Source organism: Rhodobacter sp. SY28-1, assembly GCF_005222785.1.
Classification (GTDB): domain Bacteria; phylum Pseudomonadota; class Alphaproteobacteria; order Rhodobacterales; family Rhodobacteraceae; genus Tabrizicola.
The window spans coordinates 332014-387362 of record NZ_STGH01000001.1 but is presented as its reverse complement, the minus strand read 5'-3'; the positions used below and the strand labels follow the sequence as shown (position 1 = coordinate 387362).

General features: G+C 65.3%; 57 protein-coding genes and 1 tRNA gene. 24 read left to right on the top strand and 34 right to left on the bottom strand.

The window, feature by feature from the left end:
* Window positions 1-41: 41 nt before the first annotated feature.
* The 4 genes from rfbC to rfbA are packed head-to-tail and all read left to right on the top strand — an operon-like array spanning window position 42 to window position 3368.
* A complete protein-coding gene (gene rfbC, locus E8M84_RS01920; RefSeq protein ID WP_137109483.1) occupies window positions 42-605 on the top strand; it encodes a dTDP-4-dehydrorhamnose 3,5-epimerase in 564 nt (187 codons plus the stop codon).
* Window positions 602-1639 (top strand): dTDP-glucose 4,6-dehydratase, encoded by a 1038-nt coding sequence (gene rfbB, locus E8M84_RS01915; protein WP_137109482.1) that lies wholly within the window; start codon window positions 602-604, stop codon window positions 1637-1639. Before rfbC ends, rfbB begins: the two co-directional genes overlap by 4 nt.
* The gene (gene rfbD / locus E8M84_RS01910; RefSeq protein ID WP_137109481.1) at window positions 1636-2481 is read left to right on the top strand and encodes a dTDP-4-dehydrorhamnose reductase; all 846 of its coding nucleotides are present in this window, start codon (window positions 1636-1638) and stop codon (window positions 2479-2481) included. Before rfbB ends, rfbD begins: the two co-directional genes overlap by 4 nt.
* On the top strand, window positions 2478-3368 hold the full coding sequence (gene rfbA, locus E8M84_RS01905) for a glucose-1-phosphate thymidylyltransferase RfbA (protein ID WP_137109480.1): 891 nt from the start codon (window positions 2478-2480) through the stop codon (window positions 3366-3368). Before rfbD ends, rfbA begins: the two co-directional genes overlap by 4 nt.
* 147 nt (window positions 3369-3515) lie before the next feature.
* On the opposite strand, the gene E8M84_RS01900 is transcribed toward rfbA, so the two are convergent.
* The 8 genes from E8M84_RS01900 to E8M84_RS01865 form a co-directional block, all read right to left on the bottom strand.
* Window positions 3516-4298 (bottom strand): pyrroline-5-carboxylate reductase, encoded by a 783-nt coding sequence (locus tag E8M84_RS01900; RefSeq protein ID WP_205914555.1) that lies wholly within the window; start codon window positions 4296-4298, stop codon window positions 3516-3518.
* A 164-nt stretch (window positions 4299-4462) separates the two neighbouring features.
* A complete protein-coding gene (locus tag E8M84_RS01895; protein ID WP_137109479.1) occupies window positions 4463-4690 on the bottom strand; it encodes a formate dehydrogenase subunit delta in 228 nt (75 codons plus the stop codon).
* On the bottom strand, window positions 4680-5480 hold the full coding sequence (gene fdhD, locus E8M84_RS01890) for a formate dehydrogenase accessory sulfurtransferase FdhD (RefSeq protein ID WP_137109478.1): 801 nt from the start codon (window positions 5478-5480) through the stop codon (window positions 4680-4682). Before fdhD ends, E8M84_RS01895 begins: the two co-directional genes overlap by 11 nt.
* Window positions 5477-8353: a formate dehydrogenase subunit alpha gene (gene fdhF / locus E8M84_RS01885; RefSeq protein ID WP_137109477.1), complete on the bottom strand. Its 2877-nt coding sequence runs from the start codon at window positions 8351-8353 to the stop codon at window positions 5477-5479. Before fdhF ends, fdhD begins: the two co-directional genes overlap by 4 nt.
* A gap of 1 nt (window position 8354) precedes the next feature.
* On the bottom strand, window positions 8355-8567 hold the full coding sequence (locus E8M84_RS01880; protein WP_137109476.1) for a DUF4287 domain-containing protein: 213 nt from the start codon (window positions 8565-8567) through the stop codon (window positions 8355-8357).
* Window positions 8564-10069 (bottom strand): NADH-quinone oxidoreductase subunit NuoF, encoded by a 1506-nt coding sequence (locus E8M84_RS01875; protein WP_137109475.1) that lies wholly within the window; start codon window positions 10067-10069, stop codon window positions 8564-8566. The genes E8M84_RS01880 and E8M84_RS01875 overlap by 4 nt, the downstream gene beginning before the upstream one ends.
* The gene (locus E8M84_RS01870; protein WP_137109474.1) at window positions 10066-10524 is read right to left on the bottom strand and encodes a formate dehydrogenase subunit gamma; all 459 of its coding nucleotides are present in this window, start codon (window positions 10522-10524) and stop codon (window positions 10066-10068) included. The genes E8M84_RS01875 and E8M84_RS01870 overlap by 4 nt, the downstream gene beginning before the upstream one ends.
* 86 nt (window positions 10525-10610) lie before the next feature.
* On the bottom strand, window positions 10611-11492 hold the full coding sequence (locus tag E8M84_RS01865) for a LysR family transcriptional regulator (protein WP_137109473.1): 882 nt from the start codon (window positions 11490-11492) through the stop codon (window positions 10611-10613).
* A 60-nt stretch (window positions 11493-11552) separates the two neighbouring features.
* On the opposite strand from E8M84_RS01865, the gene E8M84_RS01860 reads away from it, so the two are divergent.
* The 4 genes from E8M84_RS01860 to uvrC all read left to right on the top strand — a co-directional run bounded on the left by E8M84_RS01860 (window position 11553) and on the right by uvrC (window position 15458).
* Window positions 11553-12344, top strand: a complete 792-nt coding sequence (locus E8M84_RS01860; protein WP_137109472.1) for a S49 family peptidase — start codon at window positions 11553-11555, stop codon at window positions 12342-12344.
* Window positions 12345-12530: a hypothetical protein gene (locus tag E8M84_RS01855; RefSeq protein WP_137109471.1), complete on the top strand. Its 186-nt coding sequence runs from the start codon at window positions 12345-12347 to the stop codon at window positions 12528-12530.
* Window positions 12527-13300, top strand: a complete 774-nt coding sequence (locus E8M84_RS01850; RefSeq protein ID WP_240790263.1) for an SDR family oxidoreductase — start codon at window positions 12527-12529, stop codon at window positions 13298-13300. The genes E8M84_RS01855 and E8M84_RS01850 overlap by 4 nt, the downstream gene beginning before the upstream one ends.
* A gap of 301 nt (window positions 13301-13601) precedes the next feature.
* Complete coding sequence (gene uvrC / locus E8M84_RS01845) at window positions 13602-15458, top strand: excinuclease ABC subunit UvrC (protein WP_137109469.1); 1857 nt, start codon at window positions 13602-13604, stop codon at window positions 15456-15458.
* A 111-nt stretch (window positions 15459-15569) separates the two neighbouring features.
* On the opposite strand, the gene E8M84_RS01840 is transcribed toward uvrC, so the two are convergent.
* The 9 genes from E8M84_RS01840 to tsaD all read right to left on the bottom strand — a co-directional run bounded on the left by E8M84_RS01840 (window position 15570) and on the right by tsaD (window position 23454).
* Window positions 15570-16262, bottom strand: coding sequence for a hypothetical protein (locus E8M84_RS01840; RefSeq protein WP_137109468.1), 693 nt, complete (start codon window positions 16260-16262; stop codon window positions 15570-15572).
* Window positions 16263-16621: 359 nt separating this feature from the next.
* Entirely contained in the window at window positions 16622-17623 is a 1002-nt protein-coding gene (locus E8M84_RS01835) for a 4-hydroxyproline epimerase (RefSeq protein WP_137109467.1), read from the bottom strand.
* A 1-nt stretch (window position 17624) separates the two neighbouring features.
* Entirely contained in the window at window positions 17625-18857 is a 1233-nt protein-coding gene (locus E8M84_RS01830; RefSeq protein ID WP_137109466.1) for an FAD-binding oxidoreductase, read from the bottom strand.
* Window position 18858: 1 nt separating this feature from the next.
* The gene (locus tag E8M84_RS01825) at window positions 18859-19818 is read right to left on the bottom strand and encodes a dihydrodipicolinate synthase family protein (RefSeq protein WP_137109465.1); all 960 of its coding nucleotides are present in this window, start codon (window positions 19816-19818) and stop codon (window positions 18859-18861) included.
* Window positions 19819-19904: 86 nt separating this feature from the next.
* Window positions 19905-20606, bottom strand: coding sequence for a GntR family transcriptional regulator (locus tag E8M84_RS01820; protein ID WP_240790262.1), 702 nt, complete (start codon window positions 20604-20606; stop codon window positions 19905-19907).
* A 118-nt stretch (window positions 20607-20724) separates the two neighbouring features.
* Complete coding sequence (locus tag E8M84_RS01815) at window positions 20725-21144, bottom strand: EVE domain-containing protein (RefSeq protein ID WP_137109464.1); 420 nt, start codon at window positions 21142-21144, stop codon at window positions 20725-20727.
* Window positions 21141-21413: a YciI family protein gene (locus tag E8M84_RS01810; protein WP_137110798.1), complete on the bottom strand. Its 273-nt coding sequence runs from the start codon at window positions 21411-21413 to the stop codon at window positions 21141-21143. The genes E8M84_RS01815 and E8M84_RS01810 overlap by 4 nt, the downstream gene beginning before the upstream one ends.
* A gap of 2 nt (window positions 21414-21415) precedes the next feature.
* On the bottom strand, window positions 21416-22369 hold the full coding sequence (locus E8M84_RS01805) for an NAD(P)H-dependent glycerol-3-phosphate dehydrogenase (RefSeq protein WP_137109463.1): 954 nt from the start codon (window positions 22367-22369) through the stop codon (window positions 21416-21418).
* Window positions 22366-23454: a tRNA (adenosine(37)-N6)-threonylcarbamoyltransferase complex transferase subunit TsaD gene (tsaD, locus tag E8M84_RS01800; RefSeq protein WP_137109462.1), complete on the bottom strand. Its 1089-nt coding sequence runs from the start codon at window positions 23452-23454 to the stop codon at window positions 22366-22368. Before tsaD ends, E8M84_RS01805 begins: the two co-directional genes overlap by 4 nt.
* 93 nt (window positions 23455-23547) lie before the next feature.
* On the opposite strand from tsaD, the gene E8M84_RS01795 reads away from it, so the two are divergent.
* From E8M84_RS01795 to E8M84_RS01780, 4 genes are all read left to right on the top strand, one after another.
* Window positions 23548-24252, top strand: a complete 705-nt coding sequence (locus E8M84_RS01795; RefSeq protein ID WP_170971821.1) for a uroporphyrinogen-III synthase — start codon at window positions 23548-23550, stop codon at window positions 24250-24252.
* A 55-nt stretch (window positions 24253-24307) separates the two neighbouring features.
* Complete coding sequence (locus E8M84_RS01790) at window positions 24308-25465, top strand: COG4223 family protein (protein ID WP_137109460.1); 1158 nt, start codon at window positions 24308-24310, stop codon at window positions 25463-25465.
* Complete coding sequence (locus E8M84_RS01785; protein ID WP_137110797.1) at window positions 25465-26913, top strand: heme biosynthesis protein HemY; 1449 nt, start codon at window positions 25465-25467, stop codon at window positions 26911-26913. The genes E8M84_RS01790 and E8M84_RS01785 overlap by 1 nt, the downstream gene beginning before the upstream one ends.
* Window positions 26914-26961: 48 nt before the next feature.
* Window positions 26962-27037 (top strand) — tRNA-Thr (locus E8M84_RS01780).
* Window positions 27038-27100: 63 nt separating this feature from the next.
* Here the strand turns inward: E8M84_RS01780 and E8M84_RS01775 are convergent.
* From E8M84_RS01775 to E8M84_RS01760, 4 genes are all read right to left on the bottom strand, one after another.
* Window positions 27101-29605 carry a DEAD/DEAH box helicase gene (locus E8M84_RS01775; protein WP_137109459.1) on the bottom strand — a complete coding sequence of 835 codons (2505 nt, stop codon included), beginning with the start codon at window positions 29603-29605 and terminating at the stop codon, window positions 27101-27103.
* A 144-nt stretch (window positions 29606-29749) separates the two neighbouring features.
* Window positions 29750-30526, bottom strand: coding sequence for a 3'(2'),5'-bisphosphate nucleotidase CysQ (locus tag E8M84_RS01770; RefSeq protein ID WP_137109458.1), 777 nt, complete (start codon window positions 30524-30526; stop codon window positions 29750-29752).
* Window positions 30513-31856: a TldD/PmbA family protein gene (locus tag E8M84_RS01765; protein ID WP_137109457.1), complete on the bottom strand. Its 1344-nt coding sequence runs from the start codon at window positions 31854-31856 to the stop codon at window positions 30513-30515. Before E8M84_RS01765 ends, E8M84_RS01770 begins: the two co-directional genes overlap by 14 nt.
* Before the next feature lie 77 nt (window positions 31857-31933).
* Entirely contained in the window at window positions 31934-33445 is a 1512-nt protein-coding gene (locus E8M84_RS01760; RefSeq protein ID WP_137109456.1) for a DUF2125 domain-containing protein, read from the bottom strand.
* A gap of 106 nt (window positions 33446-33551) precedes the next feature.
* On the opposite strand from E8M84_RS01760, the gene E8M84_RS01755 reads away from it, so the two are divergent.
* From E8M84_RS01755 to E8M84_RS01740, 4 genes are read left to right on the top strand one after another with little or no spacing between them, the layout of a single operon-like run.
* Window positions 33552-34175: an enoyl-CoA hydratase/isomerase family protein gene (locus tag E8M84_RS01755; RefSeq protein WP_137109455.1), complete on the top strand. Its 624-nt coding sequence runs from the start codon at window positions 33552-33554 to the stop codon at window positions 34173-34175.
* The gene (speB, locus tag E8M84_RS01750; protein WP_137109454.1) at window positions 34172-35119 is read left to right on the top strand and encodes an agmatinase; all 948 of its coding nucleotides are present in this window, start codon (window positions 34172-34174) and stop codon (window positions 35117-35119) included. Before E8M84_RS01755 ends, speB begins: the two co-directional genes overlap by 4 nt.
* 3 nt (window positions 35120-35122) lie before the next feature.
* Entirely contained in the window at window positions 35123-36415 is a 1293-nt protein-coding gene (locus E8M84_RS01745; protein WP_137109453.1) for a mechanosensitive ion channel family protein, read from the top strand.
* On the top strand, window positions 36399-37559 hold the full coding sequence (locus E8M84_RS01740) for a TIGR03862 family flavoprotein (RefSeq protein WP_137109452.1): 1161 nt from the start codon (window positions 36399-36401) through the stop codon (window positions 37557-37559). Before E8M84_RS01745 ends, E8M84_RS01740 begins: the two co-directional genes overlap by 17 nt.
* Here the strand turns inward: E8M84_RS01740 and E8M84_RS01735 are convergent.
* The 3 genes from E8M84_RS01735 to E8M84_RS01725 all read right to left on the bottom strand — a co-directional run bounded on the left by E8M84_RS01735 (window position 37556) and on the right by E8M84_RS01725 (window position 39572).
* Window positions 37556-38002, bottom strand: coding sequence for a hypothetical protein (locus E8M84_RS01735; protein ID WP_137109451.1), 447 nt, complete (start codon window positions 38000-38002; stop codon window positions 37556-37558). The genes E8M84_RS01740 and E8M84_RS01735 overlap by 4 nt on opposite strands.
* The gene (gene pheS / locus E8M84_RS01730) at window positions 38003-39085 is read right to left on the bottom strand and encodes a phenylalanine--tRNA ligase subunit alpha (protein WP_137109450.1); all 1083 of its coding nucleotides are present in this window, start codon (window positions 39083-39085) and stop codon (window positions 38003-38005) included. It lies immediately after the preceding gene.
* A 61-nt stretch (window positions 39086-39146) separates the two neighbouring features.
* Window positions 39147-39572 carry a VOC family protein gene (locus E8M84_RS01725; protein WP_137109449.1) on the bottom strand — a complete coding sequence of 142 codons (426 nt, stop codon included), beginning with the start codon at window positions 39570-39572 and terminating at the stop codon, window positions 39147-39149.
* Between the two features lie 62 nt (window positions 39573-39634).
* On the opposite strand from E8M84_RS01725, the gene E8M84_RS01720 reads away from it, so the two are divergent.
* Window positions 39635-40204, top strand: a complete 570-nt coding sequence (locus tag E8M84_RS01720) for a TetR/AcrR family transcriptional regulator (RefSeq protein ID WP_137109448.1) — start codon at window positions 39635-39637, stop codon at window positions 40202-40204.
* Here the strand turns inward: E8M84_RS01720 and E8M84_RS01715 are convergent.
* Entirely contained in the window at window positions 40201-40914 is a 714-nt protein-coding gene (locus E8M84_RS01715) for a class I SAM-dependent methyltransferase (RefSeq protein WP_137109447.1), read from the bottom strand. The two genes, E8M84_RS01720 and E8M84_RS01715, sit on opposite strands and share 4 nt — an antisense overlap.
* Before the next feature lie 65 nt (window positions 40915-40979).
* Window positions 40980-41759: a hypothetical protein gene (locus E8M84_RS01710; protein WP_137109446.1), complete on the bottom strand. Its 780-nt coding sequence runs from the start codon at window positions 41757-41759 to the stop codon at window positions 40980-40982.
* Between the two features lie 321 nt (window positions 41760-42080).
* On the opposite strand from E8M84_RS01710, the gene E8M84_RS01705 reads away from it, so the two are divergent.
* On the top strand, window positions 42081-43226 hold the full coding sequence (locus tag E8M84_RS01705; RefSeq protein ID WP_137109445.1) for an aminotransferase class I/II-fold pyridoxal phosphate-dependent enzyme: 1146 nt from the start codon (window positions 42081-42083) through the stop codon (window positions 43224-43226).
* Here E8M84_RS01705 and ubiG read toward each other — a convergent pair.
* The gene (gene ubiG, locus E8M84_RS01700; protein ID WP_137109444.1) at window positions 43223-43960 is read right to left on the bottom strand and encodes a bifunctional 2-polyprenyl-6-hydroxyphenol methylase/3-demethylubiquinol 3-O-methyltransferase UbiG; all 738 of its coding nucleotides are present in this window, start codon (window positions 43958-43960) and stop codon (window positions 43223-43225) included. The genes E8M84_RS01705 and ubiG overlap by 4 nt on opposite strands.
* Before the next feature lie 55 nt (window positions 43961-44015).
* Here ubiG and pip point away from each other — a divergent pair, with 55 nt between their 5' ends.
* Window positions 44016-44987, top strand: coding sequence for a prolyl aminopeptidase (pip, locus tag E8M84_RS01695; RefSeq protein WP_137109443.1), 972 nt, complete (start codon window positions 44016-44018; stop codon window positions 44985-44987).
* Window positions 44988-45002: 15 nt separating this feature from the next.
* Here the strand turns inward: pip and E8M84_RS01690 are convergent, their stop codons facing one another.
* Complete coding sequence (locus E8M84_RS01690; RefSeq protein ID WP_137109442.1) at window positions 45003-45377, bottom strand: hypothetical protein; 375 nt, start codon at window positions 45375-45377, stop codon at window positions 45003-45005.
* An 81-nt stretch (window positions 45378-45458) separates the two neighbouring features.
* Between E8M84_RS01690 and E8M84_RS01685 the strand changes: the two genes are divergently transcribed.
* Window positions 45459-46184 (top strand): Crp/Fnr family transcriptional regulator, encoded by a 726-nt coding sequence (locus E8M84_RS01685; RefSeq protein WP_240790261.1) that lies wholly within the window; start codon window positions 45459-45461, stop codon window positions 46182-46184.
* 51 nt (window positions 46185-46235) lie between these two features.
* On the opposite strand, the gene dxs is transcribed toward E8M84_RS01685, so the two are convergent.
* The 4 genes from dxs to E8M84_RS01665 are packed head-to-tail and all read right to left on the bottom strand — an operon-like array spanning window position 46236 to window position 50185.
* A complete protein-coding gene (gene dxs, locus E8M84_RS01680; protein ID WP_137110795.1) occupies window positions 46236-48149 on the bottom strand; it encodes a 1-deoxy-D-xylulose-5-phosphate synthase in 1914 nt (637 codons plus the stop codon).
* A gap of 19 nt (window positions 48150-48168) precedes the next feature.
* Window positions 48169-49038, bottom strand: a complete 870-nt coding sequence (locus tag E8M84_RS01675) for a polyprenyl synthetase family protein (RefSeq protein ID WP_240790260.1) — start codon at window positions 49036-49038, stop codon at window positions 48169-48171.
* Window positions 49035-49274: an exodeoxyribonuclease VII small subunit gene (locus E8M84_RS01670; protein ID WP_137109441.1), complete on the bottom strand. Its 240-nt coding sequence runs from the start codon at window positions 49272-49274 to the stop codon at window positions 49035-49037. Before E8M84_RS01670 ends, E8M84_RS01675 begins: the two co-directional genes overlap by 4 nt.
* Window positions 49271-50185, bottom strand: coding sequence for a histone deacetylase family protein (locus tag E8M84_RS01665; protein WP_137109440.1), 915 nt, complete (start codon window positions 50183-50185; stop codon window positions 49271-49273). The genes E8M84_RS01670 and E8M84_RS01665 overlap by 4 nt, the downstream gene beginning before the upstream one ends.
* A gap of 122 nt (window positions 50186-50307) precedes the next feature.
* On the opposite strand from E8M84_RS01665, the gene E8M84_RS21370 reads away from it, so the two are divergent.
* Window positions 50308-51117 carry a hypothetical protein gene (locus tag E8M84_RS21370; RefSeq protein ID WP_170971820.1) on the top strand — a complete coding sequence of 270 codons (810 nt, stop codon included), beginning with the start codon at window positions 50308-50310 and terminating at the stop codon, window positions 51115-51117.
* Between the two features lie 110 nt (window positions 51118-51227).
* On the top strand, window positions 51228-52199 hold the full coding sequence (locus E8M84_RS01655) for an outer membrane protein (RefSeq protein WP_137109438.1): 972 nt from the start codon (window positions 51228-51230) through the stop codon (window positions 52197-52199).
* A gap of 36 nt (window positions 52200-52235) precedes the next feature.
* On the opposite strand, the gene E8M84_RS01650 is transcribed toward E8M84_RS01655, so the two are convergent.
* Window positions 52236-52931 carry a response regulator gene (locus E8M84_RS01650; protein ID WP_137109437.1) on the bottom strand — a complete coding sequence of 232 codons (696 nt, stop codon included), beginning with the start codon at window positions 52929-52931 and terminating at the stop codon, window positions 52236-52238.
* Window positions 52928-53422 carry a MarR family winged helix-turn-helix transcriptional regulator gene (locus E8M84_RS01645; RefSeq protein ID WP_137109436.1) on the bottom strand — a complete coding sequence of 165 codons (495 nt, stop codon included), beginning with the start codon at window positions 53420-53422 and terminating at the stop codon, window positions 52928-52930. The genes E8M84_RS01650 and E8M84_RS01645 overlap by 4 nt, the downstream gene beginning before the upstream one ends.
* A 141-nt stretch (window positions 53423-53563) precedes the next feature.
* Here E8M84_RS01645 and E8M84_RS01640 point away from each other — a divergent pair, with 141 nt between their 5' ends.
* Together E8M84_RS01640 and E8M84_RS01635 are read left to right on the top strand one after the other, a co-directional pair.
* Entirely contained in the window at window positions 53564-54430 is an 867-nt protein-coding gene (locus E8M84_RS01640) for a branched-chain amino acid aminotransferase (RefSeq protein WP_137109435.1), read from the top strand.
* A gap of 198 nt (window positions 54431-54628) precedes the next feature.
* A complete protein-coding gene (locus E8M84_RS01635; protein WP_137109434.1) occupies window positions 54629-55345 on the top strand; it encodes a hypothetical protein in 717 nt (238 codons plus the stop codon).
* The last annotated feature ends 4 nt before the right edge of the window (window positions 55346-55349 follow it).

The window sequence follows — 55349 nt, the reverse complement described above, 5'->3', positions numbered from 1 at the left end:
CGTCGCAAGTCTGCCCCACCCGTTCCTTCCGAGTTTTGCCAATGCAGATTGAGCCCACCGCGATTTCCGACGTCCTGATCCTCACCCCCCGCCGCTTTGGCGACGCGCGCGGCTGGTTCATGGAAACCTGGAACGCCGCCCGCATGGCCGACGCGGGCCTCGACCTGCCTTGGGTGCAGGACAACCACTCCTTCTCGGCCACCAAAGGCACCCTGCGTGGCCTCCACTTCCAGTCCCCACCCCGCGCACAGGACAAGCTGGTCCGCTGCTCGCGCGGTGCGATCCTTGACGTCGCTGTCGACATCCGCACCGGTTCGCCCACCTACGGCCAACACGTTTCCGTCGAACTGACCCCAGACAACGGCCGCCAGCTGTTCGTTCCCAAGGGCTTCCTGCACGGCTTCGTCACCCTCACCGACGACACCGAGGTGCAGTACAAATGCTCTGACCTCTACAGCCCCGAAAACGACGGCGCCGTCCGCTGGGATGACCCGACCCTTGGCATCGACTGGGGCACCACGACGCCGATCCTGTCCGACAAAGACGCCAAGGCCCCCCTCCTGTCAGACATCGGCCACCCCTTCCGCTACGGGGTCCCCGAATGAAGCTCCTCGTCACCGGCGGCTGCGGCTTCATCGGCTCCGCCGTCGTCCGCCTGGCCGTCCAACGTGGCCACGAAGTCGTCAACCTCGACGCAATGACCTATGCCGCGAACGCCGCCAACGTGGCCTCCGTCGCCCAGTCCAACCTCTACAGCTTCGAACAAGCCGACATCCGCGACCGCTCTGCCCTTGACCGCATCTTCGCGCTGCACAACCCCACCGCAGTGATGCACCTCGCCGCCGAAAGCCACGTCGACCGCTCCATCGACGGCCCGGCGGACTTCATCGAAACGAACATCACCGGCACCTTCAACATGCTGGAGGCCGCCCGCGCCCACTGGACCCGCGCCGGAAAACCCGAAGCCTTCCGCTTCCACCACATCTCCACCGACGAGGTCTTCGGCTCCCTCGGCCTCGAAGGCCAGTTCACCGAACACACCCCCTACGACCCCCGCTCGCCCTATTCCGCGTCGAAAGCCGCCTCCGACCACCTCGTCCGCGCCTGGGCCGAGACCTACGGACTACCCGTGGTCCTCACCAACTGCTCGAACAACTACGGCCCCTACCACTTCCCCGAGAAACTGATCCCCGTCGTCATCCTGAACGCCTTGCACGGCAAGCCCATCCCCGTCTACGGCAAGGGCGAAAACATCCGCGACTGGCTTTACGTCGAAGACCACGCCGACGCCCTCCTCCTCGTCCTGGAAAAGGGCGCACTCAACCGCAGCTACAACATCGGCGGCGAGAACGAACGTCGCAACATCGACCTCGTCCGCACCATCTGCGCCCTCCTTGACGAGATGGCCCCCAAGGCCACCCCCTATTCCGACCAGATCACCTTCGTCACCGACCGCCCCGGCCACGACGCCCGCTACGCCATCGACCCCTCCCGCATCCGCGACGAACTCGGCTGGCGGCCCTCGGTCACCGTCGAAGAGGGCCTCAGACGCACCGTCCGCTGGTATCTCGACAACGAAGCCTGGTGGCGCCCGCTCCTGAACCGGCAAGGCGTGGGCGAAAGGCTGGGCAAGGCATGAAGCTTCTCGTTTTCGGCAAGACCGGCCAGGTCGCCCGCGAGCTTCAGCGCCTCGCCCCCGACGCCACCTACCTTGGCCGCGACGAGGCTGACCTGACGAACCCCGCCGCCTGCGCCGCCGCGATCGCAGCCTCTGACGCCCAGGCAATCATCAACGCCGCCGCCTGGACCGCCGTCGACAAGGCAGAAACCGAGGAAGCTGCCGCCACCACGGTCAACGGCGACGCCCCCACCGCCATGGCCCAAGCCGCCGCCGCGAAGGGCGTGCCCTTCCTCCACATCTCCACCGACTACGTCTTCGACGGCGCAGGTGATCAGCCCTTCACTCCCGACCACCCCACCGCCCCGCAAAACGCCTACGGCCGCTCCAAACTTGCCGGCGAAAAAGGCGTCCGCGCCGCTAGCGGAAACCACCTCATCCTCCGCACCTCCTGGGTCGTCTCCGCTCATGGCGCAAACTTCGTGAAAACGATGCTGCGGCTCGGGGCCGAGCGGGAAAGCCTGAACGTCGTCGCCGACCAGATCGGCGGCCCGACCCCCGCCGCCGCCATCGCCGACGCGCTTCTCACCGCCGCCAAAGCCATGACCCAAGGCGCAAGCGGCGGCACCCACCACTTCTCCGGCGCCCCCGACACCAGTTGGGCCGATTTCGCCCGCGCCATCATGGCCGAGGCAAACCTGCCCTGCCGGATCAATGACATCCCCACCGCCGAATACCCCACCCCGGCCAAACGACCGCTGAATTCCCGCCTTGATTGCAGTGCATTTACCGCCGCATTCGGCATCCCCCGCCCCGACTGGCGGCAGGGTCTGAAAGCGATCGTGAAGGAGCTGACCCAATGACCCGCAAAGGCATCCTCCTCGCCGGGGGCACCGGCTCCCGCCTCTGGCCGATCACGCTGGGCACCTCCAAGCAACTGCTGCCGATCTACGACAAGCCGATGATCTACTACCCGATCTCGGTCCTGATGCTGGCGGGCATCCGCGAGATCGCGATCATCACCACCCCCGAAGACCAGCCCCAGTTCCAGCGCCTTCTGGGCGACGGCAGCCAATGGGGCGTCAGCTTCACCTGGATCATCCAGGAAAAGCCGGAAGGTCTGGCGCAGGCCTACCTTCTGACCCGCGACTTCCTGAACGGCGCGCCCTCGGCCATGGTCCTTGGCGACAACATCTTCTTCGGCCACGGCCTGCCCGAGATTCTGCACCGCGCCAACCAACAACCCTCGGGCGGGACAGTCTTCGGCTACCATGTCTCCGACCCCGAACGCTACGGCGTGGCGGCCTTCGACGCCGATGGCCGCGTCACCCAGATCATCGAGAAGCCCAAGGACCCCCCCTCCAGCTTTGCCATCACCGGCCTCTATTTCCTCGACGGCCGCGCCCCTGACATCGCCGCGCAGATCAAGCCCTCCCCGCGTGGCGAGCTTGAAATCGTCGACGTCCTCGAACACTACCTCGCCGAGGGCTCGCTCCAGGTCGAACGCATGGGCCGCGGCTTTGCCTGGCTCGACACCGGCACCCCGGGCAGCCTCCTCGACGCCGGGAACTTCGTCCGCACCTTGCAGGACCGCCAAGGCATGCAGGTCGGCTCCCCGGACGAGATCGCCTTCCAGATGGGCTGGATCGACCGCGCCGGGATGGAACGCCAAGCCCAGGTCTTCGGCAAGTCCAGCTACGGCGCGCACCTGACCAGCGTCCTCAAGGAACAGCCCGCCCCGAAACGCTAGGCCCCCACCCAAACCATTTGCCCTTTTCCAAATACTCCCGCCGGAGGCAGCAACGCCCCGGCCAAAGCCGACGCATCCAGTTCCGCGCACCCGCCCCGTGCCTCCCCTCTCCCTCCGTGGGGAGGGGTCGGGGGTGGGGGCGCCCGCTCAGCCTCGCACGCGCTCCAGAACCTGACCCAGCGCCCCTCGCAAAGCCGCGACCCCGCCTTCCTCGCCGAACACCCGGAACACCTGCTCGTTCAGCCCGCCATGCGTCGAATACTCGTCGCGCAGCGCGCCGAAACTCTTCCCAGACCCTTCCGCCTCCCGCCCCAGATTGGCGAACAGCCCCGCCATGTAGTCCTTGGCCGCAGCCTCCGGTAGGCCCCGCTCCACCAGCCAATCCTGCGCCACCTCCAACAGCCCGAAGTAGCTCCCCATCAGAGCCGACCCCACGGCCAGCAGGTCGAACTCCTCCTGCGTCCGGCATTCCACCGCCTGCCCCAGCCGGTCGAACAGCGCCGCCACCTCCGGGTCAGGCGGAATGATCGGCGTCACACGGCGCCGGTCCGCCACAAAGGGCAGCGGGATCGCCCGGATCACCGGCAGGTCCAGCCCTATCCACCCCCGGATCACCTCGACCGGCGTCGCCGCCACCAGGCTCAGCACCTTCTGCCCCGCCCGGAATCGCAGCCCCCGCACGACCTCCTCCGCCACCTGCGGCCGGATCGCCAGCACCACCATGTCACACTGCTCGACGACCGCCTGATTGCTCTCGGCCACCGTCACTCCAGGAAACCGCCGGGCCAGGTCCGCCGCCATCGCAGCGCCACGAGGCGACAGGACCACCCCGCCGCCCAGCCCCTCGACCATCGCCGCAGTGATGTTTCCCGTCCCGATGAACCCCAGACGCACCGCAATCCCCACCTTCCAGACCCAGCGACGTTGCAAGGGAAGTGCCGCCGCATCAACCCGCGTCCCCTCTCCCCCAGGGGGAGAGGGTCAGGGTGAGGGGGTTGCAGCCAGCCCCAGAAAAGAGGTTAATCAATTCTCAACGGCTGAGACCAAGCCATTGATCTTGCAAAGGTATCAGCGTTTGTCCACCGTGGACAGCCTCACGCCGCCTCGGCCACCGGCCGCCGGATCGCGGGCCCGGCGTCCCGAACCAGAGGCCGCAGCCCCGCCCCGCCCGCATCCAGGATCTCGAACAGCTGCCGCCGCATCCGGGGGTCCCAGAAGTCGTTGATGTGGGCCGCAAGCAGCGCCACCCCCTCGTCATGCGGCTTCGATTCCATGAACTTGGCGATGTCGTTCGCCATCCGCGTGATCTTTTCAACCGACATGCGGCACCTCCGTCAAAATCCGATCCGTGTGGCTGAAGACCTCGAACCGGTCCCCCTTCGCCAAGGCAATCAGAGTAATCCCCGACGCCTCCGCCAGCTCCACCGCCGCGACCGTCGGGGCCGACACGGCAATCACCATCGGCGCCCCCAGCATCGCGACCTTCTGCACCATGTCCGTCGACACCCGGCTGGTCAGCACCACAGCACCCTGCGGCGCGATCCCCTGCCGCATCATCCCGCCCACCAGCTTGTCCAGCGCGTTGTGTCGGCCCACGTCCTCACGCGCGAGCAGCACCCGCCCGTTCCAGAACGCCGCCCCATGCACCGCCCGCGTCGCGTCGTGCAGCCGCTGCTCCCCCTGCAAGGCCGCCACTGCCGCCAGAACCTGCGCCGGGGTCATCCGGAACCGCGACGGCACCACCACCGGCACCTCGCGCAGCGCCTGGTCGATGCTGTCGATCCCGCAGAGCCCGCAGCCCACCGGCCCCGCCATCACCCGCCGCCGCGCCGCCAGCCGAGCGTCCGCTTCGGGCCGCAACCAGACCTGCACGTCAACGCCCCGGTCAACCTCGACCACTTCGACGGACAAAATCTCCTCCGGCCGGGCGATTCCCTCGGTCAGCGCGAACCCGACCCCGAAGTCCTCCAGGTCCGCCGGCGTCGCCATCATCACCGCCTGCGTCGTCCCGTTGAACGACAGCGCCACGGCCACCTCATCGGGCAGCACCCGTTCTCCGGCCGCAACCGAAGACCCGAACACCAGCCGAGGGGTTGGCCGCGCGCCCTTCATTCCGCCGCCAGAATCCGCCGCGACAGGGCAGCCTGCGCCGCGTATTCCTCCTGCCATTCCGACGGCCCGTTCGAGGGGCTGACCTGCACCGCCGTCACCTTGTATTCCGGGCAGTTCGTCGCCCAGTCGCTGAAGTCCGTCGTGATGACGTTCGCCTGCGTGTCCGGGTGGTGGAAGGTCGTGTAGACCACGCCGGGCGAAACCTTGTCGGTGATCGTCGCGCGCAGGGTTGTTTCCCCCGACCGCGAGGCGAGACGGACGAAGTCGCCATCCCGGACGCCCCGGTTTTCGGCGTCGTGCGGGTGGATTTCCAGCACGTCCTCGTCATGCCAGACCACGTTCGCCGTGCGCCGCGTCTGAGCGCCGACGTTGTACTGCGACAGGATGCGACCCGTCGTCAGCAGCAGCGGGAAGCGCGGCCCGGTTTTCTCATCCGTCGCCACGTATTCGGTGCGGATGAACTTGCCCTTGCCCCGGACAAACCCGTCGATGTGCATCAGCGGCGTGCCCTCGGGCGCCTTGTCGTTGCAGGGCCACTGGATCGAGCCCATCGTCTCGATCTTCTCATAGGACACCCCCGCGAAGGACGGGGTCGTCATGGCGATCTCTTCCATGATCTGGCTCGGGTGAGTGTAACCCCAATCCGCGCCCATCGCTTTGGCGAAAAGCTGCGTCACTTCCCAGTCGGCATAGCCCTGCTTCGGCGCCATCACCTTGCGGACCATGTTTATCCGACGCTCGGCATTGGTGAAGGTGCCGTCCTTTTCCAGGAACGAAGACCCGGGGAAGAACACATGCGCGTAGTTCGCGGTTTCGTTCAGGAACAGGTCGTGGACGATCACGCACTCCATCGCCGCCAGACCCGCCGCGACGTGGTGGGTGTCGGGGTCGGATTGCAGGATGTCCTCACCCTGGCAATACAACCCCTTGAACGTCCCCTCGACCGCCGCGTCGAGCATGTTCGGGATGCGCAGGCCGGGTTCCGGGTCCAGCGTGACGCCCCAGGCCTTCTCGTAGATCGCACGGACTTCGGGGTTCTTCACATGGCGATAGCCCGGCAGCTCATGCGGGAAGGACCCCATGTCGCAAGAGCCCTGCACGTTGTTCTGCCCCCGCAGCGGGTTCACCCCCACCCCGCGCCGCCCGATGTTGCCGGTCAGCATGGCGAGGTTGGCGATGCCGATGACGGTGGTGGACCCTTGCGAATGCTCGGTCACGCCCAGCCCATAGTAGATCGCCGCATTGCCGCCCGTCGCATACAGCCGCGCCGCCTGCCGGATTTCCTCAGCCGGAACGCCAGTAACCATCTGCACCGCTTCCGGCGAGTGGTTCGGGAGGCTGATGAACTCGGCATAATCCTGGAACTCGTCCCAGTCACAGCGGGTGCGGATGAACTCTTCGTTGTACAGCTTCTCCGTCACGATCACATGCGCCAGCGCCGAAACCACAGCCACGTTCGTCCCCGGCGTCAGCGCCAGGTGATGCGCGGCCTTGTAGTGCGGGCCTTCCACGGTTTCCGTCCGGCGCGGGTCGACGACGATCAGCTTCGCTCCCTTCCGCAGGCGCTTCTTCATCCGGCTGGCGAACACCGGGTGCCCGGCATGGGGGTTGGCCCCGATCACCATGATGACGTCGGCTTCCTCAACGGAATCAAAGTCTTGCGTCCCTGCCGAGGTGCCGAAGGTCTGCCCCAGCCCATAGCCCGTCGGCGAATGGCACACCCGCGCGCAGGTGTCGGTGTTGTTGTTCATGAACACCGCACGGGTCAGCTTCTGAACAAGGTAAGCCTCTTCGTTCGTGCAGCGGCTGGAGGTGATGACCCCCACCGAATTCCGCCCGTACTTGGCCTGGATGCCCTTCATCTTGGCCGCCGCAAACTCCATCGCCTCCGCCCAGGACACTTCCTGCCAGGGCTGGTCGATGCTGTCGCGGATCATCGGCTTCAGGATGCGATCCTGGTGCGTAGCGTAGCCATAGGCGAAGCGGCCCTTGACGCAGGAATGGCCCCGGTTCGCCTTGCCGTGTTTGTAGGGGGTCATGCGAACCAGCTCATCGCCGCGCATTTCCGCCTTGAACTGGCAACCCACGCCGCAATAGGCGCAGGTGGTGATGACGGCATGTGACGGCGTGCCGATCTCGATGATCGACTTCTCCTGCAGGGTCGCCGTCGGGCAGGCCTGCACGCAGGCGCCACAGCTGACGCAATCCGAGGCCAGCGCGTTGTCGGTCTTCGCCCCGAAGGACACGCGGCTGTCAAAGCCCCGGCCCTCGATGGTCAGCGCGAAAGTCCCCTGCACTTCCTCGCAAGCCCGCACACAGCGCGAGCAGACGATGCACTTCTGCGGGTCGTAGCTGAAATAGGGGTTGGAATCGTCGCGCGGTATATACAGCGGGTTCGCTTCGCCCGAGGTGTTCTTCACCTTGAAGTGTGTATCTACAGCCTCATACCGCACATCGCGTAGGCCCACGGCCCCCGCCATGTCCTGCAGCTCACAATCGCCGTTGGCCGAGCAGGTCAGGCAATCCAGCGGGTGGTCCGAGATATACAGCTCCATCACTCCGCGCCGCAGCTGTTTCAGCTTGGCGTTCTGGGTGTGGACCTTTAGGCCGGGCGCAACCGGAGTGGTGCAAGAGGCAGGCGTCCCATTCCGCCCCTCGATCTCTACCAGGCACAGCCGGCAGGAGCCGAACGCGTCAACGCTGTCGGTGGCGCAAAGCTTCGGCACCTGAATGCCCGCCTCAGCCGCCGCGCGCATGATGCTGGTGCCTTCCGGGACCGTCACGTCAAAGCCGTCGATGGTCAGGGTGACCATCGTCTTGGACTTGGCGGCAGGGGTGCCGAAATCGCGGTCGGGGATGATGAAGTCTTTCATCTCAGGCACCTTTTCTGGCGGCAAGCTGGTGGGCGACGATGGCATTCGCATGGCCATGGCCCATCGCATGGGTGTCTTTCAGGAACGCGACGATCTGCATATGCGGCAGGTCGAGCTTGTCCTTGATCGCGTCGAACCAATGGCTCATCGGCTGACCGTAGGTCTTCTCGATCGAGGGGAAGTAGGACGCAGGGCCCTTCACCTTCTCGGTCATTCGGCGGCCTCCTTCGCGCGGGCGAAATCATCCGGGAAATGCGTGATCGCCGACATCACCGGATAGGGCGTGAACCCCCCCAGCGCGCAGAGCGAGCCAAGTTTCATCGTGTTGCACAGGTCCGTCAGGATCGGCATCGCGCTGGCATCACCACGGGCCAGCCGATCAATCGTCTCCACCCCACGGGTCGATCCGATGCGGCAGGGCGTGCACTTGCCGCAGCTTTCAATCGCGCAGAACTCCATCGCAAAACGGGCCATCTGCAGCATGTCCGTGCTGTCGTCAGCGATGGTCAGACCGGCGTGGCCGATCAACCCGTCCTTCGCGCCAAACTCCTCATACCCGAACGGCGTGTCGAACAGCGACGGAGGGAACCATGCCCCCAGCGGGCCTCCGACCTGCACGGCCTTGACCGGGCGACCTGAGGCGGTACCGCCGCCAATCTCATTCACGATCTCGCCCAGCGTCAGCCCGAACGCCACCTCGTAAAGCCCGCCGCGCTTCACGTTTCCGGCGATCTGCAGCGGGATAGTCCCGCGCGACCGCCCCAGCCCGAAGTCCTTATAGAACGCCGCCCTCTTGGCCATGATGACAGGCACCGAGGCCAGCGAGATCACGTTGTTCACCACCGTGGGCCGCCCCATGAACCCTTGCAGCGCAGGCAGCGGCGGTTTGGCCCGCACAACCCCGCGCTTGCCCTCCAGCGAGTTCAAGAGCGACGTCTCCTCACCGCAGACATAAGCCCCCGCGCCGACGCGGATTTCCATGTCGAATTGCGGACCCAGCACGCCAGCCTCGCGGGCCACGACAACAGCAGCTTCCATCACCCGGATCGCCACCGGATATTCGCTGCGTATATACACATAGCCCCTGGTCGCCCCGCAAGCCAACCCGGCAATCGCCATGCCTTCGATCAGGGTGAAGGGGTCGCCTTCCATCAGCATCCGGTCTGCGAAGGTGGCGCTGTCGCCCTCATCCGCGTTGCAGACGATGTATTTCTGCTCCCCGGCAGCTTCCGAGACGGTCTTCCACTTGATCCCCGTCGGGAACCCCGCACCGCCCCGGCCCCGCAGGCCTGACTCCGTCACCTCGGCCACGATCTCGGCCTTGGTCATGCCCTTTGCGCGCTCCAGCCCCTTGAGGCCGCCATGTGCCCGGTAGTCGTCCAGCGACAGGGGATCGATCACCCCCACCCGAGCAAACGTCAGCCGCGTCTGCCCCTTCATCCAGGGCAGCTCCTCGACCAGCCCAAGCGCCTTCGGATGCGCGGCCAGATCTCCGAACAGCCCCGGCACATCCTCCAGCGTCATCGGGCCAAAGCCAATCCGGCCCGCATCCGTCACCACCTCGACCAGCGGCTCCAGCCAGACCATCCCGCGCGACCCGTTCCGCACGACCTCAACGGCAACCCCTCGCGCCGCACCGTCAGCCACAATCGCCGAAGCCAGCTTGTCAGCCCCCAGCGCAACCGCCGCCGAATCCAGCGGAACGAAAACCTTCATTTCGCCACCTCCGCCAGCACGCCCTCATCGCAGCGGCCCACCAGCCGCCCGTCGACCATCGCCGCCGGTCCGCAGGCGCAGAGGCCCAGGCAGAAGACCGGCTCCAGCGTCACGCGGCCATCCGCCGTCGTCTCGTGCCAATCAATCCCCAGCGCCGTCTTGATCCGATCCGCGACAGCATCCGCGCCCATGGTCTGGCACGCTTCGGCCCGGCACAGCTTCAGCACATGCCGCCCCGCCGGCTTTTCGCGGAAGTCGTGGTAGAAGCTGACCACCCCGTGCACTTCCGCCTTGGACAGCATCAGCGCCTTGGCGATCTGCGGGACTGCGCTGTCCGGCACATACCCGAACGCCTCCTGAATCGCGTGGAGGATCGGCAGAAGCGGCCCCTCCAATCCTTTATGGGCCTCAAGGATCTCGGCGATCCGGTCAGATTGGACGTGGGAATCGAGCATGCGGGCGACCTCTGGCTAGCATACAGAGGTATACGCCGATTGATATGGTTTTCAATGTTGATATACCGTCAATCAATAGGCAAAGCCTATCGAAACAGCCGCACCGCCTCGTCGACCAGGGCCTGCAGGACCGGCGTCTGCGGGTCGCGCCGCGCGGCAATCAGGCCCACGGTATGCTCCGCCTCAGGCTCGACAATCGGGATCGACACCAACCGCCCATCGGCCACGAACATGTCGGCCAGCTTCTTCGGTACCACAGAAGCCCAGCGCCCGGTCAGCACATGGCTTACCAGCGCCATGGTGGAATTCGACTCGATCATCGGAACCGCCGCTACCCCGGCCTCGCCCAGATGCTGGTTCACGATCCGCCGGTTCTGCATGTCCGAGGTCAGAAGGCAAAGCGGTACACCGGACAGTTCTGCCCAGCTGACATGCCGACGGTGCGCCAGATCGGACCCCGGGGCGATCAGGAGCCGATAGAACTCTGTGTACAAGGGCACCTGGCTGACCCGCCCCAGGGGTTCGTTGTCCAGATAGGTGATCCCCGCCTCAAGGTCCAAGGCTTCGATCCCCGTCAGGATCTCGACACTGGTGCGCGACAGGATCGACACCCGCACGTTGGGGTGCTTCTGCGTGAACGGTCCGGTCAGGTCCGCGACCATCGGCAGCGCCGTCGGGATCACCCCGATCCGCAGATTTCCCGACAGACCGGATCGCACCACTCGCATCTCGTCCTTCAGCGCCCGCACATCGCCCACGATGCCCAAGGCCCGGTCCAGCACCCGCTGGCCTTCCGGCGTCAGGCCCTGAAACCGGCTCCCGCGGAACACCAGCTGTACGCCCAGCTGATCCTCCAGCTGCCGGATCGCGGAGGACAGCGAGGGCTGCGTCACCCCGCACACCTCCGCCGCGCGGCCAAAGTGCCGTTCCTTCGCCAGCGCGATGAACATTTCCAGCTTGTCGATCATTCCCGAACCCTGCCCCGCCCCGCCCTTGCCCGCAAGCCCCGCACGGCTTACCTCTGGGCCATGAGACGCTTCCTCCCCTTCCTGCCGAAACCGCCCCTCGTCGCTGTGATCCGCCTTGGCGGCACCATCGGCACCGGCACCCGGTCCCTGAATGATGAGGCGCTGGCCCCGCTGATCGAGAAAGCCTTCAAGCTGAAGCCCGCCGCGGTGGCGCTTCAGGTCAACTCCCCTGGCGGCTCGGCGGTGCAGTCAAGCCTGATTGCCGCCCGCATCCGTCGGCTGGCCGACGAGAAGAAGATCCCCGTCCATGCCTTTGTCGAGGATGTTGCGGCCTCAGGCGGCTACTGGCTCGCCTGCGCCGCCGACGACATCTGGGTGGACCAAAGCAGCATCGTTGGGTCGATCGGGGTGATCTTTGCCAGCTTCGGCTTCCCCGAACTGATGGCCCGCCAGGGCGTCGAACGGCGTGTCGTCACCGCAGGCCGGTCGAAAAGCTTCGCCGACCCCTTCCTGCCGCAAAAGCCCGAGGACGTGGACCGCCTGAAGGCCCTGCAAACCCCGATACATCAGGCCTTCATTGACCATGTGAAACGCTCACGCGGGAGACGGCTGGACGAGGCGGCGGATCTTTTCAACGCAGACATCTGGGTGGGGCAACAGTCCGTTGACCTTGGCCTGACCGACGGCGTCGCGCATCTGGTGCCAAAGCTTAAGTCGCTTTACGGCGACAAGGTGAAACTTGTGCCCCTTGGGCGCAAGCGCAGCCTGTTCCAGCGGCTTGGACTGTCACTGGTGGATGAGACCCTGGGCGCAGTCGAAGATCGCGCGCTCTGGGCAAGGTACGGCCTCTAGATGCTGTTCAAGACCATCATCGTCTTTCTCGGCGCCATGGTGCTGATCGCGCTGGTCGGACGGGCGCTGTTCCCCTCGGCACTGCCAAAAGTTCTGCGGAAACGCGAAGGCCCCCCTCGCTGCGGCAAATGCGGGCGCTACCTGATCGGTCAGAAGACATGCGACTGCGGGGGCAAGGCGAAATGACGGCATTGGTGACGGGCGCGGGCAAGCGGCTGGGCCGGGCGATGGCGCTGTATCTGGCGGGACGGGGGCACGACGTCGCGGTGCACTACGCCTCGTCCGCCGATGAAGCCGAGGCCGTCGCAACCGAAATCCGCGCGATGGGCCGCCGGGCACAAGCGTTCCAGGCCGATCTTCTGGACGAGGCACAGGTCCAGGCCCTGATCCCCGCCGCCACCGCCGCCCTTGGCCCGCTGACGGTTCTGGTCAACAACGCCTCGATCTTCGAATACGACCGGATCGACACCGCAACCCGCGCCAGCTGGGACCGCCATATCGAATCGAACCTCCGCGCGCCCTACGTCCTGACGCAAGCCTTCGCCCGCCAGTGCCCCAAGGCCAGAACCGATGCAGCAGGCGAACCCCTCGCCCAAGGCCTGATCGTCAACATGATCGACCAGCGCATCCTGAAACTGACGCCCGAGTTCAGCACCTACACAATCGCGAAGATGGGCCTCTGGGCCCTGACCCAGACCGCCGCCCAGGGCCTTGCGCCGGACATCCGCGTCAACGCGATCGGCCCCGGCCCGACGCTCAAGGGTGCCCGGCAAACCGAAGACCACTTTGCGAGGCAGCGCTCTGCAACCGTCCTGAAGCGTGGGGCAAACCCTCAGGACATCACTGCGGCGCTGGGTTTCTTCCTCGACAGTCCAGGTGTTACCGGCCAGTTCATCGCCGTTGACGGGGGCCAGCATCTTGGCTGGAAGACACCCGACGTTCTGGGCTTGGAATAAGCCTTCCGACGCAACCCCGCGTCAACTTGTCCACTTCCCCTGGCTCTGTCACACCGCGGTCATAATTCGTTTGAAATTTCAGGGATTTGCACAGATGGAAAAATATTTATCTTGCAAAATCAATGCATTAATAAACTGCTTAAAAAATAGGCATCCTCACGAACCGGGCCAAAAACAAGGGAAATTCCGCTCTCCTGAAATCTTCTCCTCTGACTTATCCCCAGATTCCGTGGACAGCTTTGCTCTTGCTTAGCCCCCCGTTCGGTGGCAGCCCGAACCGAGAATCGACATAGTGTAAACCATGGACGAAAAACCCCGCAGCGGACATGAGGTGATCCAGGATTACCTCCGCACTCTCGACGGCTCGCCCGGCGTCTACCGGATGCTGAACGCGGCATCCGAGGTGCTGTACGTCGGCAAGGCGCGCAACCTGAAGGCCCGCGTCACCAACTACGCCCGCCCCTCGGGCCACTCCGGCCGCATCGCCCGGATGATCCATGAAACCGCCTCGATGATGTTCCTGACCACGCGGACAGAACTTGAGGCGCTGCTCCTCGAACAGAACCTGATCAAGCAGCTGAAGCCGCGCTACAACGTGCTGCTGCGTGACGACAAGAGCTTCCCGAATATCCTGATCTCGGCCGAACACCCCTTCCCGCAGATCAAGAAGCATCGGGGGAAGAAATCCGAAAAGGGCGCCTACTTCGGCCCCTTCGCCAGCGCAGGCGCCGTGAACCGGACCCTGAACCAGCTGCAGAAGGTCTTCCTCCTCCGCAACTGCTCGGACTCGATGTTCGAAAGCCGCACCCGCCCCTGCCTGCAATACCAGATCAAGCGCTGCTCTGCCCCGTGTGTCGGCAAGATCACCCCCGAGGGCTACGCCACCCTCGTCGACGACGCCAAACGCTTCCTGGAAGGCAAGTCTACCTCCGTCCAGGCCGACCTCGCGAAAGCCATGACCGAGGCCTCCGAAGCGATGGAATTCGAACGCGCCGCCGCCCTGCGCGACCGGATCAAGTCCCTCACCCAGGTCCAGCAGACCCAGGGCATCAACCCGCAAGGCGTCTCCGAGGCCGACGTCGTCGCGCTCCACCTCGAACACGGCCAGGCCTGCGTCCAGGTCTTCTTCATCCGCGCCAACCAGTCCTGGGGCAACCGCGACTTCTACCCCAAGACCGGCGCCGGCGCCGAAGCGCCCGAGATCATGGAGGCCTTCCTCACCCAGTTCTACGACGACAAGGACCCGCCCCGCCTGATCCTCCTCTCCCACCCCGTCGACAACCCCGACCTGGTGACCGAAGCCCTGACCGCCCGCGCCAACCGCAAGGTCGAACTCGCCGTCCCCCAGCGCGGCGAAAAGGCCGAACTCGTCGAAAACGCCACGCGCAACGCCCGCGAAAGCCTCGCCCGCCGGATGGCCGAGTCGACCACGCAGAACAAACTCCTCCATGGCCTGGCCGAAGCCTTCGACCTGGACGCCCCCCCGCAGCGGATCGAGGTTTACGACAACTCCCACATCCAGGGCACCAATGCCGTGGGCGGGATGATCGTCGCGGGGGCCGAGGGCTTCCTGAAATCGCAGTACCGCAAGTTCAACATCAAGTCCGAGGCCGGGGCCAACTCCGACGACTTCGGCATGATGAAGGAAGTCCTGACCCGCCGCTTCGAGCGCCTGCTCAAGGAAGACCCGGAACGGAAGACCGACATGTGGCCCGACCTTCTGCTGATCGACGGCGGGGCAGGGCAGGTGTCAGCCGTGGCCGAGATCATGAACGAACTCGGCGTCGAGGACATCCCGATGGTCGGCGTCGCCAAAGGCATCGACCGCGACGCCGGGAAGGAAGAATTCCACCGCCCCGGCGAACGCCCCTTCGCCCTGCAACGGAACGACCCCGTCCTCTACTTCATCCAGCGCCTCCGGGATGAGGCCCACCGCTGGGCCATCGGCGCCCACCGCGCCAAACGGGCGAAGGCGGTCAGCTTGACCCCCCTCGACGACATCCCCGGCATTGGAGCCACCCGCAAACGCGCCCTCCTCCAGCATTTCGGCAGCGCGAAGGCTGTGGCACGGGCGGGGGTAGAGGACCTGCAGGCCGTGGACGGCATTTCCCAAGCCATGGCCAAAACCATCGCGGACTACTTCTCCGCAAAGGGGTGACCCGTAGGTCGGGGTTCACCCCGACTCTTTCCACCCTGTCATCCCCGCGAAGGCGGGGAACCACAGGCCGGACACATGGATCCCCGCCTTCGCGGGGATGACAGGATCGCACTATGGTCGTCGGATGAAGTCACCGTGGCTCACCGTCATTCCAAATGGGGCCGCCGATGAGCGCCCATCGCCTGGAATCAGGTGTGGTTCTGGATATGGTCCCAACCACCCCAACACCCCCTCAACCCTCCCCTCTGTCACCGCTTCCTCCGTGATCTCCAGCTTCACCGCCTTCAACCGAACCCCCTCACCAAACACCGCCGCAAGGTTCTTTGGGTCTACTTGTCGCACCGTCTCGGGTTTCGTGATGTCGTCGAAGGTCACCAGGATCGGGTAGCGGGTAGCGAAATCGAGGCTACTCCTGGAGTTCGGGTCGAGTGTAAGTGGGTCAGTCTGGTCTTGGATCACTGGGATTGCCTCCTCCAACCCGATGTGTCCGTCCGCTTGTTGGTCGCTCACATAGCTGTAGAGCAGACGTTCCTGATCCGGCAGAAGCGCAAAGAGCCAACGGCCGGGGAGAACCTCGACCATCGCCGCCTCTCCTCTCAACCTCAGTGTCGAACTATCAAGATCGCGCAGGATGATCTTGTTTCTTGGAGAAAATGAGACTTTGGTCACCGACGACCCGCTCACCTCGCCCTGAGGCGTCTCGATCACTAGGGTCAGCCGCTGGTTCCAGCTTGTGCCAAAGCATCCACGAAGCGCCAGAAATGCCAGTGCAACCAAGGCGACCCTGACAAGAATCTTCTTCATCGGAAATCACCCAACCTCAACGGCACCGCCTCACCCTAGCACACCAACGCCCGGCGGCCCTCCGAATCCCCATACCATTCATCTGTCCCCAAATATCCATGCCGGAGGCATCCGCCGCCCACCCCAGGCACTCCCCTAACCACCCCCAAACACCAGAAGCCCCAAGCGCCTCCCCTCCCCCAACGTGGGGAGGGGCCGGGGGTGGGGGGCACCCCGCCAGCCCCAATTCGCGACGGATGGTTAACGACCCCCCGTGCATAAGCGCGTATGCATGGACTATAGACGCGATGTAGACGCAAAGTAGCCGCCGAATCTACAGCCAACCCCTTGATCTAACACCGCGAACGCCGGGCCAGCGCCTACTTCACCACGAACCCATGCGCAAACGGATCGCGGTCGTCGATGAAGATCGTGTTGATCCCGGTCTGCCGCGCCCACCCGGCGATGGAGGGCACAATCGCTTCCCTCCCAGCAACCGTGACAGCAGCCTCGACCCGTCCCTTGAAGATCGATCCGATGATGCTCTCATGGTGGAACTCGTCCCCCACGGCCAGCTTCCCCTTCGCCGCCAGCTGCGCCATCCGGGCCGAGGTCCCCGTCCCGCAAGGGCTGCGATCAATCGCTTTTTCCCCATAAAACACAGCGTTACGGGCATGCGCCCCCGGCACCGTCGGCTTGCCCGTCCATAGGATATGGCTCAGCCCCTGGATCGCCGGATGCTCGGGATGTACGAACTCATACTTCGCATTCAGCGCCGCCCGCAGCTTCGGCGACCACCCCACCAGCTCCCCCGCCGTATGGTCCGCCATGTCGCGGAAGGCCTTCTGCGGCTCCACAATCGCGTAGAAATTTCCGCCATAGGCCACGTCCACCACGACCTCGCCCAAACCCTCAACTTCCGCCGTAAGTCCTTCTGCATAAAGGAAACCCGGCACATTGGTCAGCCGCACTTCCTCGACAAACCGCCCGTCCTGTATATACGAAACCTCGACGCGTCCAGCTGGAGCATCCACCGCCAACCTCCCCGGTTCGCGCGGAGCAATCAGCCCATTCTCCAGCCCCATCGTCACCGTCCCGATCAGCCCATGCCCGCACATCGGCAGGCAGCCGGAAGTCTCGATGAACAGCACTCCAACGTCGCAATCGGCCCGGGTCGGCGGGTAGAGGATCGACCCCGACATCATGTCATGCCCGCGCGGTTCGAACATCAAGCCAGTCCGTATCCAGTCGTAATCCTTCAGAAAATGGGCCCGGCGCTCCAGCATCGTCGCGCCCTCCAACCGGGGACCTCCGCCCGACACCAGCCGCACCGGGTTGCCGCAGGTGTGCCCATCGAAGCAAGAGAACGTATATACGGCCATGTCAGAACCTTTGGGGAGAGAAGGGAGTCAGGTTCAGCGGGGGTCTGGCGTCGGTCAACAAATCCGCCACGAGCCGCGCTGTCCCCGCACTTTGGGTCAGGCCAAGATGACCGTGACCGAAGGCATATACAACATGCGGTGAGGCCTTGGACCGCCCGATGGCCGGCAGACTGTCGGGCAACGAAGGCCGAAACCCCATCCACTGCTTGCCACCCTCCGTTTTCAGCGTCGGGAAGAAAGTCTTCGCTTTCCGCAACATCGCTTCGGACCGCTTGTAGTTCGGCGGCAGGGATAGGCCTCCCAGTTCCACTGCACCGCCGACGCGAACTCCGGTCGTCAGGCGCGAAACGACGAAGCCATGCCCCCCGAAAGTGACCTGACAACGCAGGTCCAGCGCGTCTGCCGGAAGCGTTGTGTTGTAGCCGCGCTCGGTTTCCAGCGGGATCCGCTCCCCCAGCGTCGCTGCAATCCGGTGGGAGAAGGCTCCGGCCGCAAGGACCACCTTGTCAGCGGACAACGGCGCGGATTTCGTCTGTATGGACACGCCACTGTCTTGCGGCTTCAGCCCGGTGACTTCGGCCCGCAGGATCGTCCCGCCCTCGGCCTGGAACCGCTCGGCCAGCGCCAGCACATAGTCCTTCGGGTCGGCGATGGACCACCAGCCGGGGGTGAAGGTGCCGCGGGTGAAACGGGGGGAAAGGCCGGGCTGCAACTCGGCCATCTCCTCGGCGGTCATGTGGCGGAACTCGATCCCGTGCTCGGTTCGCGCCTCCCACCCCGGCAGTGCGGCGCGGAACTCGGCCTCGGTCTCGTAGACCTGCAGGTTGCCGTATTTCATCAGCATCCCCAACGTGCCGGTCGCGGCCAGAAATGGCTCTAACTCGGCCCTGGACAGCTCCATCATCGAGGTCTGGGCCGCGGTCGAGGCCGCAACCGCACGCGGCGAACAGGCCCGCCAGAACCGGTACAGCCAGGGGGTGATCTGCAGCGCATAGGCTGGCGGAATGGTCAGCGGGCCAAGGGGGTCCAGCAACCACTTCGGCGCCTTCCGCAGGATGCCGGGAGAGGCCAGCGGCAGGATATCGGTGAAGGCGAAAGCACCGGCGTTTCCGGTCGATGCCCCCGCTGCGGGGCCTTCCCGGTCAATCACGGTGACTGACAGCCCCCGCGCCTGCGCCATCAGGGCAGCAGAGAGGCCGATGACCCCGGCCCCGATGACGGTGACTTCGGTCATGTCAGGCGGCGTACTTCCGGGCCTCGGGTTGCTTGGACCAATCGGCATACCAGGCGTCGAACATGCGCAGCTGCGCCTCGATAAAACCCTTCTGGCTGGCCGACAGCTCATCGCCCTCGTTGAAGTGGTGTGTATACGCCGCCTCGCCGCGCAAGACCATCATGTGCTTGAAGAACAAGACCAAATCCGGGCCCGCGTCGACTTCCGACAGGACCTGCATCGCCTGGTCCAGTTCATAGGCCAGCCGCCGCGCCTCGGCATCGCCCTTCTGTGCCGCCTTGCACAGCGAGACCAGATGCAGCACCTCGCGCGGCAGGACGTTCCCAATCCCGGTGATCGCGCCGTCGGCGTTGCAGTTGACATAGCCGTGGTAGACCGCTGTATCTACACCGATCATCAGCTTGAGGTCTGGCGAGGCCCCGGTGATCGCGTTGGCCGCATAGGACAGGTCGTCATAGCCGCCGAATTCCTTGAACCCGACCAGATTCGGATGCTCCGCCCGGATCTGGAAGAAGAGGTCGGCCTTGGTCGAATAGCCGTAGTAGGGGCTGTTGTAGATCACTGCTGGCAGGCTCGGCGCTGCCGACAGCACCGCCTTGAAATGCAGCCGCTGGGTCGCGACCACCGTGCCGCGCGATAGCAGGCGGGGGATGACCATCAGACCATGTGCCCCCACTTTCTCGGCATGCGCGGCGATGGCGGCAGAGGTCGCTGTATTTACAGCGCCCGTCCCGACAACGACCTTGATCCCGGCCTTCACCAGCCGCTCCACCCCCTCCATCCGCTGTTCGGTGGTCAGAAGCGGCCAATCCCCCATCGACCCGCAATAGACGACTGCAGACATGCCAAGGCCGATCAGTTCCTTCGCCTTGGCAACCAGCGTGTCGAAGTCTGGCGAGCGGTCCGCCTTGCACGGTGTCATCAGCGCCGGGATCGTGCCCGAGAAGATATCCGATTTCATGGTCCGGTCCTTTCAAGGCCAAGCGAGTCTGTGTGGGATGCAGTCAGAATACAGCTTGTATTTAGTTTGTCGACAAAAATCTCGGATCAGAGCGTGACCCGTCGCCGCAGATCGCGCGACATCATGTTCTGGATCTGCTTGACGATCTTGTCGGCATGATCCTTAGCAAGCTGGTCACACCGTTCCACATCCCGCGCCGCAATCGCGGCGATGATTTCCTCGTGCTCTTGTATATACGGATGCGGCAGGCGCGGCTCGAAGGTTGGGTAGTAGTACAGCCGCAGGATCCGGCGGCCCTCGTCCAGCAGGCGCGAGAACAGCTGGATGTAGTAGGGGTTGCGCCCCGCCTCGGCGATCGCGACGTGGAAATCCCGGTTCAGCAGGATCATCCCCGCCGTGTTGCCCGCCACCACTGCCCGGGCAAAGGCTTCCTGCTGCTTCCGAATGGTTGCCAGATCGGCGTCATCGTGGAACTGCGCCGCCAGACGGGTCGTCATGCGGTACATCAGGGTCAGGGCGTCAAAGAAGTGATGCAGGTTCGGAAAGTCGATCTGGCTGACCACCGTGGACCGATTCGGCAGCAGCGTCACCAGACCTTCCGCCGCCAGCCGGACCAGGGCCTCGCGGATCGGGGTGCGCGACATCGCCAGACGGTCCGCCAGACCGGCCTCGTCAATCGGCGTGCCAGGCATCAGCACCAGATCCAGGATCTCGTCCCGCAGCGTGTCGTAGACAAACTTGGCACCCGTGCCACGCTTGCGTTCCTGAAGATCGTCCATGCTGGTCATGCAGCCCCCTTGCCGACACAACAAATACAAGACCCCCCGGGTGTGACAACCTGTTTGTCAAACCCCGGCCTGCAATCGCCGGTCATCAGGTCCAAGGTCCCGCGGGCCATTGCCGCGATCAGGGATCGACCCCGCCCAGCCGGCAGATGATTTCCCACTCGCTGTCTGACACCGGCTGCACTGAAAGCCGGGTGTTGTTGACCAGAACCATCTGCTCCAGCCCGGGAGTGACCTTGCATTCCTCAAGGGTTATTGCCCGCTTCAGCGGCTTGACGGCTTTGATCCAGACGCAGTCCCAGCGCGGGTCGTCCGTGGTGCTGTCAGGGCTGCTTTCCCGGCAGACTTCAACGATTCCAACAATTTCCTTGCCGATGTTCGAATGGTAGAAGAAGCCGCGGTCGCCGACTTTCATAGCGCGCATGTTGTTGCGGGCCTGATAGTTGCGCACGCCGTGCCATTCCTCGCCCGCATCGCCCTTGGCGACCTGGTGGTCCCAGCCCCAGACATCGGGCTCGGACTTGAACAGCCAGTAGCTCATCCGATCACCCGCTTCCATTCCTGCACCATCACCGACTGGAACAGCCCCGCCTTCGCGTAGGGGTCCCCCGCCGCCCAGGCATCCGCCTCGGCCTTCGACGCCACGCCCAGGATCACCAGGCTGCCACACATCTGCCCCGCCGCATCGATGAAGGGGCCCGCCTGCTCGACCACACCGGTCTCCTGTATATACGCCAGATGTGCGGCCCGATTGTCGGTGCGGGTCTGCAGGGCGTTGGGCTTGTCGATACAGATCAGGGCATAGCGCATGGTCATTCCTGTTTCAGAGGCCGGCTCATCAGCTGGCCGATGGCATCATTCAGTGCGATCCGACCACTGGCAAGGGCGTCCACCATCCCCGTAATCGGCATGTCGATCCCCAAGCCCGCCGCCAGCTTCACCGCGGCGCGCGCGGTGGCAACCCCCTCGACCGTCACCTTGGGATCAAAGACCTCGCCTTTACCCAGCGCGCAGCCAAAGCGGAAGTTGCGGGATTGTGAGGAGGTGCAGGTCAGCACCAGATCGCCCAGCCCCGACAGCCCCGCCAAGGTCTCGGCGCGCGCGCCCAGGGCTTCGGCCAGACGCACCATCTCGGCATAGCCCCTGGTCATCAGCGCCGCCCGGGCGCTGTCGCCGAGTCCGGCGCCGATCACTGTGCCCGCTGCGATAGCGATGACGTTCTTCAACGCCCCGCCAAGTTCCGCGCCGATCACGTCGTCGGTCCTGTAGATCCGCAAGGTCGGCGTCGACAGCATCTCCTGCAGCGCCGCACCATCCTTCGTCGCGAGGGTCAGAGCCGTTGGAAGCCCCCGCGCAATATCCGCGGCAAAACTGGGGCCGGTCAGGATCGCCGCCTGAACCCCAGGCCGTCGTGCCTCGATCACAGCCACCGGCCCGCGCAGAGTCGTCAAGTCCACACCCTTGCAGCAAGCAACCAGCGGCTGCCGCCCGTCGATCTGCGGCCAGCCATCGAGCGCCCCACCAAGGGCCTGCATCGGCATGGCCAGCAGAAGCGCGTCGCCACCGCAAATTTCCCCGATTTCCGCATGAATAGAGACGTTTTTCGGCAACGCGACCCCCGGCAAGGCTGCATCGTTCCGCGCCGTCTGGCGCATCACGTCAACCTGGCCTGCATCCCGCGCCCAAAGCCGAACCTCGCGGCCCGCCTTGGCTAATGCCACGGCCAGCGCCGTCCCGAAGGCTCCGGCCCCGGCGATCCCGATCATGCCTTGGCCCCCTTCTTGCCGGAACCCAGCAATGCAGGTGCCGTCTGATCCAGCGGCCAACGAGGCCGCGCGACAAAGTCAGGATCACTGGTCAATACAGCCCGCATCCGCTCGATCCCCGCCCAGGCGATCATCGCAGCATTGTCCGTACAAAGGCGAAGCGGAGGGGCGATGAACGGCAGCCCGGCTTGCGCTGAAACAGTCTCTAACATGGCCCGAATGGCCTTGTTTGCCGCGACGCCGCCCGCCACCGCAAGCACCGTGGGCCGCTCATCGGCCATATCAATCGCGCGCGATGTTTTCTTTGCCAGCACCTCGGCCACCGCCGACTGGAACCCGGCGCACAGGTCGCGGCGATCCTGAACCGTGATTCCGCCCTGCTTGGCCACCAGTTCATCCCGCGCCCGCAGCAATGCCGTCTTCAGGCCGGAAAAGGACATGTCGCAGCCCTCGCGGTCCAGAAGCGGCCGTGGAAACCGGAACCGCAGCGGATCGCCCAACGCAGCCTCAGCCTCGACAGAAGGTCCCCCGGGCTGGGGCAAGCCCAAAAGTTTTGCTGTCTTGTCAAAGGCCTCGCCCGGCGCGTCGTCGATCGTCCCGCCCAGCCGCTGGAAACTGTCTGCGCCCTTGACCAGCAGGAACTGGCAATGTCCGCCGGAAACCAGCAGCATCAGGTAGGGAAACGCCACCCCGTCCGTCAGCCGCGGCGTCAGCGCATGGCCCGCCAGATGGTTCACCGCCACCAGCGTCAGGCCCCGCGCCGCCGCCAGACCCCGTGCCAGCATCACGCCCGACAGGACACCGCCGATCAACCCCGGCCCGGCCGTCACCGCAATGGCGTCGATCTCGTTCAGTCCTACCCCCGACGCGCCCAGCGCCGCCTCGACCACCCCGTCCAGCCGTTCGGCATGGGCACGGGCCGCGATCTCGGGCACCACGCCGCCAAAGGCCTCATGCAGGCTGGTCTGACCCAGCACGTCCGAGCTCAGGATCTCCGGCCTGCCACCCTCCGGCGCACGCACCACGGCCGCCGCGGTGTCATCGCAGCTGGTCTCGATCCCCAGGATGGTCAGTGTCCGGTCCATGGCCCGCCGTTGCGTGGTGGCTGATCCGCAGGTAACACCATGGACATGGCGAGACAATCCGAACCGCTCCCTGCCCGGGATCCAGCCGTTCCCGTGCTGCTGACCCGGCCCCGGGCGCAGGGCGAAGCCTTCGCCCGCCAGTTGAGCCTGCGTTTCGGCACAAGAGTCCGTCCGGTAATCGCACCCCTGATGGCGCCCGAATACCTTTCGCCCCCGATCCCGCCAGGACCCTTTGCCGCAGTCGTCTTCACATCGGCGCACGGTGTCGAAGGGGCGCTGCGCCTGGGGTTGCAGTTGCCCCCACTTGCCTGGTGCGTCGGGCGGTCCACCGCCGCAGCCGCCACGGCTGCAGGGCTCACCGCTCGGTCTGCCGATGGGATTGCCGACGACCTCGTCGCCGCCATCGAACAGGACCCGCCAAATGGCAGATTAATATATATACGGGGCGTAGATACATCAGGAGACATTGCCAGCGCATTGAATTCAAAAGATATTCCGACAGTATCTTTACAAGTGTATCTACAGAAGCCCGTACCATTTTCAGGCGAGTCGCTTCTCCTGCTCCGCAAGCCCGCCCCCCTGATCGTCCCGCTTTTCTCGCCGCGCAGCGCCCGGCTTTTCCGGCAGGCGTTGCCCCCGGATGCCCAGGCAGACCTGCAGATCGTCGCGATGAGCGAAGCTGTCGCCACCGCCGCTGCCGACATTCCGCGTACAGCCATGGTGATCGCGCGGAACCCCGACGCCCCCGGAATGCTTGAAGGTGTCGAAAGCTTGCTTGCCGCACCCCCTCTGCCTTGAACCGGCGCACGGCCAGTGCTTAGGTTGGGGGCACGGGATGACAAAGGGCCACCGCATGACCAGACGCAAGGAACCCCAGTCAGATACCGCCGCAGACCCGGCCCCGCCGGAGCTGACAGAGCCGGTCTCCACCGCACCGCCCTTTGTCGAGGAGGTTCCGCTGGACAGCGTCAAGGCAGACGCACCCCCGCCAGAGCCGCCATCAGCACCAGCACCCCCGGCCCCGGTTCCACCCCCGGCCCCCCGCCGCGGAGGCGTGTTTGCGCCGCTGCTCGGTGGGGCCCTTGCGGCCATCGGCGGCTTCACGCTGTCGCATTTCGACATCCTTGGTCTGGCCGCGCCCAGCACCCCGGTTGATCTGGCGCCCCTGACCGCCAAGGTTGACGACCTTGCCACCCGTCAGGCGCAAACCGTCGACAAGCTCACCAGCGACCTCACTTCGGCCACCGCCCGCATCGACGCGCTTGAGGCGCGTCCCCTTGCCGAGCCGCCCGACATGTCGCGGCTCGACGATCTGGACCAGCGGCTGGACGCGATCGAGGCCATGCCGTCCGACGGCACCGCCAACACGGCCGCGCTGGCCGCCAAACTCGCCGAGCTTGACCGTCGCCTGACCGCGCTGCCCGCAACCGATCCCTCGGAAGACCTGCAAGAGCAACTGGACGCGGCACTGGCCCGCCTGGACGCCGCCGAAGCCACGGCAACCTCCCGGGCAGCCGAGGCCGAAGCGGCCACCGCCGCAGCCAGCCGGGCGCAGGCGCTGGACGCGCTAAAGTACGCCGTGACCGAAGGCCGCCCCTTCGCCCCGGAGCTCCAGACCCTTGCCGACCCCGTGCTTTCGGCCGCGCTTGAGCCCCTTGCCGCCAGCGGCGTGCCGACGCTCGAAACCCTGCAATCCACCTTTCCCGACGCCGCGCGCGAAGCGCTCCGTCTGGCGCGCGAGATCAGTGGTGATGATGGCTGGACCGACCGTCTGGTCGACTTCCTTGCCTCGCAGACCGGCGCCCGCCCGGTCACCCCGATTGAAGGCACCACGCCCGACGCCATCCTCTCCCGCGCCGAATTCGCCCTGTCCGAGGGCCGCGTCGCCGATGCCGTCGCCGAACTCGATCCGCTGGATCCCGCCGCAAAGGCCCCGCTTGACCCCTGGATCGCGCAGGCCAAAACCCATCTTGCAGCCGCCGCAGCCCTTGCCGCTGCACGGGGGGAATGATGCTCTGGTCGCTGACAAAGGTCGTTCTCTTCGTCGTCCTCATCGCCGCACTGGCCTTTGGCGCCGGGATGCTGTCCGAAACTGGCGAAGCGATGCGCCTCATCGTTGCCGGCTGGGAATTCACCATCGGCCCGGTTCAGGCTGTTGTCCTTGGCGTGCTGACTTTCATCGCCGTCTGGCTGGCCCTCAAGGTCCTCGGCCTGCTGGGCGCGACCTTTCGCTTCCTGAACGGCGATGAAACAGCGATTTCCCGTTACTTCGACCGCAACCGCGAACGGAAAGGCTACAAGGCCCTGTCCGAAGGCCTGATGGCCCTGGCCTCGGGCGAGCCCCGCCTCGCGCTGACCCGCGCGCAGAATGCCGAGCGTTTGCTCGGAAAACCGGAACTGACCACGCTTCTCGTCGCCCAGGCCGCCGAGGCCGCTGGCGACCGCAAGCGCGCGACCGAGGCCTACAAGACGCTGCTGAAGGACGACACAACCCGGTTCGTCGGCGTGCGCGGCCTGTTGCACCAGAAGATTGCCGAAGGGGATCGTGAGGTAGCGCTGAAACTGGCGGAAAAGGCCTTCGAACTGCGCCCGAAACATGCGGAAACCCAGGACATCCTGCTGAAACTGCAGTCCGATGCCGGTGACTGGTCCGGCGCGCGGGCGACCCTGGGTGCAAAACTCAAGACCGGGGCGCTGCCCAAGGACGTGTATCGCCGTCGCGATGCCGTGCTTGCTCTGCAACAGGCGCGCACCGTGATGGACGACGACGTCAGCATCGAGGCGCGCGAGGCCGCGATCGAAGCGAACAAACTGTCCCCCGACCTGATCCCCGCCGCCGCCATGGCCGCGCGCGGCTATCTCGCCAAGGGTGACCGCAAACACGCGACCCGCGTGCTCAAGAAGGCCTGGGAGGTCCTGCCCCACCCCGATCTCGCCGCCGCCTTCGCCGAGATTGAACCGGATGAGACCCCGCAGGACCGCCTGAAGCGCTTCCGCACCCTGACCAACGCCCGGCCGGACAACGACGAGACCCGAATGCTGCTGGCGGAGCTGCTGGTCGCAGCCGAGGACTTTCCCGCCGCCCGCCGCGCCTTGGACGACGTGGCAACCCGCGACCCAACCCAACGTTCATTGGCAATTCTGGCGGCGATCGCCCGAGGTGAAGGCGCTGACGATCTGATCGTCCGCGATCTGGTCGCACGCGCGATTTCGGCACCCCGTGGTCCGCAATGGGTCTGTGACAAGTGCCACGCGATCCATGACGGCTGGCAGCCGGTCTGCGACAACTGCGGCAGCTTCGACACCCTTTCCTGGAAAACGCCCCCCGCCCATGCCGCCACCTCGCCCGTCCTGGCTGAGCTTCTGCCGCTGATGGAAGCCCGCCCCGAGCCGGAACCTGAGCCCGTGCCGGAGGTCGAACAGCTTCCCCTTGACGAGATCGCGCGCCGCGCAAATTAGGGCTACACACTGCGGATGGGCGATGCTAATAGCCCGCGCAGGAAGGATGCCGGTGTAGCTCAGCTGGTAGAGCACGTCATTCGTAATGATGGGGTCGGGGGTTCGAGTCCCTTCACCGGCACCATTCTTCCAAAGCAAAGGCCGCCGGTCCCGTTGGACACGGCGGCCTTGTTGTTTCCCGGCCGATCTAGCGCTTCGGTCCCTTCGGCGGCACGAAGCGCTTGGACGTATCCCGCGCATCCGCCTTCGGCTTCGCCGGACGATCCGACCCACCGGCCCGGTCGAACGGCTTCTTCGTCCCGAATGACTTGGCTCCACCCGCTTTGCCTGCGCCCTCGCGCTTCACATAAGGCCTCGCGTCGTCGCCCTTGGGCGCGTAGGTCTTCTTCGGACGATCCCCATCCTCACGCGGGCGGAACTCCTCGCCCTTTGGCGCATAGGGCTTCCGGGCTGGACGTTCTCCGTCCTCGCGCGGCTTGAACCCTTCGGACCGCGGCTTGTAGCCTTCGGATTTCCCGGCATAGGGCTTCCGGGCCGGGCGGTCCCCGTCGGCGCGCGGGGCGTACTCGCCGCGCGGCTTGTAGCCCTCGGTCTTCGCGGCAAAGGGCTTGCGCGCCGGACGGTCGCCATCGGCCGGGGAAGCCCCTTCGCCACGCGGACGGTAGTTTTCCGGCTTGCCCTTGTAGCCGCCACCCTCGCCGGCATGGCTCTTGTAGCCCGCCGCGCGACCGGGGCGATCCGCCGACCCGCCGTGGCTCTTGTATCCGGCCGACTTGGGTGCTGCCTTCTGGTCCGGAGACCAGCGCGGCTTGCGCGGAGCCTCGTCCGTCGTCTCGGCACGCGGCGCACGCTCTTCGTACGGTTTCCGCACTGGACGCTCTGGCCGCGCCTCGGACGGGGTCACGCGAGGCCGCTCGTCATACTTGGTCTTCGGCTTCGGCGCAGCCTCGGCGACGGCTTCGCCCTCCTCCTCGACCACACGCGGCGGCTTCGGCGTATAGGCGGGCTTCTCGGCCCGCGCCGGGCGCTCGGCCCGCTCTGGACGCTCAGTCCGTTCCGGGCGAACGGCGCGCTCGAACTTCGGCTTGTCGAAGCGCGGCTTGTCAAAGTCCGGCTCGCCCTCGATCCGCTCCATCAGCAGGCCCTTGTCCAGGTCGATCTGGGTCCGGAACTTGTCTGCCACCCCTTCGGCGATCTGGACGAAGGTCTCCTCCTCGCGCACCCGGATCGCACCGATGGAATCCTTCCCGATCGACCCCGCATCGCAGATCTTCGGCAACAACCAGCGCGCCTCGGCCCGGCCGGCCCGCCCCACGTTGATCCGGAACCAGACCGAAGGCCCGAACTCTCCCCGCTCGCGCGGGGCCGAGGGTGCAGGCATCGGGTTGTCCGTCGACAGCACTTCCGGCGCCGACCGCCCCTCGCGCCACAGCCGCACGAAGGCCGCCGCCAGCGCCTCGGGCCCGAACTGCTCCAGCAACTCCCCGGCAATCCCGGCCTCTTCCCCCAAGGGGGCCGTCAGCGCCGGATGCTCCAGGATGCGCAGGTCGTCCTTCGCCTGAACATCATCCGCACCGGGCGCGCCACCCCATTCCGCCACCAGCTTCGCGCCCGACAACAGCCGCTGCGCTTTCTTGAACTCGGCTGGGGTCACGATCAGCGCCGAAACGCCCTTCTTCCCAGCCCGGCCCGTCCGCCCGGAGCGGTGCAGCAGCGTCTCCGAATTCGACGGCAGATCGGCGTGGATCACCAGCTCCAGCCCCGGCAGGTCAATGCCCCGCGCGGCGACGTCGGTCGCGATACAGACCCGCGCCCGCCCATCCCGCAGCGCCTGAAGCGCATGGGTCCGCTCTTGCTGCGACAGCTCCCCCGACAGCGCAACAACCTGGAACCCCCGGTTCCCCATCCGCGCCAGAAGGTGGTTCACGTTCACCCGCGTCTTGCAGAACACGATGGCCGTCCGCGCATCGTAATAGCGCAGCACGTTGAAAATCGCGTGCTCGCGGTCGCGCACCGCCACCGAATAGGCCTTGTACTCGATGTCGACGTGCTGTTTCGCCTCGCCCTGGGCAACGATCCGCAGCGCGTCCTTCTGGAACTCACCTGCCAGCTTCTCGATTTCCTTCGGCACGGTCGCCGAGAACATCAGCGTCCGCCGCTCGGGCGGAGCCGCTGCCAGGATGAACTCCAGATCCTCGGCAAAGCCCAGGTCCAGCATCTCATCCGCCTCGTCCAGCACCACGGCCCGCAGGCCCGACAGGTCAAGCGACCCCCGCTCGATATGGTCGCGCAGACGCCCCGGAGTGCCCACGACAATATGCGCGCCACGTTCCAGCGCCCGGCGTTCCGTCCGGTAGTCCATCCCGCCGACGCAGGTCGCCAGCTTGGCCTGGGCGCCCGCGTACAGCCACTCCAGCTCCCGCGCGACTTGCAGCGCCAGTTCCCGTGTCGGCGCAATGGCCAGGGCGATTGGCTTGTCGGCGTACAGCAGCACATCCTGCCCGCCCAACACCTCGGGCGCAATCGCAAGGCCAAAGGCCACCGTCTTGCCTGACCCGGTCTGCGCCGAGACCAGCAAGTCGCGCCCGGAGACGCCTTCAGCCAGCACGGCGTCCTGAACCGAGGTCAGCGCTTCATAGCCCTTGAGGGCCAAAGCCTGCGCCAGCGGCGAGGCCACGTTTTCGATCGTCATGGATGTCTTTCCAAAGGGGGGCGCAGCTATTCGCCCATCAAAGCCAAACGGCCCCTGTCCCTTTGGTGCGGGCCTCCTCGCCCACAGTCCGAGGAATCTCGACCGTCCGGGGCACCTATCCCAGATCGGAGGGGCTGTATAGACCTAACCCCGCAGTCGCGCCAAAGCCTCGGCATGTGGCCCGGGCGGCAGGGCCAACACGCCCTGCGCCTGCGCGCCAGCAGTATTGAACGTCAGGGCCGCTCCGGTCTGGTCCGTCACCACCGCCCCCGCCCGTTCCGCAATCAGCGACCCCGCCGCGATGTCCCATTCCCAGGCGTCGCGCAGGGTTAGCATCCCGTCGAACCGCCCCTCAGCCGCCAGGCACATCCGGTAGGCCAATGACGCGCGGAAGCTGCGGATGATCTCCGGCACACCGCCCGGCCACTTCTCCGGCGCCATATTCGCCTTGGTGGTCAGGATGTTGGCCCCCTCCAACCGGTCACGCGCGCTGACCGCAATCGGCTCGCCATCCTTCATCGCGGGCGACGTCAGCGAGGCCGTGTATATACGGTCAATCGCGGGCAGATAGACCACCCCTGCCGTCACTTTCCCCGTCTGCGCCACGGCCAGGGAATGCGCCCAGGTCTCTTCGCCTGCGACGAAGGCCCGCGTCCCGTCGATCGGATCAACGATGAACACTGTATCTACAGACAGCCGCTCACTGGAATCCGGTGTCTCCTCGGACAGCCAGCCATACTCCGGCCGAGCGCCAAGAAGCTTTGCCTTCAGCATCTCGTTGACGGCAAGGTCGGCCTCGGACACCGGGCCATGCTCGCCGCCCTTGTCCCAGACCTTCGGGTCCTTCCGCCAATAGCGCAGCGCGATCCGTCCCGCTTCGCGCGCGGCTTCGGTCAAAAGGGCCAGATCACGCGCCGGCAAGGGTCATCCCGTCCACCAGGATCGACGGCACCCGCGTCGACAAATGCGCCCGTGCGTCGTTCGCCGGGATGATCCGCAAGAGCATGTCCCGCAGGTTCCCTGCGATGGTGCATTCATGCACCGGATAGGCCAGTTCCCCATTCTCCACCCAGAACCCCGACGCCCCGCGCGAATAGTCCCCCGTCGTCGGGTTGATCGTCGACCCGATCATCGAGGTCACCAACAGCCCCGTCCCCATCTGCTTCAACAGGTCCTCACGGCTCACAACCCCTTGCGTCAGATCGATATTCGTCGTCGACGGCGACGGCGGAGCCGACGTCCCCCGCATCGCATTGGCCGTCGAAGCCATCCCCAGCTTACGCCCCGTGGCCAGGTCAAGCACCCAGCCGGTCAGCACCCCATCCGCCACGATCTCGCGCCGCCGGGTCGCCAGCCCCTCGCCATCAAAGGGCCGCGACGACCCGATCCGCACCCGAAGCGGATCCTCGATCAACGACAGGCCCGCCGGCAGCACCTGCTTGCCCAACAAATCCCGCGCCCAGCTTGACCCGCGCGCAATCGACGTCCCGTTGATCGCCGACAACAGATGCCCGATCAGCGACGCCGCCACCCGCTCGTCATAGACCACCGGATAGGTCCCGGTCTTCGGCTTCACCGAACCGACCCGCGCCAGGGTCCGCTCTGCCGCCAGCCGCCCGATTTCCTCGGCCGAGGGCATATCAGAGGCGTATATACGCCCCTCACCAGCATAGTCCCGCTGCATCTCCGTGCCGGATCCGGTGAACGCCACCGCCGACAACGAGGTCGATGTCCGCCCGTACCCGCCCGAAAACCCGTTCGTGGCCGCCATGTGCAGCGCCCGCTGGCTGTAGCTCGCCGCCGCCTCGACCTGGGTGATGCCCGCCGACCCCAGCGCCGCCGCCTCCACCGCCCGGGCCGAAGCCTCAAGCACCGCCGCGCCAAGCTCGCTCGCCGGATCAGCCAGATCCAGCGCCGCCACGTCCCAGCCCGACGCCAGCTGGCCCGGATCAGCCAACCCCGCCGTTGCATCCTCGGGTGCCTCGCGGGCCATCGCCACGGCCCGCTCGGCCAGCGCGGTGATCGTCGCGTCAGAGGTATCGGACGCCGACACACAGGCCTGCCGCTTGCCCACCAGCACCCGCAGACCGATTTCCACCCCCTCGGACCGCTCTGCCGTTTCCAGCGCGCCCTTGCGGATTTCGATCGACACCGCCGTGCCAGCGACGGCCAGCGCATCGGCGCTGTCTGCCCCAGCCTTGCGCGCGGCGTCTAGCAGGGAATGGCTCAGGTCGGCGAGTCTTGGGGTCATCACACTGTCCCATATGGTCTGCGGATCAGGTAGCCCCACCCGCGACCCTTCGCAAGGTCGCGGGGCAATTCGATGCGTTACTGCAGCTGCTGGCCGTTGGCGAACAGTCCGCCGTCCTTGAACTCGATCTCCGAGGTCAACTCATCCGGCCCCGCCCCGGGCCGTGCGAACATCGCCATCGCCATCCGGAAGCCCATCGCGTCGTCTTCCGACACGATGCCCAGCGCGATCAGGTTGTCGACCAGCTGGTTCGCTCCCTTGATCCCGATGGTGATCTTGCCATCGGGCCGCGGCATGCCGTCAAAGGTCGCAAGGTCGGTATTGTCGAACTTCAACCCGCCGGTCGCCGATACCTCGGCCCCGGCCGCCTTGGCCAGAACCTGCGTCAGGTCCAGACTGTGCAACTCGCCCGGAGGCTCCACCCCGTCCATCTGCACCAACGGGTCCATGATGTCCTTGCTCCAGAACCCGGTGCCCTTCAGGTCGACAATCACGGTCGCAGGCTCGCGCGACAGTGCGGCACCCGGGTCGACGATGGCCCAGATATCCTCGGACACCGTGAAATCGACCAGCTTGGTCAGGAAGGAAAAGTCCTGCGGGCTGTCCGATTTCGACACCGGCATCAACACGTTGAACCCGCTTTCCGCAAAGGCCAGCTCGACCTGCGGAAACGGAATTTCCGCCCCCGAGACGGTGAACTTGGCACCGTTCAGCGACGTGCCATAGCTCATCCGGTCCTTGTTCATCGCCACATTGAACCCGCCGCCGGTGGCAACCGCCGACATTTTGGTCGGCCCGCTGGCCTCGGTGATGTCCAGATCGGCCAGCATCGCGCCAAAGCTCATCGTCGAGTCGAGAGTGAAGCCCGAATTCAGCGCCACCGCCATATTCGCCATCATGTCGGCGCCGAGGAAATTCCCCTTCGTCGTGCCGGTCAGATCGGCCAGCGACACCGTGCCTTTGCCCTGCCCACCGCCATCCGAGGTGTCGGTGCCCGAGACGTTCAGCACCACCCCCTTCGCTGCATAGGTCATGTCGAGGTCAGTCTTGTCGCCATCGCGCGCGACCAGATACTTCGCCGTCGCCTCGGTCATCACCATATCGGCCTGGGTGTCCAGCACCTTGCCGTCCTCATCGGTGATCTCGTCCAGCTTGATCGTCACGCTCGGCGCAGTGAAGTCATAGCTCGTTTCGGTCGCGCTGCCGCCCGCCACGATCTTCATCCCCGGCTGGCTGACGGTCAGCTTCATCGAGCCCGGACCGTCGCCCTCGTCCGGGAAGGCCAGTGCCAGCGGATAGCTGTCCGGCATCGCCACCGTGACGGTCCCGTCGCCATTGTCCGTGAACGTCAGCTTGTCGAAACTGATCGAGGAGCTGCCCCCCATCGCGTCCTTCTGCGTGACCGCCACGTCCGTCACCTCGACTGCACCGCCGCTGTCCGTCGTGTTCCCGACCGTCAGCTCCTGCCCGGCCGAGGTCAGCATCGCCTGCCAGCTTGCCCAGACGTCTTGCGGGGTGACATCGGCGCTGGCCGAGGTGGCAAGGAAAACAAGGCCAATGGCTGAGGTACAAGTAAGGGCGCGGGTCATGGCGCATGCCTTTCGGGTTGAATTCACTGCCGCAACCTTTCTATCTCGTCCCGGGGGCGTCAAGGGATTCCCCGGTTCCAGGTCGGGAAACCCAGAGGGTGCGGGGATGATCAAGGTTCAGAACGAAGCCGATTGCTGCACCATTACGCTCGCCCGCCCGGAAAGGGCCAATGCCCTGACCGAGGAGATGCTGGAAAGCCTCGCCCTCGCCGCCTCTGACGCCGCCGCATTCGCCAAGGTCCTGATCCTAACGGGTGAGGGTAAAGTCTTCTCGGCTGGCGCCGACCTTGACGGCATGAAGAACGGCCTCGGCCTCTCTCCTGCCTGGGAAGCTGCCTCAGCCGCGATCGCGGCCTTCCCCGGCCTTTCTATCGCCGCGCTGAACGGCACTCTTGCAGGTGGAGCCATGGGCGCAGCCCTAGCCTGCGACATCCGCATCGCCGTGCCCTCGGCCAATTTCTTCTACCCCGTCATGCGCCTCGGCTACCGCCCGCAGCCCTCGGACCCCGGTCGCCTGGCCGCTCTGGTCGGCCCCTCGCGCGCGAAGATGATCCTGCTGGCGGGTCAAAAGATCGTCGCTGAAACCGCCCTTTCCTGGAGCCTCATCGACCGCATCTGCCCGCCCGATGTCCTTATCGACACCGCCATGTCGCTGGCCGACCATGCGCTCTCGGCCGATCCGGGGCATGTTGCCGCCCTGAAACGTATGACAAACGGGGATACGCCATGACGAACGCCTACGATAAAGGCCGCCTGAACCTGCCTTTCGTCGGCATCTCGACCTTCGGCAAGAACCCTTATGAACCGGACTGGTCGAAGATCGACGCCGACTTTGCCATCCTCGGCGCACCCTTCGATTTCGGCACCCAGTTCCGCGCCGGGGCCCGCTTTGGGCCAAGGGGCATCCGTGAGGCCTCGACCCTCTTTTCCTTCGGCCACGCCGGGGCCTATGACCATGAGGACGACGTGACCTACCTGGAAGGCGTCCGCATCCTGGACATCGGCGATGCCGACATCGTCCACACCGACACCGAAACCTCCCATGCCAACATCGAAACCGGCGTCCGCGCCATCCTTGCTGCCGGGGCGATCCCCGTCGTCCTTGGCGGCGACCACTCCATCAACATCCCCTGCATCCGCGCCTTCGCAGGTCGCCCCCTGCACATCGTCCAGATCGACGCCCACCTCGATTTCGTCGACGTTCGGCACGGAGTCCGCCACGGCCACGGCAACCCGATGCGCCGCGCCGCGGAACAGGACCACGTCAAGGGCATCACCGCCTTGGGCATCCGCAACGTGAGTTCCACCGCCAAGGACGGCTACGACGCTGCCCGCGCGATGGGTGACGACATCCTCTCCGTCCGCCAGATCCGCAAACTGGGGATCGAGGCGACCCTCGCCCGCATCCCGCGCGGGGTGGATTACTACCTGACCATCGACATCGACGGCTTCGACCCCTCCATCGCCCCCGGCACCGGCACCCCCTCGCACGGCGGGTTCTTGTATTACGAGGTGTTGGAACTGATCGACGGCCTGACCAAACAGGGCAACATCATCGGCATCGACCTGGTCGAGGTCGCCCCCGACTACGACCACTCCGGCACCACGACGATCCTCGCCGCGCAGATCCTCCTGAATACCATCGGGCGCATCGCGCACAACTCTAGACGCTAAGACATGGAAAACCTTCAAGTCTGGCTGGATCAGGCGACCGTCACCGCCCTCGGCTGGCTCTCCTCGCCTGCTGCCCTGATGCAGTTCGGTCTCCTCATCGCCGCGTATATACTCGCCACCCTTCTCGCCCGCCGCCTTGAACCGACCGTCGAAAAGGCCCTCACCCCCAAGGCCGAGGCGACGCACCCCATCGCCCGCCTCCGCCGCTTTGCCCTGCAGTTCCTGCCGCTCCTCCTCCCCCTCCTCGCCTACGCCCTGACCGCCGTGGGTGAGGGCCTGACCCGCGCCACCTTCGGGACCGGAGAAGTCATCGCCTTCGGCAAACGCGTCTTCCTCCTCCTCGCGGCGCTCGAACTGGTCCGCAAAGTCCTGCCCCCGGGCTTCCTGAAATTGATGGGTCGCTACGTCCTCCTCCCCGCCATGGCGCTGAACGCGCTGGGCCTGCTGGATGAAGTGACGACCTACCTGGACGCTGCCAAAGTCAACCTCGGCAACATCCAGTTCACCGCCTTGGCCCTGATCCGCGGCCTGATCGCCGGGGCGCTCCTCTTCTGGCTCGGCGGCTGGTCCAACCGTCAGTCAACCGGCTACATCAAGGCGCAGCCCGACCTCCGCCCCGCGACCCGGGAACTCGCCATCAAGGCCAGCGAAGTCGCCATCTTCGGTGCCGCCTTCCTCCTCCTCATGTCGATCATGGGCATCGACCTCACCGCCGTCGCCGTCCTTGGCGGTGCCTTGGGCGTCGGCATCGGCCTCGGCCTGCAACAGATTGCCGCCAACTTCGTCTCCGGTATCATCCTGCTTCTCGAAGGCCAGACCACTGTCGGCGACTACGTCGAACTCGACGGAGGCGAGAAGGGTACCATCGTCAAGATGACCGCCCGCGCATGTATTCTGGAGACCTTCGACGGCAAATGGATCGTCGTCCCGAACGAACATTTCATCACCTCCCGCGTGGTGAACTATTCCGACCAGGGGAGCGCCAACCGCTATGAGGCCCTGTTTTCAGTCTCTTACGAGACTGACATAAATCTCGTGCCCGATATAATCGAGCGCGCCGTAGCGAAACTCCCCTTCGTCCTGCAATCCCCCGACGGCCCGGATTGCGAACTTCGCGGCTTCGGTGAGTCCTCGATAGACTTCGCCGTCGAGTACTGGGTTTCCGGCATCGACGACGGGAAAAACAAATACGGCTCCCCCGTCCTTTTCGCCGTCTGGAACGCATTGAAAGAGGCCGGGATCGACATGCCCTACCCCCACCGCGTCGTCGAACTGCGCAATGCCCCCGCAGCCTGAGGCCCTCGTCATCGGCGCAGGCCCCGCAGGTCTGATGGCCGCCGAGGAACTGGCGAAGGCAGGCATCCAAACCCTGGTGCTTGAGGCAAAGCCCACCGTCGCCCGCAAGTTCCTGATGGCCGGGAAATCCGGCCTGAACGTCACCAAGGATGAAGACTGGGAACTCTTCGTCTCCCGCTACGACGCCCCGCAACTCCTTCACATCCTGAAGGAATTTGGCCCGCAAGAGGTGCAGGACTGGTGCCGCGCCCTCGGCCAGGACGTATATACAGGCTCCTCCGGCCGCGTCTTCCCCGTGGCGATGAAAGCCTCCCCCCTCCTCCGCGCCTGGCTGAACCGCCTGACCGCCCAAGGCGTCGAGCTTCGCACCCGCTGGCGCTGGACCGGCTTTGACGGTGACGCCCTAACCTTCGAAACCCCCACCGGCCCTCAGACGCTGACTCCCAGGCTCACCATCCTCGCCCTCGGCGGAGCCAGCTGGTCGCGCCTCGGCTCCGATGGCGCCTGGGTTCCGTGGCTACGCGCAAAGGGCGTTCAGATCACCAATTGGAAACCCGCCAACATGGGCTTCCGTGTCGACTGGTCGCCTCATATGACCCCATACTTCGGTCAACCCGTGAAAGGCGTCGCCCTGATCGCAGGCCCACACCGCGAACGTGGCGAATTCATCATTTCGACCAAAGGGTTGGAGGGTGGTGGTATCTACAGTATATACAAGTATCTGCGCGATGCATATACACTCACCCTCGACCTCCTCCCCGATCTGACGCAAGAGGAAATCGCCCGGCGCCTCGCCAGGATGAAGCCCGGCGACAGCACAACGAACCGCCTGCGCAAGCTCGGCCTCGACCGCACACAGATCGCCCTGGTGATGGAATTCTCCCGGACCGAGCCCTTCGCCCAGCTCAAGCACCTGTATATACCGCTGAAGGGCCCCCGCCCGCTGGACGAAGCCATCAGCGTCGCCGGAGGCATCGCCTGGGACGCCCTCACCCCCGACCTGGAGCTGAAAGCCCTTCCCAACACTTTCGCATGTGGGGAAATGCTCGACTGGGAGGCCCCGACCGGCGGCTATCTCCTCACCGCCTGCTGGGCCACCGGCCGCCGGGCCGGACAGGCCGCCGCGCGCCGGATTCGTCTCTAACCTTGCGGAAAATGCAGCGCGTCAAACCACGGCAGCACCTGCTCACGCAAGATTTTCACCGCCTGATCCAGACACTCCGGCTGTTCCAGCACGTCGATGAAGGCCAAGGTCCCCGGGTCCTTCACCGGCTGCTCAAAGAACTCCGCCAAAGTCACGTCCTCGCCGCCCGGCCAGTCCGCGTGGTCCGGAACCTCGCCTGACGGGGTTACAAACCGCAGCACGATCCGCACATCCCAGCCATAACGATCCCGCTGCAGATGCACCGCAGACTTCCCCGCCGCCGTCACCCGGCTCCAGGTTGTCTTGGTCAGCACAAACCCCGCAGGCCCAAGCACCCCGTCCAGCGCCGCGACGATCCGCCCCCAGGCCTCCTCCCGCCGCGCCGGAAAGGCCGGGTCATTGGCGGCAAGATGCTGGCGCGCGGAAAGGTCCGGGTCGTCCATTCAGGCCGACAGCCCCCCCGCCAGATCCGGCACGTCCAGCGCGCTGAACCCGTAGTGGCGCAGCCAGCGCAGGTCAGCCTCAAAAAACGCCCGCAGGTCGGGGATGCCGTATTTCAGCATCGCGATCCGGTCGATGCCCATGCCGAAGGCAAAGCCCTGCCATTGGGTCGGGTCCACCCCCGCGGCCTGCAGAACCTTCGGATGCACCATGCCGGAGCCCAGGATCTCCATCCACTTGTCGCCTTCGCCGATCTTCAGCTGGCCACCAACGTTGGAGTACCGAATATCGACCTCCGCCGAAGGCTCCGTGAACGGGAAGTGCGACGCGCGGAACCGCAGCTCCACTTTGTCCACCTCGAAGAAGGCACGGCAGAACTCCTCCAGACACCACTTCAGGTTCGCCATCGAGATGTTGCGATCAATCGCCAGCCCTTCGACCTGGTGGAACATCGGCGTATGCGTCTGGTCCATGTCCATCCGGTAGACCCGACCGGGAGCAATCACCCGGATCGGCGCCCCCTGCGCCATCATCGCCCGGATCTGGACCGGTGACGTATGGGTCCGCAGCACATGCGGCGGGCGGTTGTCGCCCTCGGCGCGCGCCATGAAGAACGTATCGTGCTCCTGCCGCGCGGGGTGTTCCGGCGGGATGTTCAGGGCGTCAAAGTTGTACCAGTCGGATTCCACCTGCGGCCCTTCGGCCACCGAAAAGCCCATGTCGGCAAAGATCGCCGTCAGCTCTTCCATGACCCGGGACACCGGATGCACCGTGCCACGGGGACGAGGCCGTCCCGGCAGCGTCACGTCCAGCCATTCCGTCTTCAGCCGCTCATCCAGCGCGGTATCAGCCAGCGCCACCTTCCGCGCGCGCAAGGCCGCGTCGATCTCGTCCTTCAGCGCGTTCAGGCTCGCCCCCGCGGCCTTCCGCGCCTCGGGGTCCATCTTGCCAAGACCGGCCATCAGCGCCGAGATCTCGCCCTTCTTGCCCAGCGCGCCCACGCGGACCTCTTCCAGCCCGGCCTCATCCGCCGCACCGGCCACCGCCGCCAGATACTTGGCCTTCAGCGTGTCGATCCCGTCCATCGCGCCTCTCCTGCAAACGCCCCTCTGCTAAAGGCGAAGGCCCCGTGATGCAAGATCAGGCTCAGGTCGGCAAGGCCTCGGCGGCGTAAAGCGCTGCATGTTCCCCACTGGGCGGGATCGGCCGGATCATATCGATCAGCACGCCATCGGGTCCCTCGACGATGAAATGCCGCTGTCCGAATGCTTCATCCCGCAAGCCCAGCGCAATCACCGCCCCGTCGGCCTGCAGCCGAGCGTAATGACCATCCACGTCCTCGACCTCGAAGTTCAGCAGCAGCGCACCCGTCCGTCCCCGCCCAACTTCCGGGATCGTCTCGTGGTCCTTCGCCACCAGCCCCAAGTTCACCTTCGGGTCTTCGCTCGATTGCAGATGGATATACCAATCCGCCTGATACAGCGGCCGAAAGCGAAAATGCGCGATGTAGAACGCAGCCGCCCGCGCAACATCCTCTGACAGAAGCACCGGATAGTAGCTCGTCACCTTCATGGATTTCCCTTTCCTGCAAAGTTCGATACACTGTGTACGTAAATAACATACAGGCTGTATGTATGCAAGAAGCCCCGAGACGCTCGCAGAAGGACCGCAGCGACACGATGCGCGCCGCGCTGATCGCCGCGGGCAGGAAACTCTTCATCGACAAGGGCTTCGCTGCCACCGGCACGCCCGAAATCGTCGCCGCCGCCGGGGTTACGCGCGGTGCGCTCTACCACCACTTCGCGGACAAGCAGGAGCTTTTCGCCGCTGTCATCCGGACCGAAGCCGAGGCCATCGCGCAGGCAATCGAATCAAGCGGCTCCCCGGGCCTTTCGCCTGCCGAGGCCTTGATCCAGGGAGGCGAGGCCTTTCTGCTTGCCATGCGCCAGCCGGGCCGGGCTCGGCTGATGTTGGTCGAAGCGCCCGCCGCTCTGTCCCCGGACATCCTTGCCGATATCGACTCCGCCACCGGAGGCAGGACTCTGGAAGACGGACTGCGCGCAGCCGGGGTGCAAGAACCCGCGGCCCTGGCCAAGCTGCTTTCCGCCGCCTACGACCGCGCCGCACTAGCCATCGACCGGGGTGATCCGCCCGAAACTTGGCAGGACGCCCTGCGCAGGCTGGTCACTGGCGTCCTGCCCTAGAAGATCGACCGCCGCCCCCGCACCTCCAGCATCCGGCGTGACCGGCCCACCTGTCCGTTCTGCGCAGTCAGCGCGACCGGAGGCGCCTTCAGCCGCTTCTCGATCACCACCAGCGAGTCATGGAACCGTATTCCGCCGATCTCCCGCGCCAGCGGGTGCAGCGGAAAGCGCTCGTCATCCTCGGTGTACCAGGAATGCATCCGGTCGATCAGGTCCTTGGCGAACTCGATGAAGCTTGCGGGCGCGCGGAATCCGCCGCCAAAGCCGGGCCAGTAGCTCGTGTGCACGTCCTCGACGATATACAGCCCCCGGTCGGCCAGCCGGGGCCAGAGATGGCGGAAACTGGTGATCTGCTGGTGCATCTTGTGCCCGCCATCGTCGACGATCAGGTCAAACGGCCCATGCGCCTGTCCGATGCGCTGCAGGAACGCCGGGTCAGCTTGATCGCCGATCTCGACCACCGTCCCCGGCAAGGCAAGCGCGCAGCAGGCCGGGTCGATGTCGCAGAACACCAGTCGAGACTTCGGCCCGAGAAACCCCTGCCACATCGGCAACGAGCCGCCCTTGTAGATGCCGATCTCCAGGAATCTGATGTCGCGCCCCTGCCAACCGGCCAGAAGCTCGTCGTACAGTTCCAGGTAGTGTTCCATCTTGAACAGCATCCGGTCGCCGGTACGGGCCGGAAAGTCCCGGAAATATCGCGTCGCCACCAGGCTTCTCCTTGCTTGCCTGGGTCCAGTGTCGCGGCTTCCCCGGCCGGGGTCCAGCCTTTGGACTACATGATCGGCGCGTCGCTGGTCTCGAACACCAGCGCCGGAACGGCACCTGTCGGGTCGTCCCCCTTGCGGGTCGCGATCAGCCGCTGCGTCCAGATCGTCTTCTGGTCGGACTGCGCCACCAGCCGCAGCTTCAGATGCGCCCGGTCCTCGCTCCATGCGCCCTCGATCTGCAGATCCAGCCCCTCGGGCACCGGCTCGCCCGCGCCGTCGCGCAGCAGGTACTCGGCCGCCAGCCGCGCGATGGCCCCGGCAAGTTCCTGTGCGATGCCTGCCTCGGTGCCCTCGGGCAGCGACCCAAGCCGCAAGGTGAAGGGCTGGCTGCCGGACCGGGGCCGGGGGGAACCCTCGCCCTGACCATATTTCTGCGCCAGCCGTTCCCGCTCCTCGGCCAGCCAGGCGCAGAAGGCCGCGTCGATGATGTCGATGCCCTCCAGAAACTCCCGGCCATGCGCCAGGGCCACCCGCGCGCCCTCCGGATCCTGGTCCAGATCGGTGACAAAGCCGGTCAGGCTGACGCAGTCGCGGTCGCTTTTCAGATGCACCGCCAAGGGCCCCAGCGTCTTGCGCAATTCGGTCAGCGCCTGACGCAAACTGCCCGAGGCCTGTTCCTGTCCCCGATCGGACCAGAGCCGGGTCTCCAGCCAGCGGCGCGGGCGGCAATGGCCCGGCGTCTGGCACAGAAGGGCAAGGATCGCCCGCGCCTTGGCCCCGCGCGGCGTGAAATCCTGCCCCATGATGTCTTGAACCTGGAACTGTCCCATCAGCCGGATGAACATCGCTGTCGCCTCGCAAATCGCTGCGCTTGTCGTTGTCCGGCACCTTCGGACGGCCAGCGTGAAATCTGCGTCAATCGACGCGGGCAAACGGGGCGCTGCGAAAGAAAATCGTGAAAACGCGTGAAAAGCGTGCCGCCAAACGGGGTGGGAGGGGCTTGATTCGCCAACCAGGGGCCTCCGCCAGCCCAGGGATTCCGGGGTGATTCACCAATTCACGGGGAATTAACGCTCGATTCTCCCCCTTGTTGCGACGGTCCGACAACCGCTGCGGCCAATCCCTGGCCCGACCCGGACGCCCGGAACCCTGCGAAAGGCCACACCATGTCCAGACCCGCGTCTTCCGTCGTTGCCCTGACCACCACGCGTCCCGGTGACGGTCTGGCCCAGCTTCTGAACGGGGGCCTTTTGCCTTGCGGCCCTGCGCCCGCCCCGGGCCCGCTTCGTCCCGGCCTCGATTTTGCCAGCCGGAATGCCCTTGGACTGACCCTTCGCTCCGCCAGCAACGGGATGGATCCTTCGGCTTCGGCGCATGTCGCCCTGGAACACCGGATCGCCGCCGAATTGCGGCTTCCCCATGCGCTGAGCTTCACCTCCGGCGCCGAAGCCATCCGGCACACCCTCGCCACTCTCCTGAGGCCCGAGGATCACGTTCTCGTCGATGCGGCCGCCGGTTCCGCCATGTTCGAGACTGTTTTGGCCGTCCGCGCCACCCTGCACCGCTACCCCTCCGGCTCGCTGGATGCAGTCGAACGTCGCCTGAACCGCCTGTCCCGTCACCCCCGTCGTGGCCGTCTGGTGATCGCCCTTCCTGCCGTCTCCGCGCTTGGCTCCCGCATCTCGGACCTTGCCGGCCTGTCCAGCCTCGCCCGCCAGCACGCTGCGCTGCTGGTCGTGGACGTGTCGCAGGATTTCGGCGCCATGGGCCAGAAAGGGGGTGGAGTGCTGGAGCTTCAAGCCTGCCTCGACCGCGTCGATGTGGTCCTGGGCAGCCTCTCCCGCTGCTTCGGCATCCAGGGCGGCTTTGCCGCCTTCCGCGATCCGGCCCTTTGCCAGGCCGCCGCGCGCGCGCCCCGCCTTGCACCCGCGCAAGCCACCGCCGCCCTCGCTGCCGCCGACATCGTCTTCAGCCCGGATGGCACCAGCCTGCGCCGCAACCTGATGGGCCTCTCGCTCCGCCTGCGCAATCACCTGATGGCCGACGGCGCCCGGGTCACAGGCTCGGCCTCGCCCTTCGTCCCGGTCCTGCTTCCCGCCCTGACCGCGCTGCCCCGCACCGCCCTTCTGGAAAGCGCCGGACCCCGGGTCACGCTTCTGATGCCGCCAACCGTGCCGATGCAGGCCCCGCGCTGGCGGATCGAGCTGAACGCCCGCCACAGCATGGCCGAGATCGACGATCTTGCCGAACTGATGCGCGACGTCGCCCGTGCCTTCGACCGGCAACCCACCCGGGCCAGGGTGCCCGCTTAAGCCTTGATCGAGGCCGTCACATAGTTGCAGCTCAGGTCCCGGTCCGACAGGCTCCACCGCCAGGTCACCGGGTTGAACACCATCCCCTTGCGATCCACCGGCCGCAGACCGGCCTTCCCGATCAGCGCATACAACTCGTCCGGAGTGATGAATTTCGCCCAGTCATGCGTGCCCTTCGGCAGCCAGCGCATCACCCATTCCGCCCCCACGATCGCCATCATGAACGACTTCGGGTTCCGGTTCAGGGTGGAACAGATCATCAGCCCCCCGGGCTTTAACAGCTCCTGACAGGCGGTCAGATAGGCCTGCGGGTCCGCCACATGCTCCACCACTTCCATGTTCAGGACCACGTCGAACCGCTCGCCCGCTTCAGCCAGAGCCTCGGCCGTCGTGTGGCGATAGTCGATCGTCAGCCCCGACTGTTCGGCATGCACCTTCGCGACCGGAATGTTCCGCGCCGCCGCATCCGCGCCCACGACCTCGGCCCCCAGCCGCGCCATGGGTTCGCTCAGCAATCCCCCGCCGCAGCCGATGTCCAGGATCCGCAGCCCCTTGAACGGCAGAGCCCCCGCCAGATCCCGCCCGAACTCGGCGGCAATCTGGGCGCAGATGTAATCCAGCCGGCAGGGGTTCAGCATGTGCAACGGCTTGAACTTGCCGTTCGGGTTCCACCACTCGGCCGCCATCGCCTCGAACTTGGCCACTTCGCTGGGATCAACCGTATCCACCGCCATTGTTCTCTCCTTTGCCCTTCGACTCCGGGCGCATCCACGGCTATATAGGGTGAATATGGATCAGAGATCAGGTCAAAAGCGCGCAGTCGAATACCTTTACCCGCCGATCGATCCCTTCGATCAGCGCGTGATCGACATGGGCGACGGGCACCGGGTCTATGTCGAACAATGCGGCAATCCAAATGGCCTTCCCGTCATCGTCTTTCACGGCGGCCCCGGCGGCGGCTGCTCGCCCGCCATGCGCCGTTACTTCGACCCCCGCGCCTTCCGCACGATCCTGTTCGACCAGCGCGGCTGTGGCCGGTCGCGTCCCCATGCCAGCGTCACCGCCAACACCACCTGGCACCTCGTTCAGGACGTCGAGGTGATCCGCACCTCGCTTGGCATCGACCGCTTCATCGGCTTTGGCGGCAGCTGGGGCGCAACCCTAGCGCTGATCTACGCGATCACCCATCCCGACCGGGTCGCCCACCTTGTCCTCCGCGGCGTGTTCCTGGCCACCAAGGCCGAGCTGGACTGGTTCTACGGCGGCGGGGCAGGGGCCTTCTTCCCCGACCTCTGGTCGCGCTTTGTCGACGTGATCCCGGCAGATGAACGTCATGACCTCATCGCCGCCTACCACCGCCGCCTCTTCTCCGGCAATCTGGTCGAGGAAACCCGCTACGGCAGGATCTGGGCCAACTGGGAAAACGCCCTCGCCTCGATCCAGAACGAAGGGGCGCTGGGAGAAAGCCCCTCGGACTACGCCCGCGCCTTCGCGCGCCTGGAAAACCACTACTTCCAGAACGCGGGCTTCCTGGAATGCGACGGCTGGATCCTGCGTGAACGCCAACGGATCGAACACCTGCCCGCCACCATCATCCAGGGCCGCTACGACATGATCTGCCCACCGCACTCGGCCTGGTCGCTGGCCAAGGGCTGGACGAATTGTGAGTTGAAGATGGTGCCGATGGCCGGACATGCCCTGTCCGAACCCGGAATATCCGAGGCTCTGGTGCGGGTGATGGACAGCCTGCGCCAGCCTTGACCCGCTAACCAGAAGTTATCTCTGGCCTGGATCCGTCCCAAAACCCAGCAGGCGCTCCAGTGCCGTGCGAAGCTCTCTGGTGACAGACCCGCTGACAAAGGGTAACTCCAGAAACCGGAAATCTGGCGGGATGTCCTTGGACTCATAGCCCATCAGGACAACGGTCGCCCCCATGGACTGCAAGACCTCGATCAGATCCGTCTGCGACAGAGCCGCCGGTGAGATGTTCAGAAAGGCGATGTCCACGCGGTTTTTCCGCAGAATGGCGGTCGCCATTTCCACGGTACCTGCGACATGCATCCGGGTTTCCGGCATCTCATCTTCCACCATGGCCAACAGATCCTCCGCCACGATGGCGATGGGTTCCAGGACCAGGCAGGCAAGTTTCATCATTTTTTCCACACGTCATATGGAACGAACTGCCCGCGGACCGCATTAACATGCGTTAAGTTTGTAAAGGTCATTCCCGCCATGATCGACTGCGCCGCCTGCCCCTTGCATAAACGCCCGATGTTCCTGCCCTTCACCCCCGAAGAGATCGTCTTCATGCGCGGGTTCAAGGTCAGCGAAGATACCTTCCAGCCCGGCGACACCCTGCTGCATCAGGGCGAGCGGTCAGACCGGCTGTTCACCGTTCTGGACGGCTTCGCTACCCGGTCCATTCAGTTGGAGGACGGGCGCAGGCAGGTGGTCAACTTCGTCTTTCCGGGGGATTTCCTTGGCCTTCAGGCCGGGATCATGGGCGAAATGCGCCACAGCGTGCAGGCTACCACGCCGATGCGGGTCTGCGTCTTTCAGCGCAGCCGCTTATGGGACCTGTTCCGCGACAAGCCCGACCGGGCCTATGACCTGACCTGGATCGCCGCAGTAGAGGAACATTTCCTGGGTGAAACCATCGCAACTCTTGGCCAGAGGGATGCCACCGAACGCGTCGCCTGGGCGCTGGCTCGGATCTGGCAGCGGCTGTCTGCCCTTGGGCTGGGAACGACGGAAGGTGTCCAGCTCCCCTTCCGCCAGCACGAACTTGCCGATGCGCTGGGCCTGTCCGCCGTTCACACCAGCCGCACCGTCTCAACCCTGCGAGAGATGGGGCTTGTGGCCTGGAAGCGCGGAAAGCTGAACATGCTTGACCCCCAGCGGCTGTTCACGCTCGCCGGTCTGCCGATGGAACGCGAGGAACAGCGCCCGCTGATCTGACCGGGACCTGATCGGGCAACGATTTGAACCCCATCCACCGGGGCGGTAAGCCTAGGCGCGCTTCCCCACCACCGCCACGCCCAGCGCTTCCAGTACCTTGGCCTCGATATGCGCCGCGTCCAGCCCCGCGACCCGGTACATCGCTTCGGGTGAGGCCTGGTCGATGAAGATGTCGGGCAGAACCAGGCTGCGGTATTTCAGCCCCCGGTCGAACACCCCTTCCTCGGCCAGCAACTGAGCCACATGGCTCCCAAAGCCCCCAACCGCGCCTTCCTCGACCGTCACCAGCGCCTCGTGCCCCCGCGCCAGCTGCAGGATCAGCTCCCGGTCCAGCGGCTTGGCAAACCGCGCGTCGGCTACCGTCAACGAAACCCCGCGCCCCGCCAAAGCCTCTGCCGCCTTCAGGCTCTCCGATAGCCGCGTCCCGAAGGACAGGATCGCTACCCGCGACCCCTCTCGCACCAGCCGCCCGCGACCAATCTCCAGCGGCACACCGCGAGAGGGCATCTCCACCCCCACGCCCTCGCCGCGCGGATAGCGGAACGCAATCGGCCCAGCATCATGCGCCGCCGCCGTCGCCACCATATGCACCAGCTCCGCCTCATCCGCCGCAGCCATCACCACCATCCCCGGCAGGTTGGCCATGAACCCCACATCGAACGCCCCCGCATGGGTCGCCCCATCCGCCCCCACCAGCCCCGCCCGGTCGATGGCAAACCGCACCGGCAGCCGCTGAATCGCCACATCGTGCACGACTTGATCGTACCCGCGCTGCAGGAATGTCGAGTAAATCGCGCAGAACGGCTTCATCCCGCCCGCCGCCAGCCCAGCGCTGAAGGTCACCGCATGTTGCTCGGCAATCCCCACATCGAAGCACCGCTTCGGAAACCGCCCGGCAAACAGGTCCAGCCCGGTCCCCTCCGGCATCGCCGCCGTGACGGCCACAATCTTCTCGTCCCGCTCCGCCTCGGCAACCAGCGACTGCGCGAACACCTTGGTATAGGACGGAGCATTCGACGCCGCCTTCACCTGCACCCCGGTCAGCACGTCGAACTTGCCCGTCGCGTGCCCCTTGTCCCGCGCCGCCTCGGCCGGGGCGTACCCCTTCCCCTTCTTCGTCAGCACATGGATCAGCACCGGCCCCGTCGCCCGCGCTTTCACCGTCCGCAACACCGGCAGCAACTGGTCCAGGTCATGCCCGTCGATAGGCCCGACATACTCGAAGCCCAGCGATTCAAACAAAGTCCCGCCCACCGCCATGCCCTTCAGCATGTCCTTCGCCCGCTTCGCCCCCTCTTGCAGCGGCCCGGGTAGCAGCCCGACGAACCCTTTCGCCATCTGCTTCAGGTCCTGCATCGGCTCGGCCGCATACAGCCCACTCAAGTACGAAGACAGCGCCCCCACAGGCGGAGCAATCGACATCTCGTTGTCGTTCAGGATCACGAACAGTCGCTTCTTAAGGTGGCCGGCGTTGTTCATCGCCTCGAAAGCCATGCCCGCCGACATCGCACCGTCGCCAATGACCGCAATTGCATCGCCGGGGTCGCCCCCCAGGTCCGCCGCCATTGCAAAACCCAGCGCCGCGGAGATCGAGGTCGACGAATGCGCCGCCCCGAACGGATCATACGGGCTTTCCGACCGCTTGGTGAACCCGCTCAGGCCGCCCTCCGTCCGCAAGGTGCGGATACGATCCCGCCGCCCGGTCAGGATCTTGTGCGGATAGCACTGGTGGCCCACGTCCCAGATCAGCTTGTCGCGCGGAGTATCAAACACCGCATGGATCGCCACCGTCAGCTCGACGACCCCCAGCCCCGCCCCCAGGTGCCCGCCCGTCTGCGACACCGCCGAAATCGTCTCGGCCCGCAGCTCTCCGGCAAGCTGGTGCAGCTCGCGATCCGAAAGCCCCTTCAGGTCCGAGGGCACGTTCACCCGGTCAAGCAGCGGAGTTGCGGGTCGGTCGTTCATCATGCCTGCCTTTGCGGGGTCAATTGTCCCGCGCGATAACGAAGCGCGCCGCGGCGATCAAGTTGGCCGCTGCATTTCCATACCCGGCCAGCGCCGCCTCGGCCTCCGCCACCAACTCCGCCGCCCGGGCCCGCGCGCCCTCCAGCCCCAGCAGGGAAACGAAGGTCGCCTTCCCCGCTTCGGCATCCTTGTGCAGCCGCTTGCCCGTCTTCGCCTCGTCGCCCGTCACATCAAGAATGTCGTCCGCGATCTGAAAGGCCAGCCCCAGGCTCGCGGCATAGCGCCGCAACGGCCCCCGGTCCGCCCCCGCAATCACTGCCCCCGCCTCGGCCGCGAACCCGATCAGCGCCCCAGTCTTTCCCGCCTGCAGCGCCGTGATCTCGTCCAGCGTCAACGACCGCCCCGCCGTCTCTGCCGCGATGTCCAGCGCCTGACCCAGAACCATCCCGTCAATCCCCGAGGCCTTTGCCAGCCCCGAAACCAACTCCATCCGCACCTCAGCCGACCCAAGCGCCGTATCACACAGCAACTCGAAGGCCAGCGTCTGCAACGCATCCCCCGCCAGCACTGCCGTCGCCTCGTCCCACTTCTTGTGCACCGTCGGCTGCCCCCGCCGCAGGTCATCGTCGTCCATGCAGGGCAGATCATCGTGCACGAGGGAATAGGCATGCAGCGCCTCGATCGCCGCTGCCGCGCTCACCGCCCGGTCCTCGGCAACCCCCAGCATCCGCGCGCCTTCCAGCACCAGGAACCCGCGCAACCGCTTGCCCCCGCGCACCGCGTAACGCATCGCGTCCGTCACCGGCTGGTCCGCGCGCCCCTCCAGCGCAAGCAAAAGCCGGGCCTCACACAGCCCCGCATCCGCAGCCAACCGTTCCTGAAACGTCACATCCCCTCCGCCGGAGTCGTGCCCACCGCCCGGCCTTCCTGTGCCCGGATCAGCTCCACCTTCTCCTCGGCGTCCTTGAGCTTGTCGGCGCAATGCTTCTTTAGCAATGCCCCGCGCTCATACAGCGCAATCGACTGCTCCAGCGGCACCTCGCCCCGTTCCAAAGCCCCAACCACCTGCTCAAGGGCGGCCATCGCCTCCTCAAAACTCATCGCATCAACCGGCTTGTCGCTCATCGGCCCCGCTCCTCCAGCACACCCACATGCGCGGCCACGGACGCCGCCAGCGCCTCCAGATCATAGCCACCCTCCAGCGACGATACCACCCGCCCCCTGGCGAAATCGCACAGGCGATCCGTCAGCCAACGATAATCCTCTGCCTGCCATTCGAGCCCCGCCAATGGATCGTCAGCATGGGCATCGAACCCGGCAGATATGAGCAGAAACTCAGGTTCCCACGCCAGCAACGCCGGGAACACGACGCCCTCATAGACCTCCCGCATCGCGCGCCCACCTGAACCAGACCGCAAAGGCACATTCACGATCTGCCCATGCGCCCCCCGTTCCTCTGGCCGACCCGAGCCCGGATACAGCGGCATCTGGTGGCTGGAGACGAACAGACAACGCCCCTCGTCCCACAGCAAATCCTGCGTCCCATTCCCGTGATGCACGTCGAAATCCACCACGGCGACACGCTTCAACCCATGATGATCCAGCGCCCGCTTTGCCCCGATGGCGACCGTCCCGAACAGGCAGAACCCCATCGCCGTCTCGCGTTCCGCGTGATGCCCTGGAGGCCGCCCCGCCACGAATGCGGTCCTGGCCTCACCCGACACCACCGCATCCACCGCCGCGCAAATCCCCCCGACCGCCCGCATCGCTGCCTGATACGACCCCGGGGACAGGAACGTATCCCCATCCAGCTGCGCCCAACCCGCATCGGGTACCGCCGCCTTCACCCGCGCCAGATACCCCGCCGGATGACAGCGCAACACCTCCGCCTCATCCCCCAGCGGACACTCCCGCCGCTCGACCGGCATCCCGGCAAGCCCCCGCTCCACGGCGCCCAATCGATCCACCCGCTCCGGATGCCCCGGCGGGGTCACATGACGCGCGCAGTCGGCGTGCGCAAATACAAGACAGGTCATCTGAGTTCTCCTCGCAACCATCCTGGTCGTTTGTGGCGAGCATTCAAGATCAAGACTCTTCAATTGCTTGATGCAGATCAACGACAACGTCTGCACATATTCATAGTATACTAGTTGTCAGCATGGCTGACCGGGAGTTTCCCGAATCACTCATTGGGAGAGAGAAGATGTCGGATCGCAAGAATGCTGGTATCGGGCGGTTTGCCCTAGGTGTTGCGGCAGTAGCCCTTCTGGGGTCGGTTGCGCTGATTGCGCCCGATGGGATCGGCGGCTTCTCCTCGGCGGTCTTCGCACAAGACGAAGAGGGCGGTGGCAAGGGCAGCCAGGGCGATGGCGGTCAGGGCAACAAGGGCGATGGCCAAAAAGGACAGGACAACGCCGGTCAGGGGGAGGGCCATGGAGGCCCGGGTGAGGATTCCGACGGCAAGGGTCCGCAGGCCGGTGGTCCGACTGACACCGGTGGCGGAAAGCCGGTCTGGGCACAGGAAGGCATTCCTGAAGTCGAGTTGGGCCGCCTGAGCGTCGCCCGTTCTCCGGATCAGGTGCTGGACCGTGCCTTGGCAGAGGCCATCGCGTCCCTCACACCAGAAATGATCGAGTACTACAACATGTCTTTGGATGAGGTGATTGCAGAGTTGTCTCTCAACTTTGACAACGTGGCTTTCATCGACTCGCCGCTTCAGAACCTTGCCCTGTTGGGTGACTTGCTGGAGGGCGGTACGGCTCTGAGCGACGCAGGCGTCACCACCAGCGATACGCTGCTGGCCGCGATGCTTCTTGGTGCTGCCTCTGACAAGACGATCTCGATCTCGGTCGACACGGTCATCGCCGTGACCACGATCCTTGGGACTCCTGTCACCGGGACGGCCGCGGCTGAACTCGCCAATCTCGCTGAGGCAATTCGGGTTGCCATTCTGGCCGGTCACGGTTGAGCGCCCGGAAACGCAAAGACTAGAGCCCTGTCTCCGGCTGCATTGAGTGGCCGGAGATTCCCTTGGGGAACGGCCCTGCGGGACAGCAATTCTGAAAAGGCAGAGTCGAAATGACGTTAAGCAAGAGTGACGGTCTGAAGATGCGGAGTCTTCTCGCATCGGGATTTCTCGGGATCGCGGTCGTGGCGCTGGTCCCGGCATCGACCTTCCAGGGCGTAGCTTGGGCCCAGGAAGACGGGGGGCATGATGATGGCGGTGGTCATGACGACGGCGGCGGTCGTGACGGCGGCGGCAAGGGGGGTGGAGAAGGGGGCGGCAAGCGTGGCAAACCGAACCCGCCGGAAGAACCACGGGTGCTGATTACGGAGGGTGACAAGACTGCCGAACGTACCAGTCGCAGACGCGCGGACACGGCAAAATACATCCGCCTCGAACTTGGGACGGCACGAACCAGCGCAGGAGATGCGAACTGGCTTCCGCCGGGTTACCCGTCAGACCCACAGGTTTTCTTCGACTTGGGTCTGGACGCGTCGGCAATGGCCGCTTTCGGCGTCGGACACGACTATGGAAACGGTTGGCGGGCCGAGATATCGCTCAACCTGTTTGGCACGTCGGATTTCGAAGGGCCATGGAGCTTTACGGTTCCCGACACCGCAGGGCCCCATGCTGATGTGTCCGGTTCGATCCGATCCGTAGCTCTTATGGCAAGTGGCTACCGTGACTTCGATTCGGTCGGGGCAGTGACCCCCTTCCTGACCGCAGGCTTGGGCATCGCTCATAACAGCATGGACGAGTGGACCCGGATCAATCCGGATGCGGGCCGGACCCGTCGCAGCTTCGAGGGTGGCAGCAATACCTCGCTTGCCTGGTTGATCGGTGCCGGTCTGTCCTGGGACGTGGGTCCTGTGCTCGGTTCGGCCCCGGCAAAGCTGGACCTGACCTGGCGGTACTTCGACCTGGGTTCAGTACGCGGCGGGACCGAGCCGCTTCCAGGAAGCGGTGTTGGCGGCAATCCGGTCGAAGCGCTGAATTTCGATGTGACTGATCACGTCATCACTGTGGGCCTGCGGATTCCATTCTGATGCCTCGCACACGGACGGGGGGCGCTCATCCCCCAGTCAATCCGGCTGCAGCATATAGCCCTCGCCCCGCACCGTCTGCAGATAGCGCGGCACTTTGGGGTCCTCCTCGATCTTCCGCCGCAGCCGAGTGATCTGCACGTCCACCGCCCGCTCCTGCGCCGCGTCCTCGCTCTGGTCGGCCACCAGCTTCTCCCGGCTCAGCGGCACCCCCGGCTGCGCCGCGAAGATCCGCATCAGCGCCGCCTCGGTTGCGGTCAGCCGCACCGGCACCTCGCCCCGCCACATCTCGCCCCGGTCCAGATCGTATCTCACCGCCCCCATGTGCAGGAACTGCCGCACCGGCTCCGCCGCCTTCGCCACCGGCACCCGCCGCAGGATCGCGTTGATCCGCAACAGCAGCTCCTTCGGCTCGAACGGCTTGACCAGATAGTCATCCGCCCCCGCCTCCAACCCCTCGATCCGGTTCGCCGCCTCGCCCCGCGCAGTCAGCAAAAGGATCGGAGTCGCCATCTTCTTCCGCAGCTCACGCGTCAACGTCACCCCATCTTCGCCGGGCATCATCACATCCAGGACGATCAGGTCGAATTCCAGTCCGCTCAGGATCCGCCGAGCCTGGGCTGCATCGCGCGCGACGGAAACCAGAAACCCGTTCCGCACCAGGAACTTCTGCAGCAATCCCCGGATACGCTCGTCATCGTCGACGATCAGCAGATGCGCGTCCGGAACCATCAGCCGCCCTCCTTCAGGCGGTTGTACTGACGCCGCATCTCCGGGTCCATCATCGCCTCCAGCACCTGCCGAAAGCCCGCCACCGCCTGCGGCCCCGCCGCGCGATACGCCGCCCGCATCCGCGCCCGTTGCGCGTCCGAGAGTTCCCGTTCCAGCATCTGTCCCTTGTCCGTCAAATGCAGATGCCGTTCCCGCGCATCCACCTTGCCCTTTTCACTGCGAACAAGGCCATCCTCGATCAAAGTGCGCAACACACGATTCAACGACTGCTTTGTAACACCAAGGATCGACAGGAGGTTACTGACAGTCGTCCCCGGGCTGCGATGGATGAAGTGGATCGCCCGGTGATGCGCCCGGCCATAATCCTTCCCCTCAAGGATCCGGTCCGGGTCCGCCGTAAAGCCGCGATAGGCGAAGAACATCGCCTCGATGCCCTTCCGCAGCTGCTCGTCCGTCAGGTACAGCAGGTTCTCCCCGCCCGGTGTCTCGGCCATGACCCTCTCCACATTCGCCACGAATTTACGTCAGCCTTGTTGACTTTCCAAGCACGAACCCGTAACTCCTGTCCGATTTCGCGCAAGAATCTGTCCGAAGCGGACCTTTCAGGCGCAACATTCGAAAAGCTGGAGGCGGAAATGACAGGCTACGACGATCGCGACGGGTTCATCTGGATGGATGGCAAGCTGGTGGAATGGCGTTCCGCGAACGTCCACATCCTGACCCACGCGCTCCACTACGCCTCTGCCGTCTTCGAAGGCGAACGCTGCTACAACGGCAAGATATTCAAGGGCCACGAACATTCCGTCCGTCTGCTGAAATCGGGTGAGCTTCTCGACATGCCGATCCCCTACACCGCCGAAGAAATCGACGCGGCGAAAGAAGCGACGCTCAAGGCCAACGGTCTGACCGACGCCTATATCCGTGCCATCGCCTGGCGTGGAGCGGGGCCGGACATGGGTGTCGCATCGCTGCAGAACCCGGTCAAGCTGGCTGTCGCCTGCTGGACCTGGGGCAGCTATTACGGTGACGCCAAGTTCAAGGGCGCCAAGCTCGACATCGCGAAGTGGAAGCGCCCCAGCCCGGAGACCATCCCGTCCGAGGCCAAGGCCGCCGGCCTCTACATGATCTGCACCATGTCCAAGCACGCCGCCCAGGCCAAGGGCTGCTCGGACGCGATGATGTTCGACTACCGCGGCTATGTGGCCGAGGCGACCGGCGCCAACATCTTCTTCGTCAAGGACGGAGAGGTTCACACCCCCAAGGCCGACTGCTTCCTGAATGGCCTGACCCGGCAGACAGTCATCGGCATGCTGAAAGACATGCAGATCAAGGTCCACGAACGCCACATCATGCCCGAGGAGCTGGAAGGCTTTGAGCAGTGCTGGCTCACCGGCACCGCGGCTGAAGTCACCCCCGTGGGCCAGATCGGCGACTACAATTTTGAGGTGGGCGACCTGACCAGGCGCGTCGCCACGGAATACGAACGGCTCGTGCGCGCCTGAACCCCGCGGACCCTGTCCCCGGCACCATGCCGGGGCAAGGCTCCCGCATCTGCGGCTCTGGACGGGCGCTACTGTTCACGGAATCGGGATTGTCCCCGAAAAGGCAGACAATTGCCTTGATGCGTTCATTTTGTCGCGACACACCTGTTACGTGCCGCACTTGGTGTCGATGTCATTGTGAAACGCCCCTTTCCGTTTGTGACCCTGTCATTCAAGACCCTGCTGGTCGCCCTCTTGGCGGTCGACTGCGCCTTCATCACGGCCAACCTGCTGGCTGCGATTGCCGTCAATGCGGCATTGATCGACCACGTCCCCCTGTGGCTGAAGATCACCGAAGACCGCGAGCCGCCCGAGGATTTCAACTACCTCAAATGGCTGGTCATCCTCGCGGCGCTGCTCTGGATGGCAATCCGCGACCGCTGGCTTGCCCCCGCCCTCTGGGCGCTGGTCTTCGCAATGATCTTCTCCGATGACGCCTTCCAGCTGCACGAGAACCTGGGCGAATGGGTGTCGACCTCGTTGAGCATTTCTGACGGCGCGTTTCTCTATGGCAGAGACGTAGGTGAGATGCTGGTCTTCGGCACGATGGGGCTGATCACGCTTGCTATCGTGTTCTTCCTATTCACCCGACCCGATGCGCCGACGCGGCAGATGAGCTGGCGCTATCTGGTGATTGTGTTGTGCCTTGGCACCGTCGGAGTTGCAGTCGACGCCATACACTCTGTCCTTTCCCATCTGACCGGGGGCGACCTGTTCGGAACACTGACCCGGCAAGCGCTGGGAATGATTGAAGACGGGGGCGAGATGCTGGTCGGCAGTTTCGCCGTGGCGCTGACGCTTGCTGGTGTCCCCGCCGTGTCCGCCCATTCGACCGCCGATCGGCTGGATGACAGCCCGGACCGACAGACCCTTTAGGTCG

Excerpts from the sequence above, each read along its gene's own strand:
- rfbC (WP_137109483.1), top strand. The coding sequence starts at position 42 with ATGCAGATTGAGCCCACCGCGATTTCCGACGTCCTGATCCTCACCCCC.
- rfbB (WP_137109482.1), top strand. The coding sequence starts at position 602 with ATGAAGCTCCTCGTCACCGGCGGCTGCGGCTTCATCGGCTCCGCCGTC.
- rfbD (WP_137109481.1), top strand. The coding sequence starts at position 1,636 with ATGAAGCTTCTCGTTTTCGGCAAGACCGGCCAGGTCGCCCGCGAGCTT.
- rfbA (WP_137109480.1), top strand. The coding sequence starts at position 2,478 with ATGACCCGCAAAGGCATCCTCCTCGCCGGGGGCACCGGCTCCCGCCTC.
- E8M84_RS01895 (WP_137109479.1), bottom strand. The coding sequence starts at position 4,690 with ATGTCGGTTGAAAAGATCACGCGGATGGCGAACGACATCGCCAAGTTC.
- fdhD (WP_137109478.1), bottom strand. The coding sequence starts at position 5,480 with ATGAAGGGCGCGCGGCCAACCCCTCGGCTGGTGTTCGGGTCTTCGGTT.
- fdhF (WP_137109477.1), bottom strand. The coding sequence starts at position 8,353 with ATGAAAGACTTCATCATCCCCGACCGCGATTTCGGCACCCCTGCCGCC.
- E8M84_RS01880 (WP_137109476.1), bottom strand. The coding sequence starts at position 8,567 with ATGACCGAGAAGGTGAAGGGCCCTGCGTCCTACTTCCCCTCGATCGAG.
- E8M84_RS01875 (WP_137109475.1), bottom strand. The coding sequence starts at position 10,069 with ATGAAGGTTTTCGTTCCGCTGGATTCGGCGGCGGTTGCGCTGGGGGCT.
- E8M84_RS01870 (WP_137109474.1), bottom strand. The coding sequence starts at position 10,524 with ATGCTCGATTCCCACGTCCAATCTGACCGGATCGCCGAGATCCTTGAG.
- E8M84_RS01865 (WP_137109473.1), bottom strand. The coding sequence starts at position 11,492 with ATGATCGACAAGCTGGAAATGTTCATCGCGCTGGCGAAGGAACGGCAC.
- E8M84_RS01860 (WP_137109472.1), top strand. The coding sequence starts at position 11,553 with ATGAGACGCTTCCTCCCCTTCCTGCCGAAACCGCCCCTCGTCGCTGTG.
- E8M84_RS01855 (WP_137109471.1), top strand. The coding sequence starts at position 12,345 with ATGCTGTTCAAGACCATCATCGTCTTTCTCGGCGCCATGGTGCTGATC.
- E8M84_RS01850 (WP_240790263.1), top strand. The coding sequence starts at position 12,527 with ATGACGGCATTGGTGACGGGCGCGGGCAAGCGGCTGGGCCGGGCGATG.
- uvrC (WP_137109469.1), top strand. The coding sequence starts at position 13,602 with ATGGACGAAAAACCCCGCAGCGGACATGAGGTGATCCAGGATTACCTC.
- E8M84_RS01840 (WP_137109468.1), bottom strand. The coding sequence starts at position 16,262 with ATGAAGAAGATTCTTGTCAGGGTCGCCTTGGTTGCACTGGCATTTCTG.
- E8M84_RS01835 (WP_137109467.1), bottom strand. The coding sequence starts at position 17,623 with ATGGCCGTATATACGTTCTCTTGCTTCGATGGGCACACCTGCGGCAAC.
- E8M84_RS01830 (WP_137109466.1), bottom strand. The coding sequence starts at position 18,857 with ATGACCGAAGTCACCGTCATCGGGGCCGGGGTCATCGGCCTCTCTGCT.
- E8M84_RS01825 (WP_137109465.1), bottom strand. The coding sequence starts at position 19,818 with ATGAAATCGGATATCTTCTCGGGCACGATCCCGGCGCTGATGACACCG.
- E8M84_RS01820 (WP_240790262.1), bottom strand. The coding sequence starts at position 20,606 with ATGACCAGCATGGACGATCTTCAGGAACGCAAGCGTGGCACGGGTGCC.
- E8M84_RS01815 (WP_137109464.1), bottom strand. The coding sequence starts at position 21,144 with ATGAGCTACTGGCTGTTCAAGTCCGAGCCCGATGTCTGGGGCTGGGAC.
- E8M84_RS01810 (WP_137110798.1), bottom strand. The coding sequence starts at position 21,413 with ATGCGCTATGCCCTGATCTGTATCGACAAGCCCAACGCCCTGCAGACC.
- E8M84_RS01805 (WP_137109463.1), bottom strand. The coding sequence starts at position 22,369 with ATGATCGGGATCGCCGGGGCCGGAGCCTTCGGGACGGCGCTGGCCGTG.
- tsaD (WP_137109462.1), bottom strand. The coding sequence starts at position 23,454 with ATGGACCGGACACTGACCATCCTGGGGATCGAGACCAGCTGCGATGAC.
- E8M84_RS01790 (WP_137109460.1), top strand. The coding sequence starts at position 24,308 with ATGACCAGACGCAAGGAACCCCAGTCAGATACCGCCGCAGACCCGGCC.
- E8M84_RS01785 (WP_137110797.1), top strand. The coding sequence starts at position 25,465 with ATGCTCTGGTCGCTGACAAAGGTCGTTCTCTTCGTCGTCCTCATCGCC.
- E8M84_RS01775 (WP_137109459.1), bottom strand. The coding sequence starts at position 29,605 with ATGACGATCGAAAACGTGGCCTCGCCGCTGGCGCAGGCTTTGGCCCTC.
- E8M84_RS01765 (WP_137109457.1), bottom strand. The coding sequence starts at position 31,856 with ATGACCCCAAGACTCGCCGACCTGAGCCATTCCCTGCTAGACGCCGCG.
- E8M84_RS01760 (WP_137109456.1), bottom strand. The coding sequence starts at position 33,445 with ATGACCCGCGCCCTTACTTGTACCTCAGCCATTGGCCTTGTTTTCCTT.
- E8M84_RS01755 (WP_137109455.1), top strand. The coding sequence starts at position 33,552 with ATGATCAAGGTTCAGAACGAAGCCGATTGCTGCACCATTACGCTCGCC.
- speB (WP_137109454.1), top strand. The coding sequence starts at position 34,172 with ATGACGAACGCCTACGATAAAGGCCGCCTGAACCTGCCTTTCGTCGGC.
- E8M84_RS01745 (WP_137109453.1), top strand. The coding sequence starts at position 35,123 with ATGGAAAACCTTCAAGTCTGGCTGGATCAGGCGACCGTCACCGCCCTC.
- E8M84_RS01740 (WP_137109452.1), top strand. The coding sequence starts at position 36,399 with ATGCCCCCGCAGCCTGAGGCCCTCGTCATCGGCGCAGGCCCCGCAGGT.
- E8M84_RS01735 (WP_137109451.1), bottom strand. The coding sequence starts at position 38,002 with ATGGACGACCCGGACCTTTCCGCGCGCCAGCATCTTGCCGCCAATGAC.
- pheS (WP_137109450.1), bottom strand. The coding sequence starts at position 39,085 with ATGGACGGGATCGACACGCTGAAGGCCAAGTATCTGGCGGCGGTGGCC.
- E8M84_RS01725 (WP_137109449.1), bottom strand. The coding sequence starts at position 39,572 with ATGAAGGTGACGAGCTACTATCCGGTGCTTCTGTCAGAGGATGTTGCG.
- E8M84_RS01720 (WP_137109448.1), top strand. The coding sequence starts at position 39,635 with ATGCAAGAAGCCCCGAGACGCTCGCAGAAGGACCGCAGCGACACGATG.
- E8M84_RS01710 (WP_137109446.1), bottom strand. The coding sequence starts at position 41,759 with ATGTTCATCCGGCTGATGGGACAGTTCCAGGTTCAAGACATCATGGGG.
- E8M84_RS01705 (WP_137109445.1), top strand. The coding sequence starts at position 42,081 with ATGTCCAGACCCGCGTCTTCCGTCGTTGCCCTGACCACCACGCGTCCC.
- ubiG (WP_137109444.1), bottom strand. The coding sequence starts at position 43,960 with ATGGCGGTGGATACGGTTGATCCCAGCGAAGTGGCCAAGTTCGAGGCG.
- pip (WP_137109443.1), top strand. The coding sequence starts at position 44,016 with ATGGATCAGAGATCAGGTCAAAAGCGCGCAGTCGAATACCTTTACCCG.
- E8M84_RS01690 (WP_137109442.1), bottom strand. The coding sequence starts at position 45,377 with ATGAAACTTGCCTGCCTGGTCCTGGAACCCATCGCCATCGTGGCGGAG.
- E8M84_RS01685 (WP_240790261.1), top strand. The coding sequence starts at position 45,459 with ATGATCGACTGCGCCGCCTGCCCCTTGCATAAACGCCCGATGTTCCTG.
- dxs (WP_137110795.1), bottom strand. The coding sequence starts at position 48,149 with ATGAACGACCGACCCGCAACTCCGCTGCTTGACCGGGTGAACGTGCCC.
- E8M84_RS01670 (WP_137109441.1), bottom strand. The coding sequence starts at position 49,274 with ATGAGCGACAAGCCGGTTGATGCGATGAGTTTTGAGGAGGCGATGGCC.
- E8M84_RS01665 (WP_137109440.1), bottom strand. The coding sequence starts at position 50,185 with ATGACCTGTCTTGTATTTGCGCACGCCGACTGCGCGCGTCATGTGACC.
- E8M84_RS21370 (WP_170971820.1), top strand. The coding sequence starts at position 50,308 with ATGGCTGACCGGGAGTTTCCCGAATCACTCATTGGGAGAGAGAAGATG.
- E8M84_RS01655 (WP_137109438.1), top strand. The coding sequence starts at position 51,228 with ATGACGTTAAGCAAGAGTGACGGTCTGAAGATGCGGAGTCTTCTCGCA.
- E8M84_RS01645 (WP_137109436.1), bottom strand. The coding sequence starts at position 53,422 with ATGGCCGAGACACCGGGCGGGGAGAACCTGCTGTACCTGACGGACGAG.
- E8M84_RS01640 (WP_137109435.1), top strand. The coding sequence starts at position 53,564 with ATGACAGGCTACGACGATCGCGACGGGTTCATCTGGATGGATGGCAAG.